This window comes from Pseudogemmobacter sonorensis, from assembly GCF_042762395.1.
GTDB lineage: Bacteria > Pseudomonadota > Alphaproteobacteria > Rhodobacterales > Rhodobacteraceae > Pseudogemmobacter > Pseudogemmobacter sonorensis.
The window spans coordinates 165070-206754 of sequence record NZ_JBEFZE010000006.1; the positions used below are offsets into that span (position 1 = coordinate 165070).

The 41685-nt window shown below is 66.4% G+C and carries 34 protein-coding genes, 2 tRNA genes and 1 pseudogene; 16 read left to right on the forward strand and 21 right to left on the reverse strand.

The annotated features are described in order from the left end of the window. Positions 1-113: 113 nt before the first annotated feature. Together ABNX41_RS07185 and ABNX41_RS07190 are read right to left on the reverse strand one after the other, a co-directional pair. Entirely contained in the window at positions 114-764 is a 651-nt protein-coding gene (locus ABNX41_RS07185) for a GntR family transcriptional regulator (protein WP_438669037.1), read from the reverse strand. Positions 765-795: 31 nt separating this feature from the next. Further along, the gene (locus tag ABNX41_RS07190) at positions 796-1482 is read right to left on the reverse strand and encodes a M48 family metallopeptidase (RefSeq protein ID WP_438669038.1); all 687 of its coding nucleotides are present in this window, start codon (positions 1480-1482) and stop codon (positions 796-798) included. Between the two features lie 199 nt (positions 1483-1681). Here ABNX41_RS07190 and ABNX41_RS07195 point away from each other — a divergent pair, with 199 nt between their 5' ends. Together ABNX41_RS07195 and ABNX41_RS07200 are read left to right on the forward strand one after the other, a co-directional pair. Continuing rightward, the gene (locus ABNX41_RS07195; protein WP_438669039.1) at positions 1682-2014 is read left to right on the forward strand and encodes a TIGR02300 family protein; all 333 of its coding nucleotides are present in this window, start codon (positions 1682-1684) and stop codon (positions 2012-2014) included. Positions 2015-2131: 117 nt separating this feature from the next. Continuing rightward, a tRNA-Ala gene (locus ABNX41_RS07200) sits at positions 2132-2207 on the forward strand. Between the two features lie 359 nt (positions 2208-2566). On the opposite strand, the gene ABNX41_RS07205 is transcribed toward ABNX41_RS07200, so the two are convergent. The 10 genes from ABNX41_RS07205 to ABNX41_RS07250 all read right to left on the reverse strand — a co-directional run bounded on the left by ABNX41_RS07205 (position 2567) and on the right by ABNX41_RS07250 (position 14301). After that, complete coding sequence (locus ABNX41_RS07205; protein WP_438669040.1) at positions 2567-3112, reverse strand: hypothetical protein; 546 nt, start codon at positions 3110-3112, stop codon at positions 2567-2569. Between the two features lie 279 nt (positions 3113-3391). Beyond that, positions 3392-5086: a pilus assembly protein TadG-related protein gene (locus ABNX41_RS07210; protein ID WP_438669041.1), complete on the reverse strand. Its 1695-nt coding sequence runs from the start codon at positions 5084-5086 to the stop codon at positions 3392-3394. Between the two features lie 138 nt (positions 5087-5224). Continuing rightward, positions 5225-7720 (reverse strand): hybrid sensor histidine kinase/response regulator, encoded by a 2496-nt coding sequence (locus ABNX41_RS07215; RefSeq protein ID WP_438669042.1) that lies wholly within the window; start codon positions 7718-7720, stop codon positions 5225-5227. 18 nt (positions 7721-7738) lie between these two features. Beyond that, positions 7739-8605 (reverse strand): type II secretion system F family protein, encoded by an 867-nt coding sequence (locus ABNX41_RS07220; protein WP_438669043.1) that lies wholly within the window; start codon positions 8603-8605, stop codon positions 7739-7741. A gap of 31 nt (positions 8606-8636) precedes the next feature. Then, on the reverse strand, positions 8637-9599 hold the full coding sequence (locus ABNX41_RS07225; protein WP_438669044.1) for a type II secretion system F family protein: 963 nt from the start codon (positions 9597-9599) through the stop codon (positions 8637-8639). Positions 9600-9601: 2 nt separating this feature from the next. Further along, positions 9602-10990, reverse strand: coding sequence for a TadA family conjugal transfer-associated ATPase (locus tag ABNX41_RS07230; protein ID WP_438669045.1), 1389 nt, complete (start codon positions 10988-10990; stop codon positions 9602-9604). A gap of 19 nt (positions 10991-11009) precedes the next feature. Next, a complete protein-coding gene (locus ABNX41_RS07235) occupies positions 11010-12308 on the reverse strand; it encodes a CpaE/TadZ family protein (RefSeq protein ID WP_438669046.1) in 1299 nt (432 codons plus the stop codon). After that, entirely contained in the window at positions 12302-13177 is an 876-nt protein-coding gene (locus tag ABNX41_RS07240; protein ID WP_438669047.1) for a CpaB family protein, read from the reverse strand. The genes ABNX41_RS07235 and ABNX41_RS07240 overlap by 7 nt, the downstream gene beginning before the upstream one ends. After that, positions 13153-13410, reverse strand: coding sequence for a hypothetical protein (locus tag ABNX41_RS07245; protein WP_438669048.1), 258 nt, complete (start codon positions 13408-13410; stop codon positions 13153-13155). The genes ABNX41_RS07240 and ABNX41_RS07245 overlap by 25 nt, the downstream gene beginning before the upstream one ends. Before the next feature lie 108 nt (positions 13411-13518). Beyond that, the gene (locus ABNX41_RS07250; RefSeq protein ID WP_438669049.1) at positions 13519-14301 is read right to left on the reverse strand and encodes a tetratricopeptide repeat protein; all 783 of its coding nucleotides are present in this window, start codon (positions 14299-14301) and stop codon (positions 13519-13521) included. A gap of 439 nt (positions 14302-14740) precedes the next feature. On the opposite strand from ABNX41_RS07250, the gene ABNX41_RS07255 reads away from it, so the two are divergent. The 8 genes from ABNX41_RS07255 (at position 14741) to ABNX41_RS07290 (ending at position 24100) form a co-directional block, all read left to right on the forward strand. Continuing rightward, a complete protein-coding gene (locus ABNX41_RS07255) occupies positions 14741-15586 on the forward strand; it encodes a hypothetical protein (RefSeq protein WP_438669050.1) in 846 nt (281 codons plus the stop codon). A gap of 16 nt (positions 15587-15602) precedes the next feature. After that, complete coding sequence (locus ABNX41_RS07260; RefSeq protein WP_438669051.1) at positions 15603-16859, forward strand: TolC family protein; 1257 nt, start codon at positions 15603-15605, stop codon at positions 16857-16859. 37 nt (positions 16860-16896) lie between these two features. Next, the gene (locus tag ABNX41_RS07265) at positions 16897-19026 is read left to right on the forward strand and encodes a type I secretion system permease/ATPase (protein ID WP_438669052.1); all 2130 of its coding nucleotides are present in this window, start codon (positions 16897-16899) and stop codon (positions 19024-19026) included. After that, a complete protein-coding gene (locus tag ABNX41_RS07270; protein WP_438669053.1) occupies positions 19023-20195 on the forward strand; it encodes a beta-barrel domain-containing protein in 1173 nt (390 codons plus the stop codon). Before ABNX41_RS07265 ends, ABNX41_RS07270 begins: the two co-directional genes overlap by 4 nt. Positions 20196-20339: 144 nt before the next feature. Further along, complete coding sequence (locus ABNX41_RS07275; RefSeq protein ID WP_438669054.1) at positions 20340-21644, forward strand: type II and III secretion system protein family protein; 1305 nt, start codon at positions 20340-20342, stop codon at positions 21642-21644. A gap of 9 nt (positions 21645-21653) precedes the next feature. Beyond that, positions 21654-22214: a hypothetical protein gene (locus ABNX41_RS07280; protein WP_438669055.1), complete on the forward strand. Its 561-nt coding sequence runs from the start codon at positions 21654-21656 to the stop codon at positions 22212-22214. Beyond that, complete coding sequence (locus tag ABNX41_RS07285; RefSeq protein ID WP_438669056.1) at positions 22211-22663, forward strand: TadE/TadG family type IV pilus assembly protein; 453 nt, start codon at positions 22211-22213, stop codon at positions 22661-22663. The genes ABNX41_RS07280 and ABNX41_RS07285 overlap by 4 nt, the downstream gene beginning before the upstream one ends. Positions 22664-22798: 135 nt before the next feature. Further along, a complete protein-coding gene (locus ABNX41_RS07290; RefSeq protein WP_438669057.1) occupies positions 22799-24100 on the forward strand; it encodes a BamA/TamA family outer membrane protein in 1302 nt (433 codons plus the stop codon). Positions 24101-24133: 33 nt separating this feature from the next. Here the strand turns inward: ABNX41_RS07290 and ABNX41_RS07295 are convergent, their stop codons facing one another. Further along, complete coding sequence (locus ABNX41_RS07295; protein WP_438669058.1) at positions 24134-24778, reverse strand: response regulator; 645 nt, start codon at positions 24776-24778, stop codon at positions 24134-24136. 161 nt (positions 24779-24939) lie between these two features. Further along, positions 24940-26778: a hybrid sensor histidine kinase/response regulator gene (locus tag ABNX41_RS07300; protein WP_438669059.1), complete on the reverse strand. Its 1839-nt coding sequence runs from the start codon at positions 26776-26778 to the stop codon at positions 24940-24942. Between the two features lie 609 nt (positions 26779-27387). On the opposite strand from ABNX41_RS07300, the pseudogene ABNX41_RS07305 reads away from it, so the two are divergent. The 3 genes and pseudogenes from ABNX41_RS07305 to ABNX41_RS07315 form a co-directional block, all read left to right on the forward strand. Then, positions 27388-27522: pseudogene (locus tag ABNX41_RS07305) on the forward strand (BapA prefix-like domain-containing protein); the annotation flags it as partial. A gap of 1005 nt (positions 27523-28527) precedes the next feature. Then, positions 28528-29958, forward strand: coding sequence for a hypothetical protein (locus tag ABNX41_RS07310; RefSeq protein ID WP_438669080.1), 1431 nt, complete (start codon positions 28528-28530; stop codon positions 29956-29958). 190 nt (positions 29959-30148) lie between these two features. Beyond that, positions 30149-31750, forward strand: coding sequence for a hypothetical protein (locus ABNX41_RS07315; RefSeq protein WP_438669060.1), 1602 nt, complete (start codon positions 30149-30151; stop codon positions 31748-31750). Positions 31751-31939: 189 nt separating this feature from the next. On the opposite strand, the gene ABNX41_RS07320 is transcribed toward ABNX41_RS07315, so the two are convergent. Next, positions 31940-32293 carry a hypothetical protein gene (locus ABNX41_RS07320; protein ID WP_438669061.1) on the reverse strand — a complete coding sequence of 118 codons (354 nt, stop codon included), beginning with the start codon at positions 32291-32293 and terminating at the stop codon, positions 31940-31942. Between the two features lie 252 nt (positions 32294-32545). Here ABNX41_RS07320 and ABNX41_RS07325 point away from each other — a divergent pair, with 252 nt between their 5' ends. Further along, positions 32546-32797, forward strand: coding sequence for a hypothetical protein (locus ABNX41_RS07325; RefSeq protein ID WP_438669062.1), 252 nt, complete (start codon positions 32546-32548; stop codon positions 32795-32797). Between the two features lie 47 nt (positions 32798-32844). On the opposite strand, the gene ABNX41_RS07330 is transcribed toward ABNX41_RS07325, so the two are convergent. The 6 genes from ABNX41_RS07330 to ABNX41_RS07355 all read right to left on the reverse strand — a co-directional run bounded on the left by ABNX41_RS07330 (position 32845) and on the right by ABNX41_RS07355 (position 40289). Then, entirely contained in the window at positions 32845-34656 is a 1812-nt protein-coding gene (locus ABNX41_RS07330; RefSeq protein WP_438669063.1) for a glycosyltransferase family 2 protein, read from the reverse strand. Next, positions 34653-36365, reverse strand: a complete 1713-nt coding sequence (locus tag ABNX41_RS07335) for a hypothetical protein (protein WP_438669064.1) — start codon at positions 36363-36365, stop codon at positions 34653-34655. Before ABNX41_RS07335 ends, ABNX41_RS07330 begins: the two co-directional genes overlap by 4 nt. Positions 36366-36396: 31 nt before the next feature. Next, positions 36397-37611, reverse strand: a complete 1215-nt coding sequence (locus ABNX41_RS07340) for an NAD-dependent epimerase/dehydratase family protein (protein ID WP_438669065.1) — start codon at positions 37609-37611, stop codon at positions 36397-36399. 336 nt (positions 37612-37947) lie between these two features. Further along, positions 37948-38709, reverse strand: a complete 762-nt coding sequence (locus tag ABNX41_RS07345) for a DUF4394 domain-containing protein (RefSeq protein WP_438669066.1) — start codon at positions 38707-38709, stop codon at positions 37948-37950. 318 nt (positions 38710-39027) lie between these two features. Then, positions 39028-39738: an anti-sigma factor gene (locus tag ABNX41_RS07350; RefSeq protein ID WP_438669067.1), complete on the reverse strand. Its 711-nt coding sequence runs from the start codon at positions 39736-39738 to the stop codon at positions 39028-39030. After that, positions 39735-40289: a sigma-70 family RNA polymerase sigma factor gene (locus tag ABNX41_RS07355; protein ID WP_438669068.1), complete on the reverse strand. Its 555-nt coding sequence runs from the start codon at positions 40287-40289 to the stop codon at positions 39735-39737. Before ABNX41_RS07355 ends, ABNX41_RS07350 begins: the two co-directional genes overlap by 4 nt. A gap of 748 nt (positions 40290-41037) precedes the next feature. Between ABNX41_RS07355 and ABNX41_RS07360 the strand changes: the two genes are divergently transcribed. Together ABNX41_RS07360 and ABNX41_RS07365 are read left to right on the forward strand one after the other, a co-directional pair. Continuing rightward, positions 41038-41113: transfer RNA gene (locus tag ABNX41_RS07360), tRNA-Ala, on the forward strand. A 101-nt stretch (positions 41114-41214) separates the two neighbouring features. After that, entirely contained in the window at positions 41215-41676 is a 462-nt protein-coding gene (locus tag ABNX41_RS07365; protein WP_438669069.1) for a DUF6538 domain-containing protein, read from the forward strand. The last annotated feature ends 9 nt before the right edge of the window (positions 41677-41685 follow it).

A 41685-nucleotide genomic window follows, 5' to 3' on the forward strand; every position in this document is an offset into this window, starting at 1 on the left:
CCGCGCAAATTGCCCCGAGACGGCGGGGCGGTCGAGGGCGTAATGCGACCCCCGGCGCGGAAATGACGCCATCCCGAAGGATTTCGGCGCCGGGCATTCCCGTGCCCCCCTTCCTATCCGGCCAGATGGCGCAGGCCCTGCGTCACATCGGTGCGCACCGCAAGGCGCAGGCCCGGTTCGTCCCCGGCCTTCAGCGCGGCCAGGATCATGCGGTGATAGGGCGGCGCCTCTTGTCGGCGCAGCCGGGCGTAAAGCGCGCGCATGGTCGGGCCAAGCTGCAGCCAGACCGTCTCGCAGATCGCGAGCATGGCCGGGGTCTGGGCGCGCAGATAGAGCATGCGGTGGAATTCCAGATTGGTGCGGACATAGGCCACGGCATCCTGGCGCTGCACGGCCTCGGCATTCATGCTGTTGATCGCGGCCAGCCGCTCGATCAGCGCGAAATGGGCGCGCGGCAGGGCGCGGGCGGCCATCTCCGGCTCCATCATGGCGCGGATCGCGGCCAGTTCCTCGATCCGCTCCGGGGTGAGTTCGGGCGTCGAGATCCTGCCCGAGGAGGAAAGCGTCAGCGCGCCCTCGGCCACCAGCCGTCGCACCGCCTCGCGCGCGGGCGTCATCGAGACGCCGAACTGTCGCCCGATCCCGCGCAGCGTCAGCGCCTGGCCGGGCAGGATCTCGCCATGCATGACCTGCTGGCGCAGGCTGCGGTAAAGCCGTTCATGCGCGGCGGCGTTCGGATCGGGCGGACGGATGGTCAGGCTCATGCGGTGAGGGAACACCCGGCCCGGGCGCGGGTCAATCCCCGAAGCGGTAGCGATGAAGGTCCTGCCCCTGATTGCGAAGCCAGCCGCGATGGCGTTTCCAGTCGGGGCAGAGCCGGGTGACCACGGCCCAGAAGGCGGGCGAGTGGTTCATCTCGATCAGATGTGCCACCTCATGCGCGGCGACATAGTCGAGCACCTCGGGCGGCGCCATGACCAGCCGCCAGGAATACATCAGCGCACCGCTTTCGGTGCACGATCCCCAGCGGGAGCGGGTGTCGCGCAGGGTCAACCGGGTATAGGCGCGCCCGGCACTTGCGGCATGGCGGGTCGAGGCGCGGGCGAGGCGGTCGCGCGCCAGCACCTTCAGGAAGGCCGCGACCTTGGGCCCCGGCTGGTCGCCGGGGACCAGCAGCCGCCCCTCCGCGACCCGGACGGCGCGGCCCATGGCGGGCTCGATGCGCAGGGCGCGGCCCTCGACGGGCAGGATGGTGCCGAAACCGATGGCGCTCTGGCGCGATTCCGGCATGGCGGCGAGCGTGTCGCGCAGCCAGCCCTCATGCGAGGCCAGGAAGGCCAGCGCCTCGGATTCGCGGGCGCGTCCGGGCAGGGTCAGCGTCACCTTGCCGTCGAGCCGCGAGACCCGCAGCGAGAAGCGCCGCGCCCGGGCCGAGCGGCGCAATGTGACATCGACCTCGGGCAGGCCGGGCAGAAGCTTCATTCGGGCCTCCTGCGATGGGATGCGGTGGCGGGCCCCGGACGCGCGGACCAGCCGGTCCGGGGCGGGGCCGGGGCCGGTTCGCGCCGGTGCGAAAGGCTTTGACAGCCGCCCGCAGCTATGGCAAGGGGCAGCGTTCCGATGGCCCCCGGCGATATCGCCGACCGGCGCGGCCATCCCATCGAATGTGAGGGGACTACCCATGCCCAAGGAAGAATGGGGCACGAAGCGCGTCTGCCCGACCACCGGCAAGCGTTTCTATGACCTGAACCGCACGCCCGTCGTCAGCCCCTATACCGGCGAGGTCGTGGATATCGAATCCGCGCGCCGCAAGCTGACCGCCTCGGTCATCACCCGCGCGACGCCCGACAAGGACGAACCGCTGGTCGACGATCTGGAAGCCGATGACGATCTGCTCGAAGCCGCCGGTTCGGAGGATACCGAACTCGACGACGACCTGCTGGAAGACGATTCGGACGACAATGTGTCGCTCGACGATCTGGCCGATGTCGCGGGCGATGAAGAGGACGTCTGAGGCGCGCGTGAAACTTTTCCGGGGGCGCATTTTCCGCTTGCACCCCCGGGCGGCTGCCACTACATAGCCGCTCACCGCGACGGACGGCATGGTCGAAACGGCGCGGGACCTCAAGGTGGGGCCATAGCTCAGCTGGGAGAGCGCTTGCATGGCATGCAAGAGGTCAGGAGTTCGATCCTCCTTGGCTCCACCAATCACTTCCTGAATTACACAGAAAGAAACAGGCGCTGAAGTCGATCTGCCCATAAGGGATTTCGCTTCAACCATGCTTTTCGATCATTCAAGGACAGGATGTTGCCAAAGCCCTTTCGGGGCTTTTGTCATTCTGAAAACCGTCTGAGGCTGCGCGAGGGGGCAAGGCCGCTCGCAGGCGGGCGGATCCATGTCCTGAAAGGCAGGGGTGCCAGGGCGCGGCGGCGCCACCCGTATGAACAGGGTGGTGATCAATCGGGCAGAGCCATGCCGCGTAGCGGGCGGTGTCGGGTCCCGCGACACCGCCAGAAGCGCGCGGCGCATGGGGCGGGCGGGAAAAGGCCGCGCGATCTTTGCGGGTTAGCGCGTGGATTGATAATATTCGTTGTTCTGATACGCCGCCTGCACGCCAAGCGTCAGCGCGTTGTGCAACAGCGGCAGTTTCAGGGTCACATCGCAGGCCATCATCCGCTCGCAAGTGAAGTCATGCGACCGGATTTCGCTCGAGACCAGAACCAGCGGAAGCGTCGGCGTGGCGCGGCGCACCTGGAGGCAGAAGTCTATCGTCGATTCCGCATCCCCGAGATAGTCGGCATCGACCAGAAGAAAATCAAGCTTGGGCGCGTATTTGCGAAGCCAGTCCAGCGTCATGTTGTTCTCGGACACGACCATGACGACCGCGCGCATCCTTTCGGCCCAATCGCTGAGGTCGCGCGACAGGCTGCCCATCTGGCCGCACATCAGGACGAGCCCCTTCGGGCAAACCGGCGCATCGATATGCGAGGAGGATTTCGGTGTCTCGACCGTCGCGGCGTCGGTCTCGGTCGGGATCGGAACCCGCAGGACGATCGCGTCATCGGGCGAAGATTCGTTGGTTCCGTGGCTTCTGAGTAGTCTCAGCATCATGCTCTCCTCACGGCCCGGTGCGCGAGCCTAAAGATTCCTGTTTATAACTAAAGTATGTATCAAGGGGACTTTTGTCTTTTTTGTGGCAGGGCTGTGCGAATTGAGATAGCAGTAGGGCACTGCTACGATTTCGAGGCATGCCGCAGTCATGCGCCGTTGCCAGGTTCCGGCCCTGTCGGTTCCCTGTTCATGGCGCTGGCTGCGGCATGTCTTTGTCGGGCGGGGGCCCGCCATCCAAGGGCCAGACAGCCTCCACCGACCAAGGGGCGGCCAGGTGCGTTACCGGGCCAGGGCCGTGCCGCAGGAATAGCTGTCGAGGATGATATCCGCCTGGGCCACGCCGATTCCCAGAAGATCCAGAACGGTTTGCAGGATTCCGTCCAGAACCGTCAGGTTCTCCAGCACGTCGCCAAGCCCTTCGAGGATCGGGATAAGCAGCGAGGTGACCGCCGCCAGCGTGCCGGAAACGATCGTATTGACGGCGCAGCCGACGACGTCGAGCAGCCAGCTCCACCACGGGCCGGTCTGGCAGGTGCCGGACTGGCGGACCAGATCGTCGCGCAGCTCGACCAGCAAATCGGCCAGGCTGCCCACCGAATCGGACAGGGTCAGCGGATTTGGCACCGGCACGGGGCGTTGGTTGACGAAATCCCCGTAGGTGACGGCGACGCGCTTCACACTGCCCGCGACCTCGACCGTGTCCATGTCGAGCGATTCGTCGGGCGCGGACTGCGACAGGACGCCAAGCCGCACCGCGATCTCGACCGGGGCGGTGCTGGCCTGGAACTCGGCCAATATGTCGTTGGGCGCGCTGGCCGAACAATGCAGGCGAAGGGGAAAGGCCTCGGCCGCGGCGATCTCGACCTTCAGCGCCAGCGAAAGCACATCGGTCAGGGGCGTCAGCGACAGCACCGTCGCGGCGATGTCTAGGCTGACCTGCGACACATGGGCGGTCGGCGGCGGCGTGTCATCCACATATCCGGTCGCGATGACCGGCGGCCTGATCAGGCCAAGCGACACGTTCACATCCGCCAGAGGGGCCAGGCTGACGGGCAGGCCCACGTTCAGCCTTTCGTCGGGGTCGGCTGCCAGCCCGGCCATGGCGATCAGAAGGTCGAAGACGTTCACCTCGATATCGGGCAGGATGTCCCCCGCCGTCAGGCCCAGCAATGTGGGCGAGGCGCCGACGATCTGCCCCAGCGTCAGCGAGCCCTCGCCCACCGCGGTGGGCAGGATGTCGATATCGGCAAGCCCGCCGAGCGAGACCAGATGCATCAGCAGGTCCAACCGGCCGACCTGCAGATTGAGAACGTCGTTGAAGCTCAGCACGTCCAGGCCGACATCGGTTCCGGCGATCCGGCCCAGAAGGTTGTTGAGGCTGATCTTCGTGGTGGCGAGGCCCATATAGCCCAGCACCTCGGCATCCAGCCCCAGCCCCAGCGGGCCCAGGACCCGGCCCAGAATCGCCCGGTCGGTGTGAAGCGAGAGAAGACGGTTGCGCAATGTGAAGGACACCACCGCGCGCTGGACGCCCACGGCCGATTTGCGGATGACGATCTGCTCGTCGCTCAGCACCGGCGACAGCAGGATCGGCTTGAAGGGCGATGGCACGCCGACCTGCACGGCCGAGGCGAATTCCGGGTTGACCTGGTTCGGGGCGGGGACGAACTCGCCGGTGTCGGTATCGTATCGCCCGATGCGGATATCCCGGTCGTCGAGGGTGATCGTGCCGTATTTGTCGTTCTTGCGCACGACCTCGCGCGCGATGCGGCGCACCTCGACCGGATCGGGAAGATGGTTCGCCGCGCTCAGGCTCGCAAGGTCGGCCTGGGATTGCACATAGCGTTTCTGCGCGTTCAGCAGCGAGACATCCGTCGCCGCGCCGCCCACCAGCAGCAGCAGTGGAAACAGAATGACGAAAAGGATCGAAAGCGCCCCGGAGGAATCGGTCAGGAACCGCCGCAAAACGTTCATGATGCAAACCACGACAGATCGACGCCCCCGCGCGTCATACTAGATCGAAAGAGATATTATACAACCTGTGATTACACGCGCCTGTGAAAAGGATGGGGCCCGCGCCTTTGACCGAAGCCGGTCGTTCGAGGCGCCGTCTCAGCCCTCGGCATCCGGCGCCTTGCCGAAGAATTCCTCGGCAAGGCTTTTGAGCTGGCCGAAGCTGAGGGGCTTTTCAAGCGCGTAATTGGCGCCCGCCTCTTCCAGGTCGCGGCATTCCGAGCCCATCGTCGAGGCGGTGATGCCGATCACCGGCAGGGTCTTGTGGGTCTGGCGGATCTCGCGCACCAGCTCGCTGCCGATCAGCCCGGGCAGCAACTGGTCGACGACGATCATGTCGTATTGGTTCTGCCGGAACAGGTTCAGCCCGGCATCGCCGCTTTCGGCCCAGTCCACCCGCTGGAACAGTTTACGCAGCCTGGCCGAGGTGATCTCGCCCACCAGCTTGTTGTCCTCGACCAGCAGAACGCCGCGATCGGCGTAAAGGGGGGTCACGTCATTCATCGTCAGAACCTTTTCCTCGGCCTTCACCAGTTGTTTCGCGGCCCGCGCGGGATGGGTCAGGACGAAGCGGCTGCCGCGCCCCTCCTGGTCGATGACAAGCCCGCCCCCCATCAGCCGGATGGCCTTGCGCGCGGTGTAAAGCCCCAGCCCGGGCCGTTCCTCGGGGTTCTCCGCCCCGGATTCGAAGGGTTCGAATATCTTCTCGCGCCGTTCGGGTGCGATGCCGATCCCATTGTCCGCGACCTGCCAGGTGACGCTGCGTTCCTCCTCGATGCCCTTGGTCAGGAAGGCGCTCAGCGTAACCTCGGTTCCGCGCGAATGGACGACGGCATTATGCACGAGTTTCGACAGCGCGATGAAGATGCGACTGTAGTCGCAATGCAGCAGCGTGTCGCTGTTTTCGCCGACGACAAATTCGAGCGTGATGCCGTTGCCGGTCGCCGCCGCCGAGAAGATATCGACCACCTGCTGCGCCATCTCGCGTATGGTGAAGCCGGTGACGGCGGACTGGCCGCCCCCCGCGCCGCTGCCCGCGCGCAGATCGTCCAGAATCGCGATGATCCGGTCGAGGGTCTTTTCGAAGCTGGCGCCGATATCGTCCCAGTCTGTTCCCGATTTGAGTTCCTCGCCCAGCATGGAAAGAATGGCGATCGGGGTGCGCAGCTCATGCGATGCGATCGAGAGCAGGCGCTCCTCGCGCAGGATCGCCTCGCCAAGCAGTTGCTCATATCGCAGCAGCCGGGCAGAGATCTCGCGCTCCCGCTCAAGGCTGACCAGGGCGAGCCAGGCCTCGGGCGGATGGTTGCTCAGGACATGGGCCTCGCATGTCAGGACGCGTGGGCCGCCCTCTTTCTTGACCGCGCCTCCCCCACGGGTCAGTTGGAGGCTGATCGGTGTGGCGGGCGCGGGGGCGTCGCCGCGCAGCACCTGCACAAGATCGATCAGCCCGGAATAGTCCGAGGCGGAGAAGATTTCGTCGAACCTGGCGATATCGCCATGGCCCAGGCCATCCCCCGATCCGCCCGGGAAGCGGATGGTCCGCTCGTCAAGGTCGATGCGCACGATCCAGGCCTGGGCAGCGGCGTGAAAGAGCGCCATGGCCTGGGGCGGGGGCAATGCCACCTCGGCTACCGGATCCGGCTGACCCGCGGGCGCGTGGCCGATGCTGAAGAGAATCGCGATCAAAAGCACGGCGAAGACCGAATGCAGGACCGGCCCGCCCAAAGTCTGCGACGCGTTGAAGGCAAGCGTGGCGGCTGTCAGCAGGGCGGCCGCCGCCAGCCAGGGCACCGGCCTTCGCAACAGGACGACACCGACCAGCGTTCCGCCCAGAAGCACCGTCGCCACCCCGCCGACCTGGCCGGGTGGGGCGAGCTCCGGCAGCGCCAGGGCAAGCGCCAGCACCGCCACCGCCGCGACGAAGGCCATCACGACCAGGGGGGCGGCCGGTCTCGTGCCGTCATCGCTTTCACGCAGCGCCCCCAGCCCCTGAAGCGCCAGCGCCGAGGCGGCAAGGGTGTAAAGGGCGCTTAGAACCGCCCCCGAGACCTCCGAGACCGGGCCCAGGGCCGGGGGGTCTCCGGCGACAAGGGGCCGCAGCGCGGTCGCAAGCAGAAAGCCGCTGGTCAGAACCAGCCCGGTGACGATCAGATGCGCGGGCGTGCCAAGCGCCACCCGCCGCCGGGCAAGGCGGCGCGGGAAGGCGAGCCAGGCGGCCCGGCTGAGAAGAACCGCCGCGATCCCCGCGACCCAGAAGAAGACGGCGGCGAGCGGATCAAGACGGCCGTAGCCGTCGGCGTCGGGCAGGAAATTCCCCCACATCAACGGCATGCCGGGCAGCAGGAACAGGCCCAGCCCGGAGAGCAGCAAGGCAAGCCCGAAATTGTCCCGTGCCTTGCCGGCGAAAAGTGCGAAAAGGACGAAATGCACGATCACCGACCAGATCATCACCGATGTCAGCATCAACTCCGGCGAGGACAGGGCGGGACGCGCCCCCAGCACAAGCTGCGCCCCAAGGGTGGGCGCCAGGATCACGCATAGAGCGGAGGTCCAGCGGAATGTCAGGCGGCTTTGTGTGTTCTGTCTTGGCATTTGGCTGGGTGCTCTGGATCAGAATGAATCGATGATCCGGTAGATTGCCGGGGCAAGCAGCAGGATCAGAAGCGGCGGCACCGTGAACATCATCGTGCCAAGCGTCATCTTGGTCGGAAGGATGTTGGCGCGTTCCTCGATCCTGCGGATACGCTGGTCGCGAAGATCGGCGCTGAAGACGCGAAGGGTCTGGGCGACGGGCGTCCCCATGTTCGAGGATTGCATGATGATGGTGGCAAGCTGGCGAAGATCGTCGTTTTCCATGTCCTGGGCCAGCTTCAGCCAGGCCTCTTGCCGACTGGCCCCCGCGGCGAGGGATTCGGTCAGCGTGACGAAGCCCGCCGACAGCTCCGGGTGGACCGGGGCAAGCTCGTCCGCGACGCGCATCACCGCCACATCCGTCGACTGGCCCGCCTCGACGCAGATCAGCATGAAGTCGAGCGCATCGGGCAGAGCCAGTTCGATCCGCTTCAGCCAGGCCGCGCGCCTTCTGTCGACGAACATGACCGGGACGAAATAGCCCAGAACCGCCATGATCATCTGGAAACCGATCCGGGGAACGGGGCCCAGATCCCGCAGGGTCGGCACGAGCCGGATCAGCACGAGCGAGGCCAGCAGCCCCGCGATGGCCAGCCCGATCTTGGCATAAAGGAACCATCGCACGGTCTTCGGATGATGGAACCCCGCCTGGGCGAGTTGCCTGCGCAGCACGGAATTCCCGGGTTCGGGGCTGCTCATCACCAGGGGCACGTCCGGGGCAGGCTTGGCCGCCGTCCGGGTCGGCGCCTCGGGCAGGCGATTGAGCAGCAGCAGCGCCACCGAGAACATCAGCGCGCAGCCGACGAAGCTGCCCAGCAGCAGCCAGGAACTGACGGCAAAGTTCATGCGATGCCCTCCACGATCCGCATGCCCGGCCTCATTCGAGTTTCACGAGCCAGCGCATGAACAGGATGTTCATGAACAGCAGGCCCGCGACGCCGCAAAGCATCGGGATGAAGAAGGGTTTGTCGGCGATTTCCTCGAAATAATCCGGGTTGATCGAAAGCAGCATCGCGGTCGCGCCAAGCGGAAAGAACGACAGGAAGCGGCCGGACCATTTCGCCTCGGCGGTGATCGAGCGGACCTTGCGTTGCAACTGCTGGCGCCCCCGCGCGATGGTGCTGAGGCGTTCGAGCACCTCGGCAAGGTTGCCGCCGGTCGCCGATTGCAGCGCGACGGCGGCGGCCAGGAAGCGCAGGCTCTGGTTGCGGCAGCGTTCCGCCATTTCGCGCAGGCTGCGGACGGGCTCCTGGCCATAGCTCATCCGGCGGGAGGTTTCGGCGAATTCCTCGGCAAGGGGGCCGGTCAGATCCTGCCCCACCGCCTGGATCGCCGTCCCGACCGGAAGGCCGACGCGCAGCGAGCGCACGATCATGTCCAGCGCCTCGGGAACCGCCTCGTCGATGCGGGCCAGGCGCTTGCGGATACGCATGCCGAGCCAGAGATACCAAGCCGCCCCGGAGAGGATCAGCCCGGCGGCGGCGCCGAGAAGAATGTTCGTGCCCAGGAATGCGTTGAGCAAGATCACGACCAGCGTGGTCAGCGTCAGCGTCAGCACCAGCGCGATCCGCCGCATCTCGGCCGAGAAGGCCGCGACATTGGTTCCGCGCCAGGCCTCGGGCAGAAAGCGCGCCGACCATGACGGCGGGCCTTGGCGCCTGAGGGCGACGGGATCGACCGGCGAGGTTTCCCCGGATCCCGCCGACAGCCGACCGGAAAAGCGCCGGACAACCGCCTCGCGGAAGGCGCGGCGCCGCAGGACCAGCGCATAGATGAATGCCATGACGAAGAAGCCCAACCCGACCCCGACCATCAGCGCCAGCGGCAGAGAGAGAGTCATCGTCACGCTCCGTAAAGATCTGCGGGAAGATGGATGCCCCAGCGGCGGAAGCGGTCGGCATTGGCCGAGCGTACGCCGGAAGACGCGAAATGCCCCTCGACCCGGCCATCGGGCGAGACGCCGCTGTGCTCGAAATAGAACAGCTCCTGCATGGTCAGCACATCGCCCTCGCAGCCGGTGACCTCGGTGATCGAGGTGATCTTGCGCGAGCCGTCCTGCAGGCGGTTGACCTGCACGATCAGGTTGACGGCGCTGGCGACCTGGCGGCGCAGGGCGGCGAGCGGGATCTCGATCCCGGCCATGGCGACCATGTTCTCAAGCCGACTGGTGGCGTCGCGCGCGGAATTGGCGTGGATCGTGGTCATGGAGCCGTCGTGGCCGGTGTTCATCGCCTGCAACATGTCGATCACCTCGTCGCCCCGGGTCTCGCCGACGATGATGCGGTCGGGCCGCATCCGCAAAGCGTTGCGCAGGCAGTCCCGCTGGGTCACCGCGCCCTTGCCCTCGATATTGGGGGGGCGGCTTTCCATCCGCCCGACATGGGTCTGCTGCAATTGCAGTTCGGCGGTGTCCTCGACGGTGATGATCCGCTCGCGCTTGCCGATGAAGGCCGAAAGCGCGTTCAGAAGCGTGGTCTTGCCCGAGCCGGTGCCGCCCGAGATCACGATGTTCAGCCGACAGGCCACGGCGGCGCGCAGGTAGATCGCCATCTTCTCGCTCATGGCGCCCAGAAGGGCCAGTTGTTCGAGGCTGAGCTTGTCCTTGCGGAACTTGCGGATCGAGACCAGCGTGCCGTCCAGCGCGATCGGCGCGATCACCGCATTGAGGCGCGAGCCGTCCTGAAGCCGGGCATCGACATAGGGGGTGGATTCGTCGAGCCTGCGGCCGACCATGCCGACGATCTTTTGCAGGATGCGGCGCAGATGCGCCTCGTCCTGGAATTGCACGTCGGTCAGTTCCAGCAACCCGCCCTGTTCGACGAAAACCTGCTCGGGCCCGTTGATCAGGATGTCCGAGACCGTCTCGTCGTTGATCAGGATCTCAAGCGGGCCAAGGCCCATCACCTCGTAATAGAGGTCCTCGACCAGGCTGTCGCGGTCCGAGCGGCTGATCGCGATATTCTGTCCCGGAAGCATCTCCTTGAGGATATTGGCGATCTGGGCCTTGATCTCGGCCTCGCTCGCCTGGATCAGGGCCGAAAGGTTCAGCGTCTCAAGCAGCTTCTGATGCGCGAGCTGCCGCAGCTCGGCAAGCTTCCTGCGCCGCATGCGGGCGATCTGATTGGCCTCCGAGGCGGGTTCGGGCGGCTCGGGCGGCGGCGCGATCGCCGGGACATCCTGCGGATGGGGGGGCTGCTCTCCCGGTCTGCTGTCACGGAACTTCTTGAACATCCGCCAATCTCCGTTGCGGTCAGGGCCTTGGTTCCGTCTGTGCCACCAGCTCGGCGGCGATTTCGCGGATCGCCATGCGCAGCGGGTTGCCGGGCGCATGTTCCACAAGCGGGACGCCTGCGTTGCAGGCCATGGCGACCGCGCCGCCGCCATCGGGAAGGATGCGGAAAAGGCCGGTGCCATTGCCCTTTTCGAACTGCGCCCGCGCCTCTTCCCACATATGGGACCGCCGGGCCGCCGCACGGTTGAGCAGGCACAGAAGCTTGCCGGAGGCGAGATTCTCGGACCGCATCAATTCGCGCAGTTTCGCCAGGTTCTGTGCCGAACGCACATCCAGCGTCGCCACCGCCAGAAGCGCCGAGGCCTCCTCGAAGGCCGCGCCGCTCCAGTCCGCAACCTGATGCGGCAGATCGACGATCACCAGATCGGCCTTGCCGCGCGCCAGAGAGACGATGCGGCGAAGATGTTCGGCGGTGATGCCGTCGGCGGGCAGGATCTCGCCCGGGCCGGGAAAGACGTGCAGATTGGCGGCGGCATTTTGCAGGCACATCTCGAACGCATCCTGGTCGAGCGATTCGATCCCGCGATAGGCATCGACGATGCGGGTATTGGCAGGCAGGCCGGTATAGGTCGCCACATTGCCATATTGCAGATTCAGGTCGATCAGGCAGACCGAGCGGTCCGGCCGGGCCCGCGCCGCCTCGACCGCGAGATTGACGGCAAGCGTCGTGCCACCCGCCCCGCCGCAGACCGGCAGGATCATCACGGATTTCAGCCCCGAAGGCAGTTCGGGGGCAGGGGGCGGCTTTGCCGCCGCGCCCTGCGACGGCCGCTCCTTCCAGGGGATCAGCCGCTTCCACAAGGATGCGGGCGAGGTCTCGGGCGGCGCCTCGTCAGGCGGTATCTGGTCGTCTGTGCCGTCGCTTTCCCGCGCCGTGTCGGCATCGTCGAAGGGGGGGCCGTGAAGAATCCTCAGACCGGCGCCCGTCTCGGCCGGGATCGCCAGCCGCGACTTGTGCGGCAGCAGCAAGACGACGTCGTCGCTGTGGCGGCGGGCCTCCTCGACCAGCGCCTGCAACATCAGGGGCGCCGCCGTCCTGGCGGCATTGGGCGCCAGCACGATCCGGTCGAAACGGTCGTCGCGGTGAAGCTGAAGATGTTCCAGCGCCTCGGCCATAGAAAGATCGGTGCGCCCCGCCTCGGAGCGGAACTGCGAGAAATAGGCCGCGACCAGCAGGACCGCATCGATCCCGTCGCAGATCGAGCACAGGCGCATTCCCTGCCCGCTGGCGGTCGATGGTGCCGACCTGCTCAGCATGGCACTTCGCTGACGGATCGGGTGCCGCCGCGAACCACGGCCGTCGGGCATTTCGCCCGTGCACCGGATTCGCCGGTGATCCTTCCGATCAGCGAGGGGGCCGCCTGGCCGGGATCGAGGGCCTGCCGGACCACGAGCGGCAGCTTCTCAAGATCGGTCGGGCCGATCAGCACGGTGTCGCTGCCGGTGCTGCGCGTGCCATCCGACAGAAGGATGCTCAGAAACCCGTCCTGGCCCGCCACCACCCCGCGAAGGGCATCGGTGAACTCCCCCTCCAGCAGCAGCTTTCCGGCCAGGGCCGGGCCCGGCTCGGCATCCGGCGCAGGGGCGGGGGGGATCCTGACCCGCAGCCCGTCGGCGATCAGCCTGCTTTCGGATTTTCCGCCGCCGATATTGCGGGTCAAGATCAGGTCGACCCGGCTGCCCTCGGCAAGCGCGCCGCCGAAATCGGCGAGGTTGCGCGGCGCGATGGCAAAGATCTTTCCATTGCCCACCGGCAGAAGCCCGCCCCGCGAACCCGCGCCCGACCTGGCGAGATCGGTGTCGAGCAGGGCATGCCCGGCCTTCAGGTTGGTCAGGCTGACCAGGGATTCGCCTTCCCCGACCTCGGGGAGGAGCCGCAGCATGTTTTCCGGCAGATAGCTTTGCGGCACCTTCACCGTGACGAAGCTCTCCGCCGCCAGAAGGGTGCCCGGCGCGAAATCTTGCGCCGCGACCGGGATGTCGACGGTATCGCCGAAGGCGCGAAGGCTGCCGCGCGCGGAGGCCAGCTCAAGCTCGAGGGCCCGGGTATAATGGAACGTGCCAAAGGCACCGCCGAGTGCCAGTATGATCCCGCAAGCGATCAAGGCGACGATTTTGAAGCGCATGGCTCTTTGCAACCTTGGGTATATTCCTGTTTTCTATCTGTCTTGTCGCGTCCGATGCCGTCAACCGCGTCCGAGATGATCCGGTCGAACCTCGCGGTCACGAGGTCGGCGATTCCCGCGTTCAACGCGGCGCCCACCGTTGTCGCGAAGGCAACCACCGCCGCACTCATAACCAGCCAGTCAACATGCGCCGCACCGCTTTGCCCGCCCGAGAACCGGCCTGTCCTGTTCACTGTCGCCTCCTGACCTGCCTGTCTCGCCGGGCCCTGCCCGCAAGGTGAGTATATCTCGGCAGTTAGGAGATGCGCTACATTCTTAGGTCTTAAACCGTTAACTAAAGGCTACTGGAAGATCATGTAGCCGATGGGCTTGCCCGCAAGATAATCCTTCCTCGCATTGGCGTAGTGGCGCAGGCTTGCCTCGATATCCGAATCCGACATCAGGCCCGAAAGCATCGCCCTCGCATCGCGTTCCCGCCCGTCGAGCGCATAGGCGATCGCCAGGTTGGCGCGCACCGTGTCGCCATGCGCCGGATCGCGCAGCAATTCCTCCATCAGCTTGGTCCCCGCGCCGATGCCGCCGCCCAGCACCTGCGAGAGGGCGTAATTGCTCAGAAGGGGGAAGTTGGTCGGCCAGGTTTGCAGCGCGCGGCGATAGACCTCCTGCGCCTCGGCGTGGCGCGACAGATAGTCGAGCGAGACCGCCTTGCCGGTGAGGGCGACCAGATTGTTGCGGTCAAGGCGCAGCGCCTCGTCGAAATGCTCGATCGCGGTCTTGGGGTGCATCTCCTGAAGCGCGAGATTGCCAAGCTGGTTGTGAACCTCGGGATTGCGCCTGTTCAGTTCGCGCGCACGATAGAGCGCATTCTGCGCCCGGTTGTATTGCGAGAGCGCGGTATAGGACTTGCCGAGCCCGATCAGCGCGGTCACGGAATTCGGATCCCTTGCCGCCGCCAGTTCGAAAAGGCGTGCCGCCTCTTCATGGTCGCCGACGGACCAGGCCGCCTCGGCGACCTGCTCGGTTTCACCCTGAGGCGGCTTGACGGCCGAGGCCGACAGGCTGCAACCCGCGACCAGCAGGAGGGTTGTCAAGATGGCTGGAAGCACAGCCAGGCGTGAAAGCATCTCCGCCCTCATAAGTTGTAATTCCGCTCAGGTTAGCCAGCGATTGGCCCGGCGTCCATCGGAGCTGTCGACTTTCTGTTACAGGCTGTGCTGCAGCAAATACATACTTATTATACTATAATGCAGACTTAGGTCTTGATATCTGGGCCGGAAACCGGCCATAGATCGGACAAGGCGGGGGTCGAACGCATGCAACGGGCCTCCGGCGCGCCGCCATCTCTCTGCCGTTCTGAAAAGCAGGCCCGCCCGCCCGCCGCAACGACAATCTTCCTGGGGTAGTGCCGCCTTACTGCTTCGGGCCCTGGCTGCCGCCCCGTGCGGCAGCTTTTTTTATGGAGGCGACCCGGGCCCGCCGCCCGCCGGACCGGGCTTGATATGGCATTGCGGGAATCGGCCGACTGACCTATGCCAAGGATGAATTTTCCAGAGGACCATGCTGATGGTTGAGATCTTCACGATAGCCGCCAACCAGTCCGGCGCCGCTTCGCGCAGCGTTTCGGACGATATTCGGCTGTCCGTGCCTTCGGATGTTTATTTCGGAAGCGGGGTTGCCGGAATCGCCTTTTACGAGAAATCGGGCGCGGATCTCAAAGTCACTCTCCTCGATGGGCGCGAGGTCATGATCCGCGACTTTTTCGTCATCGGCCCGGCGGGCGAATACAGCCGCCTGCGCGACGGGGGCGCGGCCGGTACGATCGAGGTGACCGGGCTGATCGCGCCCGAGCCCTTCGTGCCGCAGGATCCGGCCGCCCGGACCGAGGTGGCCGAGGTCGAAAAGGCGCCGCCCGCGGAATCCGCGCGCCTGCCCGGCAATGAAGAGACGGTGATCGATGTCTCCGTCGGCGCGGACGCCCCCGCCGCCGCCCCGCAGGCCGCCGTGGCCGAGGCGACCGGCAATGCCGGGTTCGCTTTCGCGGGAATGCCGCTGGACCAGGCGCTTTTCGTGGCCTCGATGTCCCCGGTCGCCGTGGTCATGGTCGGGGGTTCAGACGATGATGATGCGCCCGCCGTCGCCGCGGCGCCCTTCCCCGCACCGACCGAGGATGTGGTCGCGACCGATGAAACCGGCGATGCCGGGGAAGCAGCGCCGATTGATTCGGAATCGCTGGAAATGCTCACGGCGATTCTGTCGACCGATGATGAGGACGGCCTTCTGGTTGAGGACGGGACGGCCGATCCGGTCGCTTTCGTGGATGATACCGGGACCGGCGCCTTCGGCGATACCGGCGCGGATCTTCTTGCGGCGCTTGTCGGTGACCTGGCCTATTCGCCGCCGCTGGGCTGAGGCGACGCGCTGGCCCATGGTGCTTTTCTCATTCCTCACAGTCAGGTTGCGGGCGGGATCGATCTTTCTGCTCGGCGCCTGCGCCGCGTTGTCCCCGGCTTTCGGCCAGTCGCTCAAGGAAGCGGTCAGGATCGGGACCGAGCGCGACCCGACGGTCGAGGCGCTGCAACGCGCGGTGGCGCGCGAGACGACGAATATCGAGATCGCGAAGGACGGCAAGCGCCCCCAGGTCAGCGTTTCCGGCGCGACCAGCACGACCGACGACGACCCGGCCCTTACGGTGACGGTGTCGCAGGTGCTGGTCGACTGGGGGCTGGTCAAAAGCCAGATCGCGGCGGCTTCCCTGACCCGGGTCAAGGTCGTGGCGCAACTGAAAATGGCGGTCGAGGATCTTAGCCTTGAGATTTCCGAGCTTTATCTTGAGCTTGAAACCCTGGACCTGAAGATCGCCAAGACCCAGAACTATATCGACCTGGCCAACAGGATCGAGGGATTCTCGCGCAGCCGGTTGTTGGCGGGCCTGTCGGACAGTGCCGAAATCGCCCGCGCCCGGCTGGAGATCGCCCGCGCGGAAGAAAGGATGACCCAGCTTCAGGCCGATCGCATGATCACCCTGTCGCAACTGGAATTCCTGCTTGGAAAGCCGGTCAGCAATCCCGGCATCCCCCCTAACCTGGCATTTACCGACCAATTTGCCTCCAGCGCCAATGTCATCGCGGCGATCGTGATCGCGCCCGCCTATGTCGATGCGAAGGCCGATCTCGACATCGCCTCCGAAGGGATCAAGGCCGCCAAGGCGTCGAACAAGCCCAAGATCACTCTGCAGGCGCAGGGCCGTCAGGATCTGACCGGAGGGCGCGGGCGCAGCGGCGCGGTCGGGATCACGGCGGGCGTCGACCTGAATTCCAGCAGTTTCAGCGGCCGCGCGGTGGTTGCGGCGGAACAGGACAAGGCAGCCGCGGAATCCCGGCTCAAGGCGGTGGAGCGCGACCTTCAGAATACGGTCCGCGTCTATGTCGAGCAGATCCGCGTCCTGCGCGGCAACGAGGCGTCGCAGCAGCGCCAGCTTGACCAGGCGGGCGAGGTGCTGGCCGCATATGAGCAGCAGTTCATCGCGGGCAAACGCGAGCTGATCGACCTTCTGACCACCGGCCGGGATCATTACGAAGCCGAAATGGACAAAATTGAGACATATAAAGAACGAAAATATACGGAATATGCTGCCGCACACTCTGTTGGTATGTTAGGGTCTCTTTTGTTCGGCACTCGCTGATCCAGAGCATGGGTCTCAACCAGTCAGGCGGGAAAACATGGCAGTTGGCGACAGCAGGAATGCTCTTGTTCTCGGGCTGATCGAACTGTGCCGGGCGCATGGCATTTCCGTTTCGGCAGAACGGCTGAGCGACGGCTTGCCCCGCGACGACCGGGGCGGGTTGAAGATCTCGGCCAGCGCGCGCGCCCTGCGCCGGGTCAACATGAGCTGCCGGATCGCGTCGAGCCCGCTATCGTCGATCCCGCCCGAGGCCTTGCCGGTCCTGCTGTTCGGCAGGGACGGCGACATCGCGCTGCTGGAAACGCTGGATGAGACCACCGCCACGCTGGTCCTGCCCGAGACCGGCGGCGGCCGCGTGGTGAAAAGCCGGGCCGAGGTGGAAAAGGCCTATGGCGGCCGCTTTCTGGCGTCGAAACCTATCGACGTGGTCTCGCAACGGCTTGGGGCGACCGATCCCGACGGGGGGCACTGGATCATCGGCGCCGTGCTGGGGAACATGGCGATCTATCGCGACGTGTTCCTGGCAAGCTTCGTCGCCTCGCTGCTGGCGGTCTCGACCGCGATGTTCTCGATGCAGGTCTACGACCGGGTGGTGCCGAACCAGGTGTTCGACACGCTCTGGATCCTCGCCAGCGGCGTCGGGCTCGCCATCGCGCTGGAATTCGTGCTGCGGATGATGCGCTCGCGGCTGATCGACCTGTCGGGGCGCGATCTTGACCTGACGCTTTCGGCGCGGCTTTTCGAACATGTCGCCAATCTGCGGCTGTCCCACCAGCCGCGTTCGACCGGCGTTTTCGCCAACCAGGTCAGGGATTTCTCGACGGTGCGCGAGTTCTTCACCTCGGGCACCGCCTCGGCGATCTGCGATATTCCCTTCGTGCTGATCTTCGTCGGCATCATCGCCTGGATCGGGGGGCCGGTCGCGCTGGTGGTGCTGCTGGGAGCCACGCTGATGGTCGGGCCGGGCCTGTTGATGCAGCGTCGTCTGGCCAGGCTTTCGCGCCAGAACACCCGCGAAAGCGCCGCCCTGAACGGGCTTTTGCTGGAGGCGGTCTCCAATCTGGAGACGGTCAAGGCCGCGCGGGCCGAGGGGCGGCTGCACCGCGCCTATGTGCAACTGACCGCGACCATGGCCGAAACCGGGGTGAAAGCGCGCGAGCAGACCACGTTCCTGATGCAGGTCGCCGCCTCGACCCAGCAGCTTTGCTACGGGCTGGTGGTGGTGGTCGGGGTCTATCAGATCGCCGCCGGGAACATGACCACCGGCAGCCTGATCGCCTGCACGCTTCTGACCAGCCGGACCCTTGCGCCGCTGGGGCAGGTCGCCGGGCTTCTGGCCCGCTGGCAGCAGGTTCGCGCCGCGATGGACAATCTTGACCAGATCATGGAAATGCCGGTCGAGCGCCCGGCGGACCGCCATTATCTGCGGGCGCAGGAGATCAAGGGCGCCTATCAGCTTGCCGATGTCACCTATGCGCATGACAGGGAAACCGGCGAGGTTCTGAACATCAAGAGCCTGGTAGTCCGCCCGGGCGAACATATCGCGCTTCTGGGCGGAAACGGGGCGGGGAAATCCACTTTTCTGCGGCTGATCGCGGGCCTGACCGATCCGGCCTCGGGTTCGGTCCTGCTCGACGGGCTGTCGCTGGCGCAGATCGACCCGATCGACCGGCGCCGCCAGATCGGCTATCTGCCGCAAAGCGCGGCCTTGTTCCAGGGCACCCTGCGCGAGAACCTTCAGCTCGACCACGGCCTGCACAGCGACGAGGAACTGTTCGAGGCGCTGGATGCGGTGGGGCTTGGCCGCCATGTGCGCAAGCATGTGCGCGGTCTCGACATGGCGCTTTACAGCAATGCCAATGTCTCGGGTGGGCAGCGCCAGGCCATCGGCCTTGCGCGGATCATCCTGCAGGACCCCCCGGTGGTGATCCTGGACGAGCCGACTGCCGCCTTCGACCATGTGACCGAACAGCATGTGGTGCAGTATCTGAAGACCTGGCTGCAGGGGCGAACCGCCATCATCGCCACCCACAAGCGCGAACTTCTGGCCCTGACCGAGCGGGCGGTGCTGCTGAAAGACGGCGCCGTCGCGCATGACGACGCGCTTGGAAAGATCATGGATCTTGCGCGGGCCTCTTCGGCGCAGCAGGTGAAGGCCGTCAAATGACCCAGACCGATTTCAGCCCGGACTACCTGGACGGCAGCTTTCGCCGCAAATCCATGGTGGCCGCCCGCCAGACGGTCTGGGTGGTTTCCGCCGCCTTGCTGATCGCGCTGATCTGGGCCGCCTTCGCGCAGATCAACGAGATCACCCGGGGCGAGGGCACCGTGATCCCGCTGCGCCGGATGCAGACGATCCAGAGCCTCGAAGGCGGCATCCTGTCGGAATTGCTGGTGCATGAGGGCGATATCGTGCGCGAGGGACAGGTCATCGCCAGGATGGATGCCACGCGCTTCCGCTCGGCCTTTCTGGAGACCAAGGCCGAGATCGACACGCTGCAGGCCGAAATCGCCCGGCTTGAGGCCGAGGTGATGGAAAGCGACCGGATCGATTTCGCCGGGGATGAGGGCAGCGAGTTGCGCGCCAACGAATTGCGGCTGTTCCAGGCCCGCCGCACCAAGCTGAACGAATCCATCGCGGCGGCCGAGGCCGAGCGCGCCGCCATCGTGAGCCAGATCGACATCACCGCGCCGCTGGCCGAGCAGGGATCGGTCAGCAAGATCGACCTGCTGCGCCTGCAGCAGCAGGAGGCCGAGCTTCAGGGCCGCATCAGCGAGTTGCGCAACAATTACGTGCAAGAGGCCTATCGCGACCTGGTTGCGAAGAAGGGGCGCCTTGTCGTCTTGGAACAGCAGTTGATCCAGAAGCAGGACCAGCTTGACCGCACCGAGATCCGCTCTCCGGTGTCCGGCCGGGTGAACAACCTCAACATCACCACGCTTGGCGGCGTCGTGCAGCCGGGCGAATCGATCATGGAGGTGACCCCGGTCGACGACCAGCTCATGATCGAGACCAAGGTCTCGCCGCGCGACGTGGCCTTCATCGCCCCCGGCATGCCCGCCAGCGTGAAGATCACCGCCTATGACTTCTCGATCTACGGCGATCTGCGCGGGACGGTTTCGCAGATCAGCGGCGATACGGTGCAGGAGGAAACCGCCAATGGCGTCCAGGCTTTCTACCGGGTCATGGTGACCACCGAGAAAAGCTATCTTGAGCGCAACGGCGAAGAACTGCCGATTCGCCCCGGCATGGTGGCGCAGGTCGACATCGAATCGGGCGAACGCTCGGTGCTGAGCTACCTGACCCGGCCGATACTGCGCGCCAGGCTACGCTGATACACTTGTCAGAAACACAACTGTTGATATGTGTTGGTTGGGGGTTGTTCGCTTTTTGGTGGTGTCGGGTCCCGCTTCGACGGCAGGACCAGTCGCGTGAACGAAAACCGGCAGACATTTGCCAGAACCGGAGGGGAAATACGGATGTCGGGCAAAATGTTCGCGGCCAGGATGTCACTGCTTCTGGCCCTGGCCTGCGCCGCTCCGACATCCGCGCAGGAGGTGTGGAGCGTGGGGCGCGGCGGGCTTGGCCTGAATGTCTCGGAGGCCAAGTTCATCAAGCTTGAGCAACCCGCCACCGCGGTCTTCCTGTCGAACCCGGATGTGGCCGAGATCGACCTTCAATCGGCGCGCTACCTTTACATCGTCGGCCGCAGCATCGGGGAGACCAGCCTCTTCGTGCTGGGCGAGAATGACGAAGAGATCCTCAGCACGACCATCTCGGTCGGGATCGATGCCGACCGCCTGGCATCGGCGGCGCAAAGCGCGATCAGCGGCGGGTCGGTCTCGGTCAGGACGGTCGAGGGCGCGGTGTTCCTGAGCGGGCGCGTCCGCACCATCGACGATGCCGAAACCGCCGGGGATGTGGTGGCGGCGCTGCTGGGGGACAGGGCGATCATCGTCAACCGGCTGGAGCTTGAAACCGCATCGCAGGTGAACCTTCAGGTCCGCATCGCCGAAGTGTCGCGCAGCATCAGCGAGGATCTGGGCCTCAGCCTGACCGCCGGGCGCTCGGGCGGGCCGCGGGTGTCGTCGCGCACGGGCGGGCTGGACCTGAATGTCGGCACCAGCACCCGCGACATCAGCCTGGTGCTTGATGCCCTGGCGCGCAACGGGCTGGTCACCATCCTTTCGGAGCCGAACCTGACCGCGCGCTCGGGCGAGGCGGCGACCTTCCTGGCCGGCGGCCGCGTCCCCTATACGACCGTCGACAGCGAGGGCAATCGCACCACCGAATTCGAGCCGATCGGGGTCGAATTGGAATTCACTCCCACCGTCTTCGACCAGAACCAGATCCAGCTTCAGATCAGCACCCGCGTCCGCGACATCGACGCGACCAATTCCACCGCCGACGCCCCCGCCCTGACCGAGCGCAGCGCGACCACCACGGTCGAACTGGGCAGCGGGCAGAGCTTTGCCATCGCGGGCATGTTCCAGGCCGACAGCGCCCAGTCGTTGACGGGGATCCCCGGCCTTGTGAACCTGCCGGTATTGGGCGCCTTGTTCCGTTCGTCGAAATTCTCGCGCGGCGAGACCGAGCTGGTGATCATCGTGACCCCCTATCTGGTCGAGCCCACCAGCCCCGACAATCTGCGCACCCCGGTCGAAGGCGTGAAGCCCTCCAGCGGCGCCATCGAGCAGTTGATCACCGGGCAGACCGGCAAGACGATCCGCCCGGGCGAGAAAGGCCAGTCAAAGGTCCGGCGCGGCGGTTTCATCTTGCAATAGGACCTGACAGTGCAGATCAGATTCAGCAGAATTTTCATTCCGTTGCTGGCCATGGGCCTGCTGGCGGCCTGCGGCGGCGAACTGCCGCAGGCCCCCGGCGAGCGACTTTCGCCCCGGACCCATGAAGCGGTTCTGTCCTATTCCTTCCTGTCCTGCTCGACCGAAATCGGCGCGGCGGAACAGAAGCGGATCCGCGCCTTCCTCGACACGCTCGGCCTGACAAGCCAGGATACGCTGGTGGTCTCGGTTCCGAAGAACCGCCTGCCGGAACGGGATGGGGGGCGCAGGAAGACGCTCGGCCAGATCTTCGCGGCCTATCCGGCGCGCGTGCGGTTCGTGCAGGACGACGACCTGCGCGAATTGCCGCGGTCCGAGGCGCAGGGGATCATCCGCGTCGTGCGGGTGACGGGGGTGGAGGTCACCTGCCGGGGCGGTTCCGCCGAGGCGGGTTGCGCGACGGCCGGGAACCTGGCGGCGATGATCGCCCATCCGGCGGATACCTTCATGCCCGACAAGGGGGACCGCTACCTGCCGCCGGTCACGGCGCCGCAAGCGGGCCTTGCGCCGTGAGGGGGCTGCGCGGGCGCCTCCTCGGCTGGCTGCGGCGCGAGGACGGGGCGATCACGGTTGAATTCGTGATCGTTTTCCCGCTGGTGCTGGCGCTGCTCTTCCTCATCGTCTTCGTGAGCTTTCTGATTTCGACGGCAAGCGACGTGCAGCAGGTCGCGCATGAACTCGCTCGGCAGTCCATCGGCCAGCTCAGCCGGGCAGAGCCGCCCGCCGATGTCTGCAAAGCGCTGGCCGAAGATACCGTGCTGATGGAGATGCTCACGCGCCAGAGCCTTTTGCTGGATCGCGCCGACCTGACCGTGCTGCCCTGCCCGAACGCACCGGATGCCGACGGTTTCGTCACGGTCACGGTGACCTATAACTTCGCGGGCAGTTTCGTTCAGTCGCTGGGGCAGAACTTCGGCGTGAACATGGGAATCATCACCCGCACCTCCATCGTCAGGTTTTGAGCGCTGTCACATTTACACGCCCTGGCGGGCAGGAATCGGGTGCGGACAAGCACAGGTTGCGGTATCTGACTTCCTGTTTCGGGTCCCGGGGAGGATTCGGATCGCGTCTTCGGCTGCCACTGAAGGGAATATTCGATGGCTGAGTTTCTGAACCGGCAGAATGCCACCTCTGCCGCCGTCCTGGCGGTTGCCGCGGGGGCGATCTTTGTCGGCAGCATCCAGGCCCGCCCCTATTCTGCGGTCGAGGTGCGCGGCAGCGAATTCATCCCGGCTTCGGACATTGCGGCGGCCTGCGAGATCGTCGCGGGGAATTACGACGCCTCGGACATGCGCGCGGTCCAGGACTGCCTGATGAGCAGCGGGCAGTTTCGCAGCGTGGCGGTGCGTGGCGAGGGCGGGACCCTCGTCGTCGAGGTCAGCGAGTTGAACGACCGCCCCGGCCTGGTCGAAGCTGGCCTGGCCTATGACAGTCGCGATGGCGCGACGGTCAATCTTTACTTCGAGCGCTACAACCTCTTTCCCGGCACGTTCGGCTCCGTCGACCTGCGCTTCTCGGATGAGGTGAAGTCGTTCAGCACCTCGCTCTATCGCGCCGATGCCTTCGGCGATTTCGATTTCGGCATCGATACCGAGCTGCGCAAGACCAGTTACAGCGATCAGGGCTTCACCGCCAAGCGCGTGCTGATCGAGCCCTATCTGGCGTTGCCCTTCGCGGATGGCGGTCGTGTCGAGTTCGGGATCGGCTATCGCCGCGACGAGATGACCGATATCGCCGCGGGTTCCAGCGCGCTGTTCGGGCGCGAGGCCGGGGTCGTCGACGCGCCCTATGTCCGGCTTGGCCTGGGCTATTCCACCAATCCCGCACAGACCGGCGGGACCGGCTTCGTCACGGGCCTTTCCCTGTCGCTCGACCAGTATTTCTGGGGGCTCGGCACCGACTGGAAAACCTATGAGACCCGGATCGCGGCCGATACGCGTTTCGCTTTGGCGGACCGGACCTCGCTGCTGGTCGGCCTGCGCGGCGGCATCGTCTCGGCCGAGGGCGACAACAGCACCCGCGCCGTGGACCGCTTCTTCGTCGGCGGCGCGGATTTTCGCGGCTTTGCGCCGCGCGGCCTTGGCCCGAAGGACGGGGACTGGTTTCTTGGCGCCAACAGATACTATGTCGCCAGCGTCGAAGTGCAGCACGAGATCGACCAGGTGCTTGGCACGACCGGCCGGGTCGGCCTTTTCGCCGATATCGGCTCGGCCTGGGGGCTGGACGACACCCTGGGCGGCGTGATCGACGACAGCCGCCATATCCGCAGTTCGGTCGGTGTTTCGATGACGCTGGATCTGGGGAACGTGCCGGTTTCGCTCTTTGTCGCGAAGCCCATCGACTATCAGGACGGCGACGACCGGCAGAGCTTCGGCATCAGCATCAACACCTCGTTCTGAGCCGGATCCCGCCGCCGGGCGGGCCTTTCCCGTTCAGACCAGCTTGAGGTTGCGCGCGGTGATGACCGCCTGGGTCCGGTTGGTGACGCCCAGCTTGCGGCAGATCGACTTCACATGCATCTTCACCGTCGCCTCGGCAAGGTTCAGATCGCCGCCGATCTCGCGGTTCGGCTTGCCGTCCGCCAGCAGGTTGAGGACCGAGACCTCGCGTTCCGACAGTGGCGAGACGAAGGCGTTCTGCGCCGCGCGCTGCTCTTGCATCAGTTCCAGCGGGAAGTAACGCTCGCCCGCGGCCATGAAGCGGATCGCATTGGTCAGGCTTTTCATCGAGGTGGTTTTCGGCACCACGCCGGCGGCGCCGTTGCGGGTCATCTCCTCGACCACGCGCGGCGTCGGGCCGCCGGTGATGATCCCAACCGGCCTGTCGCCATTCAACTCGGCGATCTGCTTGAGCGTCTCGACCCCGTGCATCCCCGGCATGTCAAGATCCAGCAGGATCAGGTCGAACCCGCCCTTATTCCTGATCTGCTCGATCGCGCCATCGATCGAGATGGCCGTGCTGAGCTTGATGTCGGGCGTATTCTCAAGCACCAGACCGATTATCTCAAGGATAAGGGTGTGGTCGTCCGCGATGAGAACGCTGAGATTTGTCGCGTTCTGGTTGACTTGTGTGTTCATCACGTCGCCCGTTACCCTGTGAAATGAGATCCGCCGGTCACGACGACTGGAATTGGCATGTCGCACATTGGCCGGGAATCTTCCGCGCATGGCGGGGCTTGTCAAGACCTGCGGCGATCCGGCGCGCCGGGGGGAGGGGCGGCGAACCCCTGGGCCGGGCGCTATTCCCCGGCGGCATAGGCCTCCAGCCGCAATTCGGTGTTGCGCACCAGTTCCGCCGCCATTTCAAGCGCAGCCGCGTCGGGTCTGCCCTCGCGGGCACTGACCTGCAGGCTGCGCAGGGCATATTCCATGCCCGACAGGCCCGTCAGCCCGGCAGAGCCGATCGCCGAATGGATCCGGGCGCGCAGGTCGGCATCCTGCTGCGGCAGGCTGGCGGCTTCGAACACGCCTTTCGCCTCGTCCAGCGCGCGTCGCATGAAGGCAAGCGTGGCCGGGCGGCCCATCTCGCTGGTCAGTTCAAGAACCAATGGCTCGTTCAGCATCGCGTCGGACGTTTGCATCCTGTTCCGGGCCTGTTGACGGGGGCGCGATCCCTCTTTCGCATCCCTCAGCGCAAGGCGCAATTCCGAAGGCCGCACCGGCTTGATCAGGATGTGGTCCATTCCCGCCGCAAGGCCCGAGCCATGCACCACCGAGCCCACATGCGCGGTCAGGCCGACGATCAGGACATGCGCGCCGTCCTTCTCTTCGCCGCGGATCTGCCGCGCGACTTCGATGCCGCTGACGTCGGGCAGGGTCACGTCAAGCAGCACGACGTCGATCTGCCCCTGCTTCGCGCGCGCGCGCAGCAGCGCATCCGCGCCGTTGACCACTCCCTCGGCCTCGGCACCCGCATCGGTCAGGGTGCGCAGGAGGATGGCGAGGTTCACCGGATTGTCCTCGACCACGAGGATGCGCAATCCGGCAAGGCTGACGGCCTCGTCTCCCTCTTTCGACTGCTCGCCCGGCGCCCGGCTCACGGTGAGCGGGAAGGTGGTGCGGAAGAGGGTGCCGCATTCCTTGCCCGGGCCGACCTCGGCCTTGCCCCGGAGCCGACCGATCGCCCGCGATACGATCCCCAGGCCCAGGCCATATCCCCCCTTGTCGGTCGGCGCGGAGGCCCTGCGCGCCCCGGGGGTCAGGACCAGTTGCCGCTCGGCCTCCGACAGGCCGGGCCCGACATCCTCGACCTCGATCGTCGCCAGCCGTTCGAAATCGCCCTCGGCGGGTGCCAGCCGCAGCCGGACCGTGATCGGGCCGTTCATGTTGAAGCGGTTTGCATTGGTGATCAGGTTTTGCAGGATGGCCCTGACCAGTTGCGGCGCCCCGCTGAACCATGCCTCGCCCTCGGGCAGTTCGGTCAGGATGAAGTTCCCGCTGCGCTGACAGATCGGTTCGAGCAGCCGGGCCATGTCGCGGACGACCGCAACAAGGTCGAAGATCACGCGCGGCTCGGTCTCGGCCGAGACCTGTTCCATCCGCACCGTTTCCAGCAGGTTCCCGACCTGATCGACGGCAAGCTGCGCCAGCGCGCCCAGTTCCGCGCCGCGCGCGTCCTGCGCCCCGTCCGCGGAAAGCCCGTCCGCGGCGATGATCAGCGATTGCAGGGGAGCGCGCAGGTCATGCGCCATGTCGGTGATCCGCTCGGAAAGCGATCTCTCCTCGGCCGTGCCCGCCTCGCTGCTCAGCCGCATAAGCCAGAACCGGGGCTGCCCGCTTTCGCCGGGGATCGGGTGAAGGTGGGATATCTCGCCGCTTTCCAGGTTGATCCGGGCGCTTCCCGCGGCCTGCGCTTCGCGGCAGGCCCTTTCCCAGTCGGAGGACTTGCCGAAATCATGCCACATGGCCACCGTCGCGGCCCCCGCCACCGCATTGGCGAGCAGCAATTCCCCATTCGCGGCGAAAACGGCGGTGCCCCGGCTGTCGGTCGCGATGACGGCGGCCAGCAGCTCAAGCGCGGGCCCGGCGTCGAAAGCATCGTTTCCGGATCTGTTGTCGACCAGGCGGGAAGGAATCACGACAAGCTCCTCTAAGCAGACGGAATGTGCGGCCTCGGGTCACATTCTTCAACCTTTTCCGGGTTCCGTGGCCCCGTCGCGGGCAAAACATCCGTATGACGGGCGGTCATTGTTTCGCAGGGCGGGAAAGTATGTTCACGCATCGTCCGCGTTCCTCCGAAAATTCCGGCGATGCGCCCCAGATATGGCCGATCACAGCCCGATCCCCATCAAAAAAAGCGCGGAACGGCACATGACCCGACAGTCCGGCCCCGGTCCGGTCCAGGGCGGCTGTCTTCATGATTGACATGCAGACCTAATATCACTCATACATACTTTAGATGAGTAATGATAACCCATTGTCTAATTATGACAAGCTTAGGTGGAGATGGGATGCTGATTTTGCTAATCGCCCTCACGATCTTCACCGAGGTCCTCGTGGCCGGGGTTGTTCTTGCATTCGACGGGGGCTGGTTGCTCGCCCTCGTCCTCGCCCAGGGGGCGGGATGTGCTGCGGTTCTGGGGGCCGGTTCGATCGGAAATGGGCCGCAGCACATCCATGAGACAGAGGGCGCAGAATGCGCCGCCTTATCCAACAAAGCGTAACACATCAATCTAGGACGAAGAACGATGGGACCCATTCGCATCAACGCTGACCAGCCGACTGACTTCCGGATCACCGCCCGGCAAGACCAGGTGCAACAGTTCATCCGGGAAGGTGACAACCTGATCGTTCGGCTGGTGGATGGCAAGAGCATCATCATCACCGACTTCTTCGTCAAGGGTCCGAACGGCGAGGTCAGCCGACTTCTTTATGAGGACGGCACCTTCAGCGGTGTGGATGGCAATTCGCAGGCGGTCGATGGTGAGGCTGCCGGGATCGGCGCCGCGCTGAGCAATGAGGAAATGATCGCCTTGGGTGCTGCGGGTCTTGGCGCCCTGGGCATTCTCGCGTCCTCCAATGGGAGCGAAGCCGCGCCTGGCGATGGAGACGGCGACGGTGATGGAGACGGCGACGGGGACGGCGATGGTGATGGAGACGGCGACGGCGATGGGGACGGCGACGGCGATGGAGACGGCGACGGTGATGGAGACGGCGACGGAGATGGAGACGGCGACGGAGATGGGGACGGCGACGGCGACGGAGATGGGGACGGCGACGGCGATGGAGACGGCGATGGTGATGGGGACGGCGACGGTGATGGAGACGGCGACGGCGACGGTGATGGGGACGGCGACGGCGACGGTGATGGAGACGGCGACGGTGATGGAGACGGCGACGGAGATGGGGACGGCGACGGAGATGGGGACGGCGACGGCGATGGAGACGGCGACGGCGACGGCGATGGAGACGGCGATGGTGATGGGGACGGCGACGGTGATGGAGACGGCGACGGCGACGGTGATGGGGACGGCGACGGCGACGGTGATGGAGACGGCGACGGCGATGGGGACGGCGACGGTGATGGGGACGGCGACGGTGATGGGGACGGCGATGGAGACGGCGACGGAGATGGGGACGGCGATGGGGACGGCGACGGTGATGGAGACGGCGACGGGGACGGCGACGGCGATGGAGACGGCGATGGTGATGGTGATGGGGACGGCGACGGCGATGGAGACGGCGACGGGGACGGCGATGGCGACGGCGACCAAACCAATTCTGTCCTGGGTGAAGTCCTTGAGGGCGTCAGCACCATCGCCCCTGACCTGCTGAACGGCATCAGCGATGCCCTGACCGAACTCGGCAATGCGGATGTCAGCCAGGCGGTGAATGCCCTGCTCGAAACGGTTGGCTCGGTGCTTGGCGGCGAAAACGGCCTGCTCGATACCGCCGGCGATGCGGTGGGCGAGCTTGTCGCCAGCGTCGAGGCGGGTCTTGAGGCCCTGCTGGAGGGCATCAACAACGGCACGCCTCTTGCCGGGGCCGGTGCCCTTCTGGCCGAGGTTGTCGAGGGCCTTCTGGGTGGCGACCCGGCCAGCGGCGATGCTGGCGGCCTGGTCCCGCATCTGGAAGGGGGCACCGCCGTCGCGGCAGCCGCCCTGGCAACGGGCCTTGTCGAGGCGCTTGGAGCACTCGACGAGCTTGACGTCGCCAGCGCCTTGGGGGCCGTGCTCACCGCGGTCGATGCGGCACTGCTTCAGGAGGGCACCCTTGTCGGCGAGCTTCTGGAGGGGGTCCAGGATCTCTTGACCGGGGTCGCCGCGGGGCTTGACGGCGCGGTGACCGACCTGACCACCGGCGATGTGCTGGGGGCGGTCTCGACCCTGCTGGACGGCCTGCTCGTCGGGGTGCTTGGCGGCACGGCCGAGGGCGGCGAGGGCCTGCTGACCGGCCTCCTTGACGGTCTTCTCGGCGGGCTGCTGGGGGACGACGGATTGCTGGGCGGCCTTTTGGGCAATGCGCTTGGCGATGCGGGCCCGCTTGGCGGCCTGCTGGGCGAGAACGGCTTGATTGGCGGGCTGCTTGGCGACCTGCTGGGCGGTGAGGGCGGCCTGCTGGATCCGATCCTCGGCGACGATGGCCTGTTGGGCGGTCTCCTCGGCGGCGACGGCGGCCTGCTCGATCCGATCCTTGGTGAGAACGGCCTGGTCGATGGTCTGCTTGACGCGGTCCTTGGCGAGAGCGGTCTGATTGGCGGTCTCCTCGGCGGCGGCGGTTTGTTGGGTGGCCTGCTCGGCGGTTCGACCGGCGGTCTGCTCGACGGCATCCTCGGCGACGAAGGGCTTGTCGGCGGTGTGGTTGATGCCGTGCTGGGCGACGACGGCTTGCTGGGCGGTCTCCTCGGCGGCGACGGCGGTCTGCTGGAGCCGGTCCTTGGCGACGATGGCCTGTTGGGCGGTCTCCTCGGCGGCGACGGCGGTCTGCTGGAGCCGGTCCTCGGCGACGATGGCCTGTTGGGTGGTCTCCTTGGTGGTGACGGCGGTCTGCTCGATCCGGTCCTTGGCGACGATGGCCTGCTGGGTGGTCTCCTCGGCGGCGACGGCGGTTTGCTCGATCCGGTCCTTGGTGACGACGGCCTGTTGGGCGGCCTCCTTGGCGACGACGGCCTTGTCGGCGGGCTTCTGGGGGATAACGGTCTGGTGGGTGGCCTCGTCGGCGGCCTGCTGGGCGGAAGTGGTGGCCTGCTGGGTGGGCTCCTCGGCGGTGGCAGCAACCTTTTCGAGGAAGACAACCAGTCTGCTGCCCTGCTCTCGTAAGAGAGCGGCCTCAGGAGCGGGGCTCCCCCCCGCTCCTGATACTGAGCTGCCGCACCCCCATGCGGCAGCTCATTTCATTTGTAGCCGGGGGCATTTTGCCGGAAGACTTCGGCTCCAGGCGACGACGACAGGGATTTCAGGCGTGACAGACAATCGACCGGCCCGTGCCGCCCTTTCGGAACCGTCCGTCATGGACAGCTTCCTTGGCAAGGGCACGATCCGGCTGGAGCCTGGTGCGCCGGTCTGGCTGGCCTGGCGGTCGGGCGGACGCCAGATCGCGGCCGACTGGTTCGAGGCGGGCGACCTTGCCGCCGCGATCGCCCTTGCGCGCGGCGCTCTGCGGAAGGCCGAGGCGGCGGACGCGCTTGAAATCTGCGTGACGCGGGATTGGCGCCCGGTCGCGGAGGCGGATCTCGCGACGGCCTTCGCCAACAGCCAGCGCGGCCTTGTCGGGATGGAGATCCGCCTTGGCGGCAAGCACAGCCGGATCGCGCCGACCCGCTCGATCGCCACCAACCGGGCGCCCTTCCGCGAGATCGAGCGGCTTGCGAAGCTGGCGGGCATGACCCCCGAGGCCTATGCGCAGAAAGCGAACATCCTTCGCTTCGAGGCGGACCAGTTCCTTGTTCTGCCCGCGCAGGGGCGATGCGTCAGGCTCTGGCGCGGCGGGCTGGTCGTGCCGCCCGAAGCGGTCGATGCGCGGATGTTGAGGCTGACCATCGAGGGGCTGAGCGGCTGGATGCGCCGCAACCTGCATGCCGATGGCCGGATGACCTACAAATACTGGCCGAGCCGGGGCGCCGAATCTAAGGCCGACAATACGATCCGCCAGTTCATGGCCACGGTGGCGCTTGGCCGGATCGCCGCCCGCAGCCGGGATCCGGCGGATGCGACGGGGGCGCGGGCGAACCTGTCCTATAACCTCACCCGTTTCTACGCGCAGGAAAACGGCCTCGGCATGATCGTTTTCGAGGGCAAGGCCAAGCTGGGCGCGCTGGCCCTGGCGGCGCTGGCGATCCTTGAATTTCGGGACTGCGGGCTGGTCGGCCCGGCCGACCACCAGCCGGAATATGCGGGCCTTTGCGCCGGGATCCGGTACCTTTGGCAACCGGACGGCGCCTTTCGCACCTTCCTGCAACCACCCGAGCGCAACGACAACCAGAATTTCTATCCGGGCGAGGCCCTGCTCTTTCTCGCCGCGTTGCATCGCAAGACCCGGGATCCGGAACTGGCTCGGCGCTGCATGACCAGCTTTCGCCATTACCGCGACTGGCATCTGCAGGACCCAAACCCGGCCTTCGTGCCCTGGCACAGCCAGGCCTGTGCGATGCTGTATGAGGATCTGGGCGAACCCGACCTTGCCGCCTTCGTGCTGGAGCGAAACGACTGGCTCCTTGGCATGCAGCAATGGGGCGGGCGGCTGCATCCCGATTTCCAGGGGCGTTTCCACAATCCGGCGCGGCCGGATTTCGGCCCGCCCCATGCCTCGGCCACCGGGGTCTATATGGAGGGGCTGGCAGAGGCCTGGCGCCTTGCGCATCGCCTTGGGGATAAGGCGCGGGCATCGGCCTATGCGCGGGCGCTTCGGCGCGGGCTAAGGGCGATCCGCCAGCTTCAGTTCCGCGATCGCGCGATCGACGGATTCTATATCAGCCGACCGGAGGCGGTCATGGGCGGGCTGCGCACCGAGGCCTACAATAACGAAATCCGGGTCGATAATGTCCAGCATTGCCTGATGGCGCTGTTGAAGCTGGACGATGAACCCGATTTTCCCTGGCAGGGCGAGCTCTGAGGCAGGCCCGCCGTTTCCCTTGCGCGAGCGCAGGGCGGCCCTTTCGCGTTGAGAATCCGCCCTCCGGCTTTCTGCCCGGGAGGGGAAGATGTTTCCCGAGGTGCCCCGACCCTGCAAGGATCGGCCACCGTCGCCGGGTGCGGCCCGTGTAACGGTGGATGCGCGCATTCCGCGAGGCTTCTGGAAAGGTCAGCGCAGGCGGCTTCCGCCGACGCCATACAATTGTTCCAGCCAGAAAAGCTTCTGGATCAAGCGTTTCTGCAGGTCGTCCGGGGGGGCGCCACCAAAGCGCCTGTCCTCGACATGCCGCTGAACCACCTGATCGGCGCGGTCCACCGGCTCGGCTGGTTCCAGTGCGGTGGCGGGTTCCGAGGCTTTATCCGCCTGGCGTGCCTCTCTGATCCTTCGGCGCCAGCGCACCAGGCTGAGAAGATAGAGGCAGGTGCCGATCCATTGCACCAGCAACACCTGCTGAAATCCGGCAAAGATGCAGAAGACGGCAATCGCCGCCGCCGCCAGCCATATAAAGGGGAAAAGCCCCATGCGCGCGCCCCTGCTGCTGCCGATCAGATCTTTGGATCATATAAAACATACTATAGTATGTCAATTTTTCGTTCGGCTATGGTCTCACTCATGCCTCGGGCCTGTCCGCATCGGGGAAACGGCCCGGCTTTCCTGCGCCCGACAAAGAACCTGCAACGGTTCAGGACTGACACCGGCGGCCAAGGCAAGGCTGTTGACACTAAAGATATTTCAACCATACATATGATTTGTAATTCATCGGAGTGATGTGTTGTGAAATGCAAAATAGCGATAATCGGTTGCCTGATCCTGTCCGGTTGCGTCTCGGGCGCTCCGGCTGAAAAGGACGCGGAGCTGGTCAGGATCTCGGTGGACGCCTCGGCCAATACGAGGTTCGAACGTATCGTGGCGGCCGCGCAACCTCTGGCGGATCAGGCCTGCGCCGCGAAACAGAAACAGGCCAAGTGGGTCGTGGCCAGCAAGGCCTCTCCGACCCGGACAAGGCTCGCGTTCGCCTGCTGGTGACGGCGGGGTCCCGGGTCGACGCCTTCCCCGCGGCCCGGATGCCCCGGTCACCTCCGGCGGGCCAGGGCGAAGGGCCGCCGCTTCGCCTCGACCCGGATCGTCAGCATCGATTCCAGGGTGAAATAGGCGCGCAGCACGCGAAAGGCCACATAATCGGGCAGGCCGAGCAGCCTGCCGGGCGCGCCCGCCGCCAGGACGATCAGGATCGTCATCAGGAACGATGCCCCCAGCAACACCGCGATCAGCGGTTGCCATTCCATCAGCGCCCGGCTTCCCGACCCCAGAAAATACTCCAGCAGCCCGAAGAGCAGCAGCGGCACCATCGCGGTCCGGCGGGCCGAGTTGAAGAGCATGTAGGGCAGGATCACCCGCCCCCGCATGGAGGAGGGCCCCGACAGGACGATCTGCCGACAGCGGGAGCTTATATGCAGCACCGAGCGGAACCAACGCAGCCGCTGCTCGCGCATATGGGCGAGGCTCGCGGGCACTTCCGAGATGTAGCGGATCCGCGGATCGACCACGATGCGACGGCCAAGCTCGCCGATCCGCATCGAGATGTCGGTGTCCTCGCCGTTCATGCCGCTGACGAAACCGCCCAGATCGCGCACCAGATCGGCGCGATAGACCGCCAGCATGCCGGGCACGCCGACGACGCCGTTCACCGCCTCCAGCGCGACGGAATAGAAACCGTGCTTCACCAGCGTCTCGATCTGGCGTGCGCGGTCGAACGGGCCGGTAAGGGGCACCAGCGGCAGGCCCCCCACCACCCCGGTCCTCGGATCGGCGAACCATGACATCGCCCGGGCGATGGACCCGGGCATGATCTGGGTGTCGGCGTCGACCCGGACGAGGAACCCGGTCTCGGCCCGCCGCAGCCCGAGGTTCAGCGCATGCGCCTTGCCCGGGGTCGCCTCACGCAGGACCTGGCCCGAGAGGCTGCGGCAGGCGGCAAAGCATTCCCTGGCGATCCCGGCGGTCCGGTCGCGGGAGTTGTTGTCGATCAGCAGGGCGATCACCCGTCCGCGATAGCCCTCGGCCGCCGCATCCAGCGCGCGGATGGTGCGGGCGATGATATATTCCTCGTTGAAGGCGGGGATGATCACCGTCACGTCGGGGGCGAATCCCGGATCGCGGGGGCGCTGCAGCCGAGAGATCCGCGCCCAGCCGTAGAGAAGGGTGAAGAAGAACGGCAGGACCAGAAAGACCCCCGGGCCGATGCCGCCAAGAAGGCCGCTTTGTCGCAGGGCCGCGACGGCCGGTGCCGCGCCATTCTCGACCAGTTGCGCCAGCGCGATGGCAAGGATCAGCAAGCCGGTGGCAAGCGAAAGATCTCGCGCGAAACCCGTCGCCTTGCGGCGGACGGCGATCTCGCGCGGCAGGGTCGCATGTTGCAGCAGCTTCAGCGCGAACCAGGCCCAGCCGGACAGGCCGCTGAGAACCTCGACCAGAAGCAGGGGCACGCCCATCCCGGTCGCCCGCGAAAACAAGGCGAGCGCCAGGTCCAGACCCAGACAGAAGACCGCATAGGCGGGCAGGAAATCCGCCGCCAGACGCAGCCGCGTCGGCATGTCGCGTCCCCAGAACAGCGCGAAGCAAAGCAGGAAGGTGACCGAGAACATCCGCAGCCCGATGGCATGCGAGCCCTCGAAACCCAGGGGCAGGATGTAGTCGCCCGCCGGGAACACCCGGGCCAGCGGCCCATGATAGAGCAGCAGGATCTGAATCGCCGACAGGGCCGAGAAAAGCAGCAAGAGCCGCAAGGCCCGCTCGGGCGGCACCGGCGCCGCGAAGGTTCCCGGGGCGCTGTCGACCGAGGCGAAGATCGCCGGGGCGGATCCGGTCTTGGCCGCCGAGATCACGGCGCCCCGTCTCCGGCCCGCCCGGACCCGATGGCCGGGGGCGGGGCGTTCGGCCCGGCGGTCCCGACCGGGGTCGGCGCGGCCCCTGCCGGTCGGATCAGCAGGCCGACCGCGTGATCGGCAAGCTGCCCGGTGCGGGCCGCGTCATCCACCCGGACCAGCGCGCGCCCGTCGCCGTCGCGGAGATAGAGCCAGCCCTCCGGGTGCTGCTGGCCGCTTTCGATCAGGTCGATGATGCGGACCACTGAGAGGCGCGCGCCGCCCGTCCCGGAGCCGCCATCGATTCCGAACCCGGGAAGATCGGCCAGGAGCCTTGCCGCCGCCTGCGCCTCGGGCAGGGTCAGCCGCGCGGTTCCGTCCGGTTCCAGAGCGGGCGCCGTGCCCAGAAGCCGCCCCAGCCTCGCGTCGATGCCGTCCGGCATGGCCGGTCCGGGCAGCAGGACGCTGTCGTCGAGAAGCTCAGCCACCAGCGGCGGGCCATCGTTGCAGGCGCCATCCACTCCGAAGCCCCTTCCGACCGAGATTTCGAGCAGGTTGCCCTGTCCGGTCAGGCCCTCGGGCAGTGCCGCCCGGCGGCGCAGCGTGCCCTCGCCCGCGTTGAACGCCTCGATCAGGTGGCCGTTGTAGGTGACGGAGACAAGCCATCCGCCGCCGTCGATGTCCCGGCCGTCGCCCGTGGCGATCGGCCCCAGCTTCAGGCCGTATTCGATCGCCCCCGGCATCCGGTCGTCGGGAAGGTCGGCGCCGGAGAAGGCGTAGCGCCAGCTTTGCGATCCGGTGAAGCTGCGCAGCGCCGCGCCGCTTGCGCCGCTTGCGATCTCCAGCGGCCAGGACGGGGCCTGCGCCCCGCCTCGCCAGGGGTCGGGCGCCGCAAGCATCCGCGCCAGTTCTTCCGTCGTCGCGAGGAACGCCCCCTCGGTCGCGCCCGTCGCGGGCCGGAAGGACAGGCCCATCCCCTCGCGCATCGCCCGGGCGGCAAGATCCAGCAGCTTCGCCGCCTCGGCATCGGCCAGGGGCCTGCCGAACCCGCCCCCGATTCCGTCCTGCGCCGTCCCGTCTTCCGGCCATGCCAGGGTGACGATCCCGCCCGCCGCGCGGAAGCGGTCGTCGGTGCCGGAAATCGGGCGCGCCGTCAGTACGTCCAGCCGCGTCCCGGGCTGAAGCGTGACCAGCGCGTTCCCGATATGCGGGCCGCAAAGCGCGCCGGTCGATACGCCGGTGATCGCGAAGGAAAGCTGCAGGGCGTTGCGGGACAGATCCTGAACGGCCAGTGGGATGGTCACCTCGCGCTCATCTCGTCCGGCGGGCAGCATGACCTCGGCGCGGCGCTGGCCGTTGACCGATATGCGCAAGGTCGCGTTTACGCCCTCGGGCATCTCCGAGGTGAAGACCACCCGCGCCTCCGCTTCGGTGACGCGGCTCTGGCGCGGCAGCAGGAAGGCCAGCCTGCCATAGCCCGGCAGGCCCGAGATCAGCGCGGTCCCCGCCGCCCCCGAAGGCGGGCCGCCGACTGGCAGCAGCGCGACCCGCGGCGCGATGCGGGGAATGGTCAGCCCCGCGGGCGCGCCGGTTTCGGCCGCGGCGGCGGGCCCGCTCACGGCGGTGGTTGTCGTCACCGTCGGCGCGCCTTGATCCTGCGTCATCAGGAACGCGGCCCAGCCCGCCGCCCCGAAAGCGCCGACCCCCAGCAGTTGCAGCAGGTTTTTCATCCGCCCCCCTTTGTCGCCGATGCGGCGGCTCTCAGGCCGTCATCCGCAACCCCGAAGCCTCGCCCCCGGTCACTTCCTGGCGCCATAGCGACCTGGCCGGAATACGGGACATGTCGCAGCGGTCGGCGTAGCGTCCTGAGATCTCAAGCGTTTCGTCCAGCAGGCCGCCGGACAGGGTGATCGGGTTCAACCCCAGGTCCAGGAACGAGCGGTTGGAGACCCTGAGGTCATTCTCGGCGGCCTCCAGCCGGGGATTGTCGACGAAATCGATGGTCGCGCCGGTCACCGCCGCGACCATCCGGGCCAGGTCGCGCACCCGATGGGTCTCCGTCATCTGGTTGCGCACGCGGACCCGCTCTCCGCGCCCGGGCGGATTGGCGACGGCCAGGGCGATGCAGCGCACGGTGTCCTGGATGTGGATGAAGGCCCGGGTCTGGCCGCCGGTGCCGTGGACGGTCAGCGGATGGCCGACGGCGGCCTGCATCAGGAAGCGGTTCAGCACCGTCCCGTAGTCGCCGTCGTAATCAAAGCGGTTGATCAGCGGCGCGTGCAGGCGGGTTTCTTCGGTCTGGGTGCCCCAGACGATGCCCTGGTGCAGGTCGGTGATCCGCAGGCCGTCGTTCTTCGCGTAGAACTGGAACATGAGCTGTTCCAGAGACTTGGTCAGGTGATAGACGCTGCCGGGGTTGGTGGGATAGAGAATGCTGCGCGCGAAAAGCTGTTCCCCGGGCCCCGGCACCAGCACGTCCAGATAGCCCTCGGGGATCTCAAGCCCGTCGCCGTCATAGCCGTAGACCCCCATCGTTCCCAGATGAACCACATGGGCATCCAGCCCGAGCGCGACGAGCGCGGTGAGCAGGTTGTGGGTCGCGTTGATGTTGTTGTCGACCGTGTATCGCTTTTCGGCTTCTCCTTTCATGGAATAGGGGGCCGCGCGCTGCTCGCCGAAATGGATGATCGCGTCGGGACGGATCCCGGCCAGCGTCTCGCGCAGGCCCGCGTAGTCGGCGGCCACGTCCAGGCGGATGAAGCCGACGGCGCCTTTTTCAGGGGCCACCTCGGCCCAGGCGGCCAGCCGCTCTTCCGGCGAGACGATGGGGGTCAGGCTTTGCGCGCCGAGTTCGTCGGCGATGCGCCTTCTCGACAGGTTGTCGAGGATGGTGACCTCATGGCCGAGCGACGACAAATGAAGAGAGGTTGGCCATCCGCAAAAACCATCTCCACCGATAACAACGATACGACCCATTTCACCCCCGAATCCAATCCGATTTAAATATACATACTTTTGATAATTTAAAAACATTAAGGTGGTTAACTTCTCCCGTCTGGTTGGATGTCTCGAAAAGAAGTGACCGGCTGCGCCGTTGCGAACGCCCGGAGGCCCGCCCGTTCGCGCCAAAGCGGCAGGCCGGTCCGGGCGGCCAGGGGCGGGCGGCCCGGCAAACCAAGGCGCCGGGGCTGGGGGGGCCATCGCCCACACCCCACCGGCGGCCTTCACCTTCCGGGCCTCGACCGACGGGAAGACGGCGGGCAAAGGTCCGGGGCATCGGCACGCGCGCCCCGGACCCACGTCACTCGTTACTCACATCGCGGGCAGGACGGCGATGTCGCGCACATGGGCGCCCTCGATCCTGCCGACCTCGGTGGTCGCGCCGGTCGCGAGGTCCACCGAATGGAAGACCCCTTCGACGACCAGCCAGGCCGCATTGCCGCCCGCGCCGTCCGAGACGATGTCGAAGCCCGCCTCCGACGGGGTGACGCCGATCGCGCCGACCGGATTCAGCACGCCATCGTTCGGCGGGTCCTGCAGCACGAGCCAGCCCGCCGCGCCGTCGATGTTGAAAAGCTGCGTCGCGTCGCTGCCGGGATGGGAGTTGGTATAGGCCCCGGCGATGACGTTCGGCGCGGTGCCGTCGGCATAGCTGTGGCTGCCGTCCACCGCGACCTCGCCGGTATCGACATTGGCGCGCAGGCTGGCGCCATCGCTGCCCATGATGCGCAGCCGGTCGGCGACCGGGTTGAAATCGACGGTGGCGGCGACGCCCGCGGCCAGCCCGGTCGAAAGGGTGCTGACCTTGGTGGCCAGGCCGCTCACCGGGTCGATGGTGGCGACGGTGCCGTCGGCGAAGACGCCGTAGAGCAGCCCGTCGCTCGGCCGCACGTCGATGCCCAGCAGGCGACCCTCGACGCCGGAGACAGCGACGCCGCCGGTCCGGGTCCAGCTTTCGGTGTCGAGCCAGTGCAGCTCGTTCTCGCCCGAGAGGCCGACGACGGTGGCGGCCATGGCCGGGGCGACAGGCGCCGACAGCAGCAGGCCGAGGGCAACCGATCTGATCGCATTCATGGAAAGGTCCTTCTTTGATTGGAATGGGCCGGAAACCTCTGGTGGACAAAGGTCGGATCGCGCGGGAGGGATAGACCGCGCGATCCGACCCCGCTGCGCCGCGGCGGATCGCCCGCGCGCGGCGGCATTGCGACGGCGACCGGGCCGCGCGCCACGTTTCCGGTCTTGTCGGTGAGGGCAGTCCTGGTGACGGTCTTCATCCGACGTCCTCCGCAAACGCCTCCGCATTTCGAGAGGCATGTGAAGTCACGGATGGTTGGCTGGAAAAGTTTCAGCCCCGGCGAAAAAAAATCGCCGGGGCTGAAAGGGCGGGACGGCTCAGATCTCCAGCAGGTCGCCCACGGCCAGAACCGGCCCGGTGGGCTGCCCCGTGGGCGAGCCGCCCGGAGGCTCCAGGCTGATCGCCACATGCGCGGCGCTGGTCATCAATGCGCGGATGGTCTGCGCCACCTCGACCCGTGTCGACACCCCTGCCGGGATCACCCCCAGCGACACCGGGGCCTCGGCGCCTTGCGCGACCCAAAGCTCGAAGTCGCGTCCCTCGACCGCATCGCCGCTCTGATGGGCGAGGCTGACGCTGCCGGTCGCGGAATCGTAAACCACGAGATAGGCGACCGCGCTGCCCTCGGCCGACAGCGCGGCGGCAAGGCGCGCGGCGGGCGTGACCGGCCGCAGGGCGGGCAGCACGAGCGCCAGCACGAAAGCGGCGGCGGTGAGGCCGGAAAGCGCCCGCCACAGCGCAAGGCTGGACCAGACCCCCATGCGCGGCGGCGGCGTCTTGCCGAACAGCCGCAGGTCCAGCGCGCGCTTGACGGCGGGCGGCAGGTCTTCGGCCGCGAAGCCCTCGCCCAACGGAGAGAGCCGTTCCTCCCACTCCGAGACCAGGCGGGCGAAGGCGGCATCGGTCTCGGCCCGGCGGGCAAGCGGGGCCTGCTCTGTCACGGGCAGGACCCCCAGCACGAATTCGGCGGCCAGGATGTCGTCATTGCCTTCGTCAGGGGGATCACGCTCCGCTTCGGTGGCGCTCATCGCTGAAGACACTCCTTCAAACGCATCAGGCTGCGCCGCAGCCAGGTCCGCATCGTGTTCAGGGGCACGCCATGGCGCGCCGCCAGATCGGCGTAGCTGTCGCCGTCGATATAGGCGGCCCGCACCGCTGCGGCGCGCGCCGCTTCCAACTCGTCCAGGCAGCCGTCGAGCTGCCGCCGTTCTCCCGAGGCGACGGCCCGGGACTCGGGGTCGGGTGCGGGGTCGCGGATCTCGAGCGCGGCCGCGTCGGTGTCGCCGGCGGTCTCGCGTCGGCTGCGCAGCCGGTCGATGGCTTGATGGCGGGCGATGGCGATCAGCCAGGACATCGGGCTTTGCCCGGTGACCGCGAAACGATCCGCCTTGAGCCAGACCTTGACGAACACCTCCTGAACCGCCTCCTCGGCCTCTGCCCGGTTTCTCAGGACACGCAGGCAAGTGCCGAAAAGTTTCGCCGAGGTGGCGTTGTAGAGCCGGTCGAAGGCGGCACGGTCCCGCATCGCAACCCGAAGCACCAAGTCGGCAATGTCCTCGCGTGCGGCCTCCGTCGCCATGCATCCTCCCGCAAACGGTTTGCTTTCGACCATGCGGCGATGTGGACGCGCATGCAAGGCCCGCCAATATGGTCGGCGACCTGGGCGCGAATGGGTGGGGGCAGGGGCCTCGCCTTGATCGGCTCGCGACTTGGTTTGCGAAGCGATTGGATGTCGACAGCGGGCGTAACGCACGGGTGCCCAGATCAGCGCCGGGGCGATTTGATCGGGGGCCGAGGCATCCGTTGCCGCGCCGGTGCCCCGGGATGGCGCCGCCAGGGCGTTCGTGCCGCCCCGGTGTCATCGCAGGCCGGGTCGTCACGATCGGGGCTGCTTGCGAATGCGCCGGATCTTCGTGGCATCCTCCCTCAACGGCTTTTCCTTGGCCTCGCTCCACCCCGGGGGAGGCCGAGGGAGCGCCGCCGACTCGCCGTCATGGCCGTTCGCCGCCCGCGCCGATTCTCGATGCGATCACGCCGGTTCCATTGCCGCCCGGCAGAGTTCACGACGTTCTCGCGGTGGCACGGCCCGGGCGGGTTGCGAGGCCCTTTCGTCGCTCCCCAGGCCGTCAAGCTCTCCATTCGTCCTTTTGCGGACTGCTATAGAACGCCGCATTCACGGCCGAGGCCGCGTTTGGAGGGGCCGAATGCCCCCGCCCAAGGCCCCGCGAAGACCCGGCTTTTTCGGAATGCGCCCCTCGCCCGCCGAGCACGCCGACCGGCTCTTGACATCCCCCCGCTCCTGGGCCAATCAGTCGGCATCGGTCCTGGGGGCAGTAGCTCAGTTGGGAGAGCGCGTCGTTCGCAATGACGAGGTCAGGGGTTCGATCCCCCTCTGCTCCACCAGACCGTCCTATAAGTAGCTGACAATTATAACTCTCTGAGTTGTCAGCGACTTACTTCCTTCGTGTTGGTCACAACTGTGGTATACACGAAGGATGGAAAAGGTGGCCGAGACCCATCATCTTCAGAAACGCGGTGACACTTGGTATTTCGTTCGCCGGGTGCCGCTTCATCTTGTGCCGGTCATCGGCAAGACATTCGTCAAGAGATCGCTGGGCACGCCTGACCTCAAGGTGGCCAAGGCCAAGCGGAACGCGCAGGAAGTCGCGGCGGACGCGCTGTTCGCTGGCGCCGAGGCGGCTTTGTCCGAACCTGCCGCCGGTACGCCCGGCCCTGTTTCCATGGCCGTCCTGACGGAGCATCTTCGGGCGCACATCGCCACCGCCGACGAGAAAAGCGCCACGCGGCTGGCAGCCGATCCGCCCGAGAATGAGGCACAGAAGGCGGAGATGAAGATGGATGCCGAAATCGAGGTCCTTGACGACGTGCTGTCCGGCGTAGGCCTCGGCGGTGCGATATCCCGGGTGTTAAGCTGGAACCCCCTGAAGCGGTCGCGCCCCGGATAGTCCGGAATG

Excerpts from the sequence above, each read along its gene's own strand:
- ABNX41_RS07190 (WP_438669038.1), bottom strand. The coding sequence starts at position 1,482 with ATGAAGCTTCTGCCCGGCCTGCCCGAGGTCGATGTCACATTGCGCCGC.
- ABNX41_RS07210 (WP_438669041.1), bottom strand. The coding sequence starts at position 5,086 with ATGAACGTTTTGCGGCGGTTCCTGACCGATTCCTCCGGGGCGCTTTCG.
- ABNX41_RS07255 (WP_438669050.1), top strand. The coding sequence starts at position 14,741 with ATGGTTGAGATCTTCACGATAGCCGCCAACCAGTCCGGCGCCGCTTCG.
- ABNX41_RS07235 (WP_438669046.1), bottom strand. The coding sequence starts at position 12,308 with ATGCTGAGCAGGTCGGCACCATCGACCGCCAGCGGGCAGGGAATGCGC.
- ABNX41_RS07270 (WP_438669053.1), top strand. The coding sequence starts at position 19,023 with ATGACCCAGACCGATTTCAGCCCGGACTACCTGGACGGCAGCTTTCGC.
- ABNX41_RS07295 (WP_438669058.1), bottom strand. The coding sequence starts at position 24,778 with ATGAACACACAAGTCAACCAGAACGCGACAAATCTCAGCGTTCTCATC.
- ABNX41_RS07275 (WP_438669054.1), top strand. The coding sequence starts at position 20,340 with ATGTCGGGCAAAATGTTCGCGGCCAGGATGTCACTGCTTCTGGCCCTG.
- ABNX41_RS07240 (WP_438669047.1), bottom strand. The coding sequence starts at position 13,177 with ATGCGCTTCAAAATCGTCGCCTTGATCGCTTGCGGGATCATACTGGCA.
- ABNX41_RS07320 (WP_438669061.1), bottom strand. The coding sequence starts at position 32,293 with ATGGGGCTTTTCCCCTTTATATGGCTGGCGGCGGCGGCGATTGCCGTC.
- ABNX41_RS07340 (WP_438669065.1), bottom strand. The coding sequence starts at position 37,611 with ATGGGTCGTATCGTTGTTATCGGTGGAGATGGTTTTTGCGGATGGCCA.
- ABNX41_RS07350 (WP_438669067.1), bottom strand. The coding sequence starts at position 39,738 with ATGAGCGCCACCGAAGCGGAGCGTGATCCCCCTGACGAAGGCAATGAC.
- ABNX41_RS07195 (WP_438669039.1), top strand. The coding sequence starts at position 1,682 with ATGCCCAAGGAAGAATGGGGCACGAAGCGCGTCTGCCCGACCACCGGC.
- ABNX41_RS07335 (WP_438669064.1), bottom strand. The coding sequence starts at position 36,365 with ATGAAAAACCTGCTGCAACTGCTGGGGGTCGGCGCTTTCGGGGCGGCG.
- ABNX41_RS07345 (WP_438669066.1), bottom strand. The coding sequence starts at position 38,709 with ATGAATGCGATCAGATCGGTTGCCCTCGGCCTGCTGCTGTCGGCGCCT.
- ABNX41_RS07290 (WP_438669057.1), top strand. The coding sequence starts at position 22,799 with ATGGCTGAGTTTCTGAACCGGCAGAATGCCACCTCTGCCGCCGTCCTG.
- ABNX41_RS07205 (WP_438669040.1), bottom strand. The coding sequence starts at position 3,112 with ATGATGCTGAGACTACTCAGAAGCCACGGAACCAACGAATCTTCGCCC.
- ABNX41_RS07230 (WP_438669045.1), bottom strand. The coding sequence starts at position 10,990 with ATGTTCAAGAAGTTCCGTGACAGCAGACCGGGAGAGCAGCCCCCCCAT.
- ABNX41_RS07315 (WP_438669060.1), top strand. The coding sequence starts at position 30,149 with ATGGACAGCTTCCTTGGCAAGGGCACGATCCGGCTGGAGCCTGGTGCG.
- ABNX41_RS07260 (WP_438669051.1), top strand. The coding sequence starts at position 15,603 with ATGGTGCTTTTCTCATTCCTCACAGTCAGGTTGCGGGCGGGATCGATC.
- ABNX41_RS07220 (WP_438669043.1), bottom strand. The coding sequence starts at position 8,605 with ATGAACTTTGCCGTCAGTTCCTGGCTGCTGCTGGGCAGCTTCGTCGGC.
- ABNX41_RS07355 (WP_438669068.1), bottom strand. The coding sequence starts at position 40,289 with ATGGCGACGGAGGCCGCACGCGAGGACATTGCCGACTTGGTGCTTCGG.
- ABNX41_RS07225 (WP_438669044.1), bottom strand. The coding sequence starts at position 9,599 with ATGACTCTCTCTCTGCCGCTGGCGCTGATGGTCGGGGTCGGGTTGGGC.
- ABNX41_RS07215 (WP_438669042.1), bottom strand. The coding sequence starts at position 7,720 with ATGCCAAGACAGAACACACAAAGCCGCCTGACATTCCGCTGGACCTCC.
- ABNX41_RS07250 (WP_438669049.1), bottom strand. The coding sequence starts at position 14,301 with ATGCTTTCACGCCTGGCTGTGCTTCCAGCCATCTTGACAACCCTCCTG.
- ABNX41_RS07185 (WP_438669037.1), bottom strand. The coding sequence starts at position 764 with ATGAGCCTGACCATCCGTCCGCCCGATCCGAACGCCGCCGCGCATGAA.
- ABNX41_RS07265 (WP_438669052.1), top strand. The coding sequence starts at position 16,897 with ATGGCAGTTGGCGACAGCAGGAATGCTCTTGTTCTCGGGCTGATCGAA.